Annotated in this window: 43 protein-coding genes (1 of these 43 cut by a window edge); 20 read left to right on the forward strand and 23 right to left on the reverse strand. The window is 68.0% G+C overall.

The features are described from left to right. The 3 genes from Q8S38_RS05825 to Q8S38_RS05835 all read right to left on the reverse strand — a co-directional run. Positions 1-2,392, reverse strand: partial view of a DUF4159 domain-containing protein gene (locus tag Q8S38_RS05825; protein WP_305679530.1) — the 5' portion only. Its footprint begins 443 nt before the window's first position; the window shows 2,392 of its 2,835 coding nt (coding positions 1-2,392); its start codon is at positions 2,390-2,392; the stop codon falls past the left edge of the window. 178 nt (positions 2,393-2,570) lie between these two features. After that, on the reverse strand, positions 2,571-3,485 hold the full coding sequence (locus tag Q8S38_RS05830; protein ID WP_305679481.1) for a DUF58 domain-containing protein: 915 nt from the start codon (positions 3,483-3,485) through the stop codon (positions 2,571-2,573). A 14-nt stretch (positions 3,486-3,499) separates the two neighbouring features. After that, positions 3,500-4,525: an AAA family ATPase gene (locus Q8S38_RS05835; protein WP_305679482.1), complete on the reverse strand. Its 1,026-nt coding sequence runs from the start codon at positions 4,523-4,525 to the stop codon at positions 3,500-3,502. Positions 4,526-4,730: 205 nt separating this feature from the next. Between Q8S38_RS05835 and Q8S38_RS05840 the strand changes: the two genes are divergently transcribed. Genes Q8S38_RS05840 through Q8S38_RS05855 form a run of 4 tightly spaced genes read left to right on the forward strand, consistent with a single transcriptional unit; the run spans position 4,731 to position 7,476 of the window. Further along, on the forward strand, positions 4,731-5,312 hold the full coding sequence (locus Q8S38_RS05840) for a DUF1285 domain-containing protein (protein WP_305679483.1): 582 nt from the start codon (positions 4,731-4,733) through the stop codon (positions 5,310-5,312). Further along, positions 5,312-5,956, forward strand: a complete 645-nt coding sequence (locus Q8S38_RS05845) for a CoA pyrophosphatase (RefSeq protein ID WP_305679484.1) — start codon at positions 5,312-5,314, stop codon at positions 5,954-5,956. Before Q8S38_RS05840 ends, Q8S38_RS05845 begins: the two co-directional genes overlap by 1 nt. Before the next feature lie 21 nt (positions 5,957-5,977). Next, on the forward strand, positions 5,978-6,235 hold the full coding sequence (locus tag Q8S38_RS05850; protein ID WP_054143080.1) for a DUF6111 family protein: 258 nt from the start codon (positions 5,978-5,980) through the stop codon (positions 6,233-6,235). Then, on the forward strand, positions 6,232-7,476 hold the full coding sequence (locus tag Q8S38_RS05855; protein ID WP_305679485.1) for a CCA tRNA nucleotidyltransferase: 1,245 nt from the start codon (positions 6,232-6,234) through the stop codon (positions 7,474-7,476). Before Q8S38_RS05850 ends, Q8S38_RS05855 begins: the two co-directional genes overlap by 4 nt. A 4-nt stretch (positions 7,477-7,480) precedes the next feature. On the opposite strand, the gene hemF is transcribed toward Q8S38_RS05855, so the two are convergent. Both hemF and Q8S38_RS05865 read right to left on the reverse strand, forming a co-directional pair. Next, positions 7,481-8,416, reverse strand: coding sequence for an oxygen-dependent coproporphyrinogen oxidase (gene hemF / locus Q8S38_RS05860; protein WP_371125839.1), 936 nt, complete (start codon positions 8,414-8,416; stop codon positions 7,481-7,483). Between the two features lie 29 nt (positions 8,417-8,445). Further along, positions 8,446-8,964: a tRNA (cytidine(34)-2'-O)-methyltransferase gene (locus tag Q8S38_RS05865; protein WP_305679486.1), complete on the reverse strand. Its 519-nt coding sequence runs from the start codon at positions 8,962-8,964 to the stop codon at positions 8,446-8,448. A gap of 179 nt (positions 8,965-9,143) precedes the next feature. On the opposite strand from Q8S38_RS05865, the gene Q8S38_RS05870 reads away from it, so the two are divergent. Further along, positions 9,144-11,009: an ABC transporter ATP-binding protein gene (locus Q8S38_RS05870; RefSeq protein WP_305679487.1), complete on the forward strand. Its 1,866-nt coding sequence runs from the start codon at positions 9,144-9,146 to the stop codon at positions 11,007-11,009. Between the two features lie 27 nt (positions 11,010-11,036). Here the strand turns inward: Q8S38_RS05870 and Q8S38_RS05875 are convergent, their stop codons facing one another. Both Q8S38_RS05875 and Q8S38_RS05880 read right to left on the reverse strand, forming a co-directional pair. Beyond that, entirely contained in the window at positions 11,037-12,677 is a 1,641-nt protein-coding gene (locus tag Q8S38_RS05875) for a methyl-accepting chemotaxis protein (protein WP_305679488.1), read from the reverse strand. Then, on the reverse strand, positions 12,677-13,027 hold the full coding sequence (locus Q8S38_RS05880; protein ID WP_305679489.1) for a hypothetical protein: 351 nt from the start codon (positions 13,025-13,027) through the stop codon (positions 12,677-12,679). Before Q8S38_RS05880 ends, Q8S38_RS05875 begins: the two co-directional genes overlap by 1 nt. Before the next feature lie 335 nt (positions 13,028-13,362). Here Q8S38_RS05880 and petA point away from each other — a divergent pair, with 335 nt between their 5' ends. The 8 genes from petA to Q8S38_RS05920 all read left to right on the forward strand — a co-directional run bounded on the left by petA (position 13,363) and on the right by Q8S38_RS05920 (position 20,843). Next, positions 13,363-13,914, forward strand: coding sequence for a ubiquinol-cytochrome c reductase iron-sulfur subunit (gene petA / locus Q8S38_RS05885; protein WP_305679490.1), 552 nt, complete (start codon positions 13,363-13,365; stop codon positions 13,912-13,914). A gap of 71 nt (positions 13,915-13,985) precedes the next feature. Next, entirely contained in the window at positions 13,986-15,269 is a 1,284-nt protein-coding gene (locus Q8S38_RS05890; RefSeq protein ID WP_305679491.1) for a cytochrome b, read from the forward strand. Positions 15,270-15,277: 8 nt separating this feature from the next. Beyond that, a complete protein-coding gene (locus Q8S38_RS05895) occupies positions 15,278-16,147 on the forward strand; it encodes a cytochrome c1 (protein ID WP_305679492.1) in 870 nt (289 codons plus the stop codon). A 141-nt stretch (positions 16,148-16,288) separates the two neighbouring features. Beyond that, entirely contained in the window at positions 16,289-17,167 is an 879-nt protein-coding gene (locus Q8S38_RS05900) for an S-methyl-5'-thioadenosine phosphorylase (RefSeq protein ID WP_305679493.1), read from the forward strand. Positions 17,168-17,172: 5 nt separating this feature from the next. Further along, positions 17,173-17,700: an adenine phosphoribosyltransferase gene (locus Q8S38_RS05905; RefSeq protein WP_305679494.1), complete on the forward strand. Its 528-nt coding sequence runs from the start codon at positions 17,173-17,175 to the stop codon at positions 17,698-17,700. 11 nt (positions 17,701-17,711) lie between these two features. After that, complete coding sequence (mtnA, locus tag Q8S38_RS05910; RefSeq protein ID WP_305679495.1) at positions 17,712-18,821, forward strand: S-methyl-5-thioribose-1-phosphate isomerase; 1,110 nt, start codon at positions 17,712-17,714, stop codon at positions 18,819-18,821. A 13-nt stretch (positions 18,822-18,834) separates the two neighbouring features. Continuing rightward, positions 18,835-19,479 carry a class II aldolase/adducin family protein gene (locus Q8S38_RS05915; RefSeq protein WP_305679496.1) on the forward strand — a complete coding sequence of 215 codons (645 nt, stop codon included), beginning with the start codon at positions 18,835-18,837 and terminating at the stop codon, positions 19,477-19,479. 62 nt (positions 19,480-19,541) lie between these two features. Next, positions 19,542-20,843 carry a diguanylate cyclase gene (locus Q8S38_RS05920; protein WP_305679497.1) on the forward strand — a complete coding sequence of 434 codons (1,302 nt, stop codon included), beginning with the start codon at positions 19,542-19,544 and terminating at the stop codon, positions 20,841-20,843. A gap of 49 nt (positions 20,844-20,892) precedes the next feature. Here the strand turns inward: Q8S38_RS05920 and Q8S38_RS05925 are convergent, their stop codons facing one another. The 9 genes from Q8S38_RS05925 to Q8S38_RS05965 all read right to left on the reverse strand — a co-directional run bounded on the left by Q8S38_RS05925 (position 20,893) and on the right by Q8S38_RS05965 (position 29,497). Beyond that, on the reverse strand, positions 20,893-21,828 hold the full coding sequence (locus tag Q8S38_RS05925) for a dihydrodipicolinate synthase family protein (RefSeq protein ID WP_305679498.1): 936 nt from the start codon (positions 21,826-21,828) through the stop codon (positions 20,893-20,895). Between the two features lie 80 nt (positions 21,829-21,908). Then, complete coding sequence (locus Q8S38_RS05930; protein WP_305679499.1) at positions 21,909-23,120, reverse strand: M24 family metallopeptidase; 1,212 nt, start codon at positions 23,118-23,120, stop codon at positions 21,909-21,911. A gap of 157 nt (positions 23,121-23,277) precedes the next feature. Then, positions 23,278-24,375, reverse strand: coding sequence for a TRAP transporter substrate-binding protein (locus tag Q8S38_RS05935; RefSeq protein ID WP_305679500.1), 1,098 nt, complete (start codon positions 24,373-24,375; stop codon positions 23,278-23,280). 129 nt (positions 24,376-24,504) lie between these two features. Next, positions 24,505-25,401, reverse strand: coding sequence for a ketopantoate reductase family protein (locus Q8S38_RS05940; RefSeq protein WP_305679501.1), 897 nt, complete (start codon positions 25,399-25,401; stop codon positions 24,505-24,507). After that, positions 25,398-26,561: an alpha-hydroxy acid oxidase gene (locus tag Q8S38_RS05945; protein WP_305679502.1), complete on the reverse strand. Its 1,164-nt coding sequence runs from the start codon at positions 26,559-26,561 to the stop codon at positions 25,398-25,400. The genes Q8S38_RS05940 and Q8S38_RS05945 overlap by 4 nt, the downstream gene beginning before the upstream one ends. Positions 26,562-26,694: 133 nt before the next feature. Then, the gene (locus Q8S38_RS05950; RefSeq protein WP_305679503.1) at positions 26,695-27,708 is read right to left on the reverse strand and encodes a MaoC family dehydratase; all 1,014 of its coding nucleotides are present in this window, start codon (positions 27,706-27,708) and stop codon (positions 26,695-26,697) included. Between the two features lie 16 nt (positions 27,709-27,724). Continuing rightward, positions 27,725-28,822 (reverse strand): redox-regulated ATPase YchF, encoded by a 1,098-nt coding sequence (gene ychF, locus Q8S38_RS05955; RefSeq protein ID WP_305679504.1) that lies wholly within the window; start codon positions 28,820-28,822, stop codon positions 27,725-27,727. A gap of 17 nt (positions 28,823-28,839) precedes the next feature. Then, positions 28,840-29,250, reverse strand: a complete 411-nt coding sequence (locus tag Q8S38_RS05960) for a PIN domain-containing protein (protein ID WP_305679505.1) — start codon at positions 29,248-29,250, stop codon at positions 28,840-28,842. After that, the gene (locus tag Q8S38_RS05965) at positions 29,171-29,497 is read right to left on the reverse strand and encodes a ribbon-helix-helix domain-containing protein (RefSeq protein WP_305679506.1); all 327 of its coding nucleotides are present in this window, start codon (positions 29,495-29,497) and stop codon (positions 29,171-29,173) included. The genes Q8S38_RS05960 and Q8S38_RS05965 overlap by 80 nt, the downstream gene beginning before the upstream one ends. Before the next feature lie 172 nt (positions 29,498-29,669). On the opposite strand from Q8S38_RS05965, the gene Q8S38_RS05970 reads away from it, so the two are divergent. Continuing rightward, positions 29,670-30,266: a single stranded DNA-binding domain-containing protein gene (locus tag Q8S38_RS05970; RefSeq protein WP_305679507.1), complete on the forward strand. Its 597-nt coding sequence runs from the start codon at positions 29,670-29,672 to the stop codon at positions 30,264-30,266. 6 nt (positions 30,267-30,272) lie between these two features. Here the strand turns inward: Q8S38_RS05970 and pth are convergent, their stop codons facing one another. The 7 genes from pth to Q8S38_RS06005 all read right to left on the reverse strand — a co-directional run bounded on the left by pth (position 30,273) and on the right by Q8S38_RS06005 (position 36,896). Further along, a complete protein-coding gene (pth, locus tag Q8S38_RS05975; protein ID WP_305679508.1) occupies positions 30,273-30,887 on the reverse strand; it encodes an aminoacyl-tRNA hydrolase in 615 nt (204 codons plus the stop codon). Positions 30,888-30,966: 79 nt separating this feature from the next. Next, a complete protein-coding gene (locus Q8S38_RS05980) occupies positions 30,967-31,593 on the reverse strand; it encodes a 50S ribosomal protein L25/general stress protein Ctc (RefSeq protein ID WP_305679509.1) in 627 nt (208 codons plus the stop codon). A gap of 141 nt (positions 31,594-31,734) precedes the next feature. Further along, the gene (locus Q8S38_RS05985) at positions 31,735-33,600 is read right to left on the reverse strand and encodes a putative bifunctional diguanylate cyclase/phosphodiesterase (protein WP_305679510.1); all 1,866 of its coding nucleotides are present in this window, start codon (positions 33,598-33,600) and stop codon (positions 31,735-31,737) included. A gap of 117 nt (positions 33,601-33,717) precedes the next feature. Then, positions 33,718-34,281, reverse strand: a complete 564-nt coding sequence (locus Q8S38_RS05990; protein WP_305679511.1) for a VUT family protein — start codon at positions 34,279-34,281, stop codon at positions 33,718-33,720. Then, on the reverse strand, positions 34,271-34,999 hold the full coding sequence (queC, locus tag Q8S38_RS05995) for a 7-cyano-7-deazaguanine synthase QueC (RefSeq protein ID WP_305679512.1): 729 nt from the start codon (positions 34,997-34,999) through the stop codon (positions 34,271-34,273). The genes Q8S38_RS05990 and queC overlap by 11 nt, the downstream gene beginning before the upstream one ends. Before the next feature lie 140 nt (positions 35,000-35,139). Beyond that, positions 35,140-36,084 carry a ribose-phosphate pyrophosphokinase gene (locus Q8S38_RS06000; RefSeq protein WP_305679513.1) on the reverse strand — a complete coding sequence of 315 codons (945 nt, stop codon included), beginning with the start codon at positions 36,082-36,084 and terminating at the stop codon, positions 35,140-35,142. A gap of 239 nt (positions 36,085-36,323) precedes the next feature. After that, on the reverse strand, positions 36,324-36,896 hold the full coding sequence (locus tag Q8S38_RS06005; protein WP_305679514.1) for a hypothetical protein: 573 nt from the start codon (positions 36,894-36,896) through the stop codon (positions 36,324-36,326). Positions 36,897-37,100: 204 nt separating this feature from the next. Here Q8S38_RS06005 and Q8S38_RS06010 point away from each other — a divergent pair, with 204 nt between their 5' ends. The 6 genes from Q8S38_RS06010 to Q8S38_RS06035 all read left to right on the forward strand — a co-directional run bounded on the left by Q8S38_RS06010 (position 37,101) and on the right by Q8S38_RS06035 (position 42,493). Next, on the forward strand, positions 37,101-37,355 hold the full coding sequence (locus tag Q8S38_RS06010) for an accessory factor UbiK family protein (protein WP_305679515.1): 255 nt from the start codon (positions 37,101-37,103) through the stop codon (positions 37,353-37,355). Between the two features lie 407 nt (positions 37,356-37,762). Continuing rightward, positions 37,763-38,269: a type III secretion system chaperone family protein gene (locus Q8S38_RS06015; RefSeq protein WP_305679516.1), complete on the forward strand. Its 507-nt coding sequence runs from the start codon at positions 37,763-37,765 to the stop codon at positions 38,267-38,269. A 113-nt stretch (positions 38,270-38,382) separates the two neighbouring features. After that, a complete protein-coding gene (gene proC, locus Q8S38_RS06020; RefSeq protein ID WP_305679517.1) occupies positions 38,383-39,213 on the forward strand; it encodes a pyrroline-5-carboxylate reductase in 831 nt (276 codons plus the stop codon). A 66-nt stretch (positions 39,214-39,279) separates the two neighbouring features. Then, positions 39,280-40,032, forward strand: coding sequence for a TetR/AcrR family transcriptional regulator (locus Q8S38_RS06025; protein WP_305679518.1), 753 nt, complete (start codon positions 39,280-39,282; stop codon positions 40,030-40,032). A gap of 98 nt (positions 40,033-40,130) precedes the next feature. Beyond that, the gene (locus Q8S38_RS06030; protein ID WP_305679519.1) at positions 40,131-42,128 is read left to right on the forward strand and encodes a methyl-accepting chemotaxis protein; all 1,998 of its coding nucleotides are present in this window, start codon (positions 40,131-40,133) and stop codon (positions 42,126-42,128) included. Further along, positions 42,125-42,493, forward strand: a complete 369-nt coding sequence (locus Q8S38_RS06035; RefSeq protein WP_305679520.1) for a tRNA-binding protein — start codon at positions 42,125-42,127, stop codon at positions 42,491-42,493. The genes Q8S38_RS06030 and Q8S38_RS06035 overlap by 4 nt, the downstream gene beginning before the upstream one ends. Positions 42,494-43,631 lie beyond the last annotated feature (1,138 nt).

The following is a 43,631-nucleotide window of genomic DNA, read 5'->3' on the forward strand; positions in this document are numbered from 1 at the left end:
TCGCATCGCGGGTGTCGAAGATCACCAGCCCGCCGCCCTTCATATAGGCTTCGAGCTTGCGCAGCGTCTCGGCGGCGGGAATCGGCCGGCCGGCGACGATGGGCCAGTACAGCACCGGGAAGAAGGCGAGTTCGTCGCGGTCGGCATTGACGCCAACGGCCTCGCCGGGCTCCAGCGCGGTGCGGGCGCCGAGCACGATGTTCAACCCCGCGAGCCCGGCCTTCGACATGTCGTCGACCGCCTTGTCGCCGGTGACGACATAGGCGAGCCGGGTCACGGCACCTGCGGCGAAGAGTTCGCGCGGGATCGGCGGGCGCGGGTCGACAGCGGCAATAGCGGGCGCCGACGGTGGGGTGGCCTGAGCCATGGCAGGCCCAGGCGACGCCACCACTCCCGCGACAGCCAGCGCCAGCAGGATCGCGGCAGGCGCGGCGCGGCGGGCCTTGCGGGCAAAGGACAACCGGCCGCCGAGCCAGAGCGTCGCCAGCGTGTCGGCGACCAGCAGCAGCAGCGCCAGCACCAGCAATTGCGGGCGGATGTCGCGCGCGACCGGCTTGTCGACGGGAAGGATCGGCGCGCCGAGTGCCACCAGGTCGATGGCGCGCAGCGTGTCGGTCGGGTTGAGCGCGTTCATCGCGAGAGAGCCGTCGGCGGGGCCGTAGATGCCCGGCGGGTGGGCGAGGGTGGCGCGCGCCGTGAAGCTGCGAGCGACGGGCTGCGCGGTGGCGGGCGGGCTGCGGAAGGCGCCGCTGCCGTCGAGAACGCGGGTCGGCGACAGGGTTTCCACGCGGGCATCCTCTCCCTCGGCTGCGGCGGGTCCGGTGCCGGCCAGGCCGACGATCTTTCTGAGCATCTCGACGAAGAGGCCCGACAGCGGCAGGTTCGACCAGGTGGTATCGGCGGTGACATGCATCATCGCGATCATGCCGTCGCCGCGCCGCTCGCCGGTGACGACAGGCGTGCCGTCCTCCAGCGCCGCCCAGGTCTTGCGCGACAGGTCGGCCTCGGGCTCGGCCAGGATCTGCCTGCTGACGCGGACATCATCGTTGATCTGGGTGCCGAAGAAAGGGCTCTCGCGGGTGAAGGGCGCGAGCTTGCGCGGCGTTTCCCAGGACAGGCCGCCGCCGAGCGTGCGGCCGCCGCGGCGCAGGCGCACCGGCGTCAGATCGTCCGATGCCGCGGCCAGACGCGCCCCAGCAAAGCGCAGCAGTACGCCGCCGCGCTGGATGAAGGCGTTGATCTTGCCGGCGGTGTCGGCGTCGAGCGCGCCGATATCGGCCAGCACCAGAACCGAGAGGTTCTGCGCCAGCAATTCGCCGACCGGGTCGGTCGAGCCCGGACGCGGTTCGCGGATCTCGGCGAAGGGCGAAAGGGCGCGCGAGACATAATAGGTCGGCGAGAGCAGCGGCTGGGCGGTGTCAGTGGTGGCGCCCGAGACGATGCCGACGCGGCGACGCTTGGCGCGGTCGTCGAGCAGGGCGACCGCGGCCGCGCTGCGCTCGCCCACGATCTCGAGCCGCGAGACGGCGTTGCGGACTTCGATCGGAAGCGTCAGGCGCGCGGTCGTCTGCAGGTCGGACCCGCTGAAGACGAAGGGCGCATCGCCGAGCGGCAGGCCCTTGAGGTCGAGCGCGCGGACCTGGCCGCTGGCGGCGGCCGACGGCGTCGGGCGCAGCACCTTGACCGCCAGCGCGCCGGCGAGGTTGTCGGGTGCGGCGAGGGCCAGTTGGTCGATCGCGCCGGCATGGATCGAGAGGCGGCGCGCATCGGCGACCTGCTTCAGTCGCGCCAGGAAGGACGAATCATCGGTCACGGATAGCCCGTCGGCGACCCAGACGATCTCGGCGTCCGGCGCGGTGCGCAGAAAGGCCTCGATGCGGGGCAGATGCGCCGAGCGGTCGGGCGCATGCGGCTGAAGCGCAAACGCGCGCAGCCGGTCGAGCGCGGCGCGGGGTTCCGACAGCGCGATCTCGCTCGGGTTCTCGGCGAGCCCCAGCAGCGCGACCGGGCGGCCCTCGCGGCCGGCGGCGGCGACACGGGATTCGGCCACCAGCAGGCGCTCGGGCCAATCGGTCGCGGCGCCAAAGCCGTTGTCGATCATGAGCAGCATCGGTCCGCGCAAGGGACCGGCCTCGCGCGGCGGGTTCCAGACCGGGCCGGCGACGGCCAGGATTGCCAGCGCCGCGACGAGCATGCGCAGCGCCAGAAGCCACCACGGCGTATGGGCCGGCATTTCGCGCTTGGCGACGAGGTCGGCCATGATCTTGAGCGGCGGAAAATCGATCCGGCGGGGCCGCGGCGGCGTCACCCGCAGGATCAGCCACAGCGCCGGCAGCAGGGCGAGTGCCGCGAGCGCGAGCGGGGCGGAGAAGGCGAGGGGCAACGAGCTCAGCATGGGCCCGCTTCCTCTGTCATTCCGGGACGGCCCGAAGGGCCGGGCCCGGAACCCACGACCTGGCTTGACCTCAGGGCACCATCGAAATTCTGTCGTGCCCGGTCGTGGGTTCCGGGTTCTTCGCTGCGCGAAGCTCCGGAATGACAGGACGTGTTTCGGAGAAAAGCGGCTGCCTTCATCGCCCGGTCCCCCGCGCCGCCGCCACCAGGCTGGCGATGCGCAGGACGCCCTCGCTCGCCGGGCGGTCCGTGCGGTGGAGCGTCAGCGTCCAGCCGGCCTTGCGGCAGGCCTCGCGGATCGCGTCGCGATGGGCTTCGAGCCGCTGGCGGTATTCCGCGCCCCAGGCGCCGGCATCGCCGACGCGCAGAGACAGCCCGTCCTCGAGATCGAAGAGTTCGGCCTGGCCGGTGAAGGGGAAGGTTTCCTCGATCGGGTCGGCGATCAGCAGGACATGGCCGCGCGCGCCCGACGACGACAGCGTCGCGATGCGCTGGGCGAGCGCGGCGGATGGCGACAAGCCGTCGGTGATGATGATCGCATCGGCCAGACGCGGCAGCGGCCCGTCGGGCGGCAGATCGAGCTCTGCCCCCTTCGCATCGGCCAGGATCGCCTGCGCCAGCGTCTCGACGATGCGGCGCGAGGCCAGCGCCCGCGTCAGCCCGAGATGGCCGACGCGCTCTCCGCCATCGACCAGCGTCTCGGCCAGGGCAAAGCCCGCGATCAGCGCACGATCAACCTTGGAGGCCAGCGCCAGCGAGGAGGCGAAGCCCATCGAGGCGGAGCGGTCGATCCAGAGCCAGATGGCGTGCGAGGCCTCCCATTCGCGTTCGCGCACGAAGAGATGGCCGTCCCGGGCCGAGCGGCGCCAGTCGATCCGCGACGAGGATTCGCCCGTCACCAGCGGGCGGTATTGCCAGAAGGTCTCGCCGGGGCCGGCGCGCCTGCGGCCATGGATGCCGTGCAGGCTGGCGGATACGCGGCGCGCCTCCAGGATCAGCCGCGGCAGTCGCGCGGCGAGATCGAGCGAGGCGGTGACGACCGGCCTGGCGGGCTGGCGTTCGGTGGACCCGAGAACGCGCGTGCGCAGCATCGGCTCGGCTCCTCCTATCCCAGTTTCTCGACGAGCTTGCCGATGATGCCCTCGACCGTCTCGCCATCGGCGCGGGCGGCGAAGGTCAGCGCGACGCGGTGCTTCAGGACGGGAACCGCCAGCGCCACGACATCGTCGACGGAGGGGGCGAGGCGGCCTTCGACCAGCGCGCGGGCGCGGCAGGCCAGCGTCAGCGACTGGCTGGCGCGCGGGCCGGGACCCCAGGCCAGCTTGTCGGTGATCGCGGCGTCGCTGCCGGGGCCGGGGCGGGCGGAGCGGACGAGATCGAGGATCGCATCGACGACCGTCTCGCCGACCGGCAGGCGGCGCACGAGGCGCTGCGTCGACATCAGCGTCTCCGCCGACATCGCCTGGGCCGGCTTGTGCTCGGAGGCGCCTGTGGTTTCCATCAGGATGCGGCGCTCGGCGTCGCGATCGGGATATTCGACGTCGATCTCGAGCAGGAAGCGGTCGAGCTGGGCTTCGGGCAGGGGGTAGGTGCCCTCCTGCTCGATCGGATTCTGCGTCGCCAGAACATGGAAGGGCGCGGGCAGGTCGTAGCGCTCGCCGCCGACGGTGACGTGGTGCTCCTGCATCGCCTGCAGCAGGGCCGACTGGGTGCGCGGCGAGGCGCGGTTGATCTCGTCGGCCATCAGCAGCTGGGCGAAGACCGGGCCCTTGATGAAGCGGAAATGGCGCTTGCCGTCGGCGCTCTCGTCGAGAACCTCGGAGCCGAGGATATCGGAGGGCATCAGGTCCGGCGTGAACTGGACGCGGCGTGCGCTCATGCCGAGCACGGTGCCCATCGCCTCGACGAGCTTGGTCTTGGCGAGGCCCGGCACGCCGACGAGCAGGCCGTGGCCGCCCGCCAGCAGGGTGATCAGCGAGAGATCGACGACCTTCTGCTGGCCGAAGATGACGCGGCCGATTTCGGTGCGGGCCGCACCGATCGCGCCCAGCGCGGCTTCCGCCGCCTCGACGATTCCGGTATCGAGGCTGATCGGCGGGTTGGTCTCCGCCGCCCGGACTTGCGCCACCATATCGATCTCCTTCACCCTCTGGGTCGCGCCGACGAGCGTTTCGCAACCTTGCAACGGCCTGAGCCGTTGAGTGTGGACGGGGCGCCATGCCGGCTCAAGGACGGAATGGCGCGATGCACAGAACACGGCTTCACGATTATGTGGAGTTCAAGGCAGAGGCGACGATGCAACCACTATGCCGCATGCGGCGCCGGCAGGCTTTTCGATGAGTGGCGAGGGCGGCGCGATGGAGCGGCTGCTGGCGGCGCTCAACAGCGACCCGAAGCGCGGTCTGCCGCCGGTCGAGCGCTGGAACCCCGATTTCTGCGGCGTTATCGATATGAGGATCGCCGCCGACGGCACCTGGTTTTATCTGGGCACGCCGATCGGCAGACCCGCGCTGGTCAAGCTGTTCTCCTCCGTCCTGCGTCGCGACGGCGACGATTACGTTCTCGTGACACCGGTCGAAAAGCTCGGCATCACGGTCGAGGATGCGCCGTTCCAGGCGGTCGAGATGGCGGTGGAGGGAGATGGCGATGCCCGTGCGATCGCCTTTCGCACGCTGGTCGACGACCTCGTCCAGGTCGGGCCCGACCATGCGATTCGCTTCGAGCGCGCGGCCGGGGACGGGCTGAAACCCTATGTCCATGTCCGGCGCAATCTCTGGGCCCGCCTGACGCGCGCGCTCAGCTATGATCTCCTGGCGCTGGGCGAAGTGCGCGCGGTCGATGGCGTGCCCATGTTCGGGATCGCTGCGGCCGGCACGTTCTACGCGGCGGCGCCGGCCAGCGAGATCGATGGGTTGTGATGCGGGCACTGGATCTGACCACCGACCAGTTTGCCGCCCTGGCGAAGCAGCGGCTGCGGGCGGAGCCGCCCGCGTTCGGCGACATCATCAGCCGGCCGCGCGGCGACCACGAGTTGCAGCCGCAGCCGATGGCGGCGCCCGACGAACAGGAGGCCGTTGCGGCTGCGGTGCTGATCGGCATCGTGCCGCGTCCGGCGGGGCCGACGGTGCTGCTGACGCAGCGGGCGGCGAGCCTGCGCAGCCATTCGTCGCAGGTGGCGTTTCCGGGCGGCCGGGTCGATGCGATCGACGGATCGCCCCTCGTCACGGCGCTGCGCGAGACGGAGGAGGAGATCGGGTTGCCGCGCTCGCGCGTACAGACGCTTGGGTTCCTCGACGCCTATCTGACGGGGACAGGGTATCGGATCGTGCCGGTGGTCGCGCTGGTCGAGCCGCCCTTCTCGCTGGTGCTCAATGCTCATGAGGTCGACGACGCCTTCGAGGCGCCCTTGTCCTTCCTGCTCGATCCGGCCAACCACCGGCGCGAAGGCCGGGAGTGGCAGGGCATCCACCGCACCTATTATGCGATGCCGTTCGGGGATCGCTATATCTGGGGCGCAACCGCCGGGATGATCCGCAATCTTTACGAGCGGCTCGCCGGCTGAACCGATTGGACCACCAAGGCCATGCTGCGTTCGATCATCGAAGAGGTGCTTCTCTTCGTCCTGCCGTTTTGTATTTTCGCGGGCTACCTCATCGTGAAGCGGCGCAACCCGCTCGATGTCGAGCATTGGAGCCGGCACGTCTTCTGGCTGGCAATCGTCGGACTGGGTCTTGCCATCGCGCTCGTCGCCTATGGCGGCTGGACCGCGCCGCGCGCCACCGGCGCCTATGAGCCGCCGCATATGGAGAACGGGACGCTGGTGCCCGGCCGGTTCAAATGACGCTGCCGCAGGCGCGCATCGCCGCCTTTCTGGCGCGGCCGCCGCTCGCGCGCCTGCTGGAGGCGCTGAACGGCGCGGGCGAGGAAACCCGGATCGTCGGCGGTGCGGTGCGCGACCTCCTGCTCGACATGGCCGTCGGCGATGTCGATCTGGCCACCACGGCGCTGCCGCAGGAGACGATCCGGCGCGGGCAGGCCGCCGGTTTCAAGGCGGTGCCGACGGGGATCGAGCACGGCACCGTGACGCTGGTTACTGAGGGCATCGGCTTCGAGGTCACCACCCTGCGCGAGGATGTCGAGACCGATGGCCGCCGGGCGGTGGTCCGCTTCGGCCGCGATTTCGTCGCGGACGCGCTGCGGCGGGATTTCACGGTCAATGCGCTGGCGCTCGACGGGACCGGTACCGTGCACGATCATGCCGGCGGGCTCGCCGATCTGGCGGTGCGGCGCATCCGATTCATCGGCGATGCGGGCAGCCGCATCCGCGAGGATTACCTGCGGATCCTGCGCTTCTTCCGCTTCCATGCCCGCTATGGCGCAGGCGCGCCCGATCCTGAGGGCCTTGCCGCCTGCATCGCGGGCCGCGCCGGGCTGGCGGGCCTTTCGCGCGAGCGGGTCCGGGCCGAGGTGATGAAGCTTGTGGTCGCGCCGGGCGTGGTCGGCGTCATCGAGGCGATGGCGGGCGCCGGTCTGCTGATGCCGGTGATCGGCGGCGTGCCGCAATTGTCGCGCTTCGCGGCGATGGCCGAGGGGGGCGATGGCAGTCTGGTCCATCCGGCGTTCCGGCTGGCGGCGCTCAGCGTGATGGTGCGGGAGGACGCGCTGCGGCTGCGCGAGACCCTGCGACTGTCCAACGACGAATTCGACCGGATCGAGCGGACCGCGCTGGCGCTGGAGGCGCTGTCGGGGCGGGCCTCGCCGGTGACCCTCGCGGCCTTGCGCCACCTTGCCCATCGCGTCGGTCAGGATGCGGTTGCCGCCGGGCTCGTGCTGCTGGGCGCGCGTGGCGATCCGCAGGCACAGGGAGAGACGCAGGCGACGATCGCTGTATTGGCGCGCACGCCGCGCTTCCTGCCCGGTGGGCGCGACGTGATCGCGCTGGGTGTGCCGGCCGGGCCTCTGGTCGGGCAGGTTCTGGAGGCGGCGCGGCGCGGCTGGATCGAGAGCGGCGCGCCGGCCGACGAGGCCGTGCAGATGGCTGCGGTGGCACGGGCGGTCGCCACGCTCGGGACCGCGCAATAGTCGCTCAGGGCCACCTCACCGTCGGCGGCATCGAGGACAGGATCGAATCGACATTGCCGCCGGTGCGCAGGCCGAAGATCGTGCCGCGGTCATAGAGCAGGTTGAACTCGACATAGCGGCCGCGGCGGATCTGCTGCTCCTCGCGGTCGGCCGGGGTCCAGGCCTTAGCCATATTGGCGCGCAGAATCGGCGGATAGGCCTTCAGGAAGGCTTCGCCGACGGCTTGCGTGAAGGCGAGGTCGCCTTCGGGATCGCCGGACCAGACATAGTCGTAGAAAATGCCGCCGATGCCGCGCGGCTCGTTGCGGTGCTTCAGATGGAAATACTCGTCGCACCAGGTCTTGAAGCGGTCGTAGTCGGCGATCGGCGCATGCGCCTCGCAGGGCTCGCGCATCGCGGCGTGGAAGGCGATCGCATCGGGGTCGTCCTGGTTGCGGCGGGCGACGAGGACCGGGGTGAGGTCGGCGCCGCCGCCGAACCAGGGCTTCGTCGTGACGACGAAGCGCGTGTTCATATGGACAGTGGGCGCATGCGGATTCCAGGGATGGGCGATCAGCGAGATGCCGGTGGCGTGGAAGCGCGGGTCTTCCGCCGCGCCGGGGATCTGGCCGGCGAATTCGGGCTGGAAGGTGCCGAAGACGGTCGAGACATGGACGCCGACCTTCTCGAAGACGCGGCCGCTCATCAGCGACATCACGCCGCCGCCGCCGGGCGCGCCGTCATGGTTGTTGCGCTGCCAGGGGGTTCGGACGAAACGCCCGGGGGCCTGCGTCTCGGGCGGAAAGGGCCCTGTCGCCTCGGCTTCGATCGCCTCGAAGGAGGCGCAGATCTGGTCGCGGAGGGTTTCGAACCAGGCCTTTGCGCGAGGCTTCATCGCCTCGGCCAGTGTCATCGCGGCAGGGTCGGTCTGGGCCGCTCCGGCGGCCTTCTGGTCGGTCATCCCCATCTCCTCAGGGCATCGGCAGACAATCATCGGGCGCCGGGCGCTCCTGCCGGGGGCAGGGGGGCGGACGGCGTCCCGTCGGATGGCGTCGCAAATCCGCCGACCTGCCGCAAGGCTTCGCCCAGAACCAGGGCGGCCGCAATCGCGACGTTGAGCGAACGCAGGCCGCTTTGCATCGGGATATGCACCACGGCGTCGGCCGCGGCATAGACCTCGGGCGCGGCGCCGGCGGATTCGCGGCCGACCATGACGATGTCGCCGGGCCGGAAGGCGAAGTCGAGATGGGCCACCGCGCCATCCGTCTCGGCCAGGATCAGGCGGTGGCCGGCGTTCCGGCGCCAGGCCTCGAAGGTGGCGAAGGAAGCGTGGCGCGTCACGGCCGCGCGATCGAGATAATCCATGCCGGCGCGGCGGAAATGCCGGTCCGAGACATCGAAGGCGGCGGGCTCGACGATGTCGACCGCGATCCCGAGGCAGGCCGCCATGCGGATCAGGGTCCCGGCGTTCTGGGGGATGTCGGGTTGATAGAGGGCGAGACGCAGCATGGTCTGCTGTCATGGGATGACGGTCGAAGATGCGTCAAGAAGGCAGGGCCGTCGCCGGGCATGCGTCGCGCAGGCTGGCGTTCGGCATGGCCACGCGCCATATCGATATGAAGGCCGGCCTGTCATCGCGCCAGCTTTGCCCCGATTTCGTCGCCATGCCGGTCCAGAGGAGGGCGGACATGATTGCCCCCCTGTTCCGCTGGCTCGAGAGCCGGATCGACGTCTTCGCGCCCTTCGACGAGCGCGAGACGCCGCCGCGCGGCGTCTGGCTCTTCATGTGGCACCACATCAAGGGCGTGAAGGGCTGGCTTGCCCTGATCATGCTGACGGGTCTGGGCTTCAGCGGCATCGAAGCGGCGATGTATCTGATGGTCGGCTGGTTCGTCGATCTGCTGGCGACGCAGTCGCCGGAGTCGATCTTCCGCGACCATGGCTGGACGCTGGCGGGCGCCGCCTTCCTGCTCGTCGTCGTGCGTCCGCTGATCTATTTCGCCAACCACGCCATTGTCGACCAGGTGGTGGTGCCGCAGATCACCAACCAGATCCGCTGGCGCAACCATGTCTACACACTCGGCCATGCGCTGGGCTATTTCCAGAACGACTTCGCCGGCCGGCTGTCCTCGCGCGTGCTCCAGGCGGGCCAGTCGATCCGCGGCGCCACGATCGAGGTCATTGACGATCTCTGGTACGCGCTGATCTTCGCGGCGGTGGCGCTGGGCTTCTTCGGCTCGACGTCGTTGTGGCTGGCGCTGCCCGTGCTGGTCTGGCTTGCCGCCTATGCCGCGCTTTTGACCTATTTCGTGCCCCGCGCCAAAAAGCGCTCGGAAGCCAACTCGCTCGGCCGCTCCTCGACGACGGGGCGCATCGTCGATGCCTACACCAACATCCTGACGGTGAAGCTCTTCGCCCGGGCCGATGCCGAGCGCTCGGCCGTGCGCGATGCGCTGACGCGCTGGAACGCGTCCTTCCTGAACCTGTCGCGGCTGATCACGGGCGTCAGCGTCATCCTGCAGACGATGAACAGTCTCCTGGTCGTGGTCACGGCCTGGCTGTGCCTGTGGCTGTGGAGCCAGGGCACGATGACGCCGGGCGCGGTCGCGGCTTCGATCGGGCTCGTGCTGCGGCTCGTGCAGATGTCGAGTTGGCTGATCCATCTCGTGCGCGGTGTGTTCGAGAACATCGGCGCCGTGCAGGAAAGCATGGAGACGATCGCCAAGCCGCACGACCTCACCGATGCGGCCGATGCCGCGCCGCTCGTGGTCGACCAGGGCGGCATCCGCTTCGACAAGGTCCGCTTCAACTACGGCAAGAGCGCCGGCCTGTTCGACGGGCTCGATCTGACGATCGCGCCCGGCGAGAAGATCGGCCTCGTCGGCCCATCGGGCGCCGGCAAGTCGACGCTGGTGAACCTCCTGCTGCGGCTCTACCCGCTGGAGGGCGGCCGCATCCTGATCGACGGGCAGGACATCGCCCATGTCACGCAGGACTCGCTGCGCGCCCAGATCGGCATGGTGACGCAGGACAATTCGCTGCTGCATCGCTCGATCGGCGACAACATCGCCTATGGCCGGATCGGCTCGACCGCCGAGGACATCGCCCAGGCCGCGCGGCAGGCCTCGGCTCACGACTTCGTCCAGGGCCTGACCGACCAGGACGGCCGGCAGGGGTTCGATTCGCGCGTCGGCGAGCGCGGCGTGAAGCTCTCGGGCGGCCAGCGCCAGCGCATCGCGATCGCGCGCGTGCTGCTCAAGGATGCGCCGATCCTGATCCTCGACGAAGCGACTTCGGCGCTCGATTCCGAGGTCGAGGCGGCGATCCAGGACCAGCTGACATCGCTGATGGAGGGCAAGACGGTGATCGCGATCGCGCATCGCCTGTCGACCATCGCCGCGCTGGACCGGCTGATCGTGCTCGATCAGGGCCGGATCGTCGATATTGGCAGCCATGCCGAACTTGTGGCCCGCGGCGGGCTCTATGCGCGGCTGTGGTCGCGCCAGTCCGGCGGTTTCCTGGCGGCCGCGGACCCCGAAAAGCTCCCGGCTTAGCGCCGAGAGCGCGTGTTTCTGCGGGTGTCAGGCTCCTCGGCGGAGGCTGGCACGGGGCGCCAGCCGGTCCGCAGGCTGATATCCCCGGACTGCTCCGTCCGACGTCGTCCGGAAGCTTCGTACCAGTTGCGTCAGCGTCTCGATCTGCGTGGTCTGCGACGTCGCGGAGGCAGAGCTTTCCTCCGCCAGCGATGCGTTCTGCTGGGTCATCTCGTCGAGCTTGGCGACGGTCCGGCTCATCTCCTCAATGCCCCGCGATTGCTCGATCGACGCGGCGGCGACATCCGAGATCGTCGCGGCGACACCGGTGGACGCCAGAACGATGTCCTGCAGGGCTTCGCCGGACGACCGCACCAGCCGCACGCCGTCGCCGACGTGGCTGTTCGAGGCCGCGATCAACGTCTCGATATCCTTGGCGGCCTCACCGGAGCGCTGGGCCAGCACCCGGACTTCGGCTGCGACGACCGCGAACCCCTTGCCGGCATCGCCCGCACGGGCGGCCTCGACGGCGGCATTGAGCGCCAGCAGGTTGGTCTGGAAGGCGATGTCGTCGATGACATTCGTGATGTCGGAGATCTTCTGGGCGGAGGCTTCGAGCGCCTCCATGGCGCGCACGGCTGAACCGACGATCTGGCCGCCTTTTTCAGCGATCTCGGTGGCGTTGCGAGCCTGTGCGACCGCCTTCTGAGACGATTGCGTCGTCAGCTTGACGGACGCGGCGAGTTGCTCGGCGGTCGATGCGCTTTCCTGCAGCGAGGTCGCCTGCTGCTCCGTCCGATGCGCGAGGTCCAGCGAACCGCTGCTGATCTCCTCGCCCGCACCCCGAATTCTGGCAGCGACGTTGGTGATGCTGAGCATCGTGTCGTTCAGCCGTTCGGATGCGTGATTGAAGTCGGAGCGCAGCTTCTCGTAGTCGGCCGGGAATGTCGTTTCGATCCGGTGCGTCAGGTCGCCCCGGGCCAGGCTGTCCAATCCCTGTGCGAGGCCTGCGACAACCAGCATGCGCTCCCGCTCACCAACCTGCTGCAAGGCCATGCTGTCGGCCATGGCAGTCTGCTGTGCGTTGCGGGCCTTGTGCGTGAGTTCGCTGGCCTCCTCGGCCGCCTGTTGCGCCGTCGCGGCCTCTGCGAGGGCTGCATCGGCCCTGGCCAGCGAGCTCTCCGCGGCAGCCAGCGTGGCGCGAATCGTTTGTGCCGCCCAAGCCAGGGTCAGCGCCTCGGCGACCAGGATGGCCGCGTGAATCATGACCCGATCCAGCGCCCCGTCGCCGGGAAACACGAGGCCGGGCATGACGAGCGACAGCAGCAGATGATGCACGGCGACGACGCCGGCGGCAGCGGCGATGACCTTCCAGTCACAATAGACAATCAGCATTGCCAGCGCGGCAAAATAGGCCATGTGGAGATCGATCTGCCAGGGATTGCCGGCGAGCGCGGCAACCACCAGCGAAACGGCGACCATCAGCGATACGCCGAGCGCGAGCGGCGTGCCGCTATCGCCCCGGTCGAGCCAGGCGAGCACCGTGGCGCACAGGCTCAAGGCGACTGCGGCGACCCCGATGCCGACCGGCGAGGCCGCCGTCAGCAGGACGGCCGGCACCGCGGTCCAGATCGTTGCGACGATCATGCCGTTGCCGAGTTTTCGAAAGTCAGAGATGGACAGCGTCATTAGCGTTCGATCCTTGCGCACAGGGGGGCGCCGCTTGGGTCAAGGGAGAAAAGCGCGCCCTGTTCGCTGAGACGCTGGGCGGCTTCGCCCTCCTCGACGCGGACGATGATGACGAAAGGCAGCGTTCCGCTGCCCACGATGGAGCCGGCGCGCGACGCCGCCGAGACGATCTCGGTGTTGCTCCACCATGGCGGAAAGACGCCGGCCGCGATCGACGCGCTCAGCGGGCGGGCCGCCATGATCGGGACGAGCATCGTCGAAACCGCCCCGATCGCCACCGCGGGCAGCCAAGTCAAAACACTCATGATGGGGGCTGGGCCTGTTGCTAAGATTTGAAGCAGCGTGGTCACGCAGCGTTAATTTTCCCTTACGGAAGCCGCTTGCCTTGACGCTCGGTGGAGCGTGGATTGTCAGGGTGGCTTGACGGGGTCTCAGGGTACGCAAAACCGGGAAAGGTACCGGACCGGAGTGCTTCAACCCTCGCCTGCCGCGACGCGCGGCGCGGGCGCTTTCCCCGTTCAGCTTGTCCCGGGCACAACAGTAGACTTCGTCCAAACTGCATGCCAAAGAGCGCGACAGTGACGCGCCGCCGCATTGCGGCCGTGATCACACGCCCGTACATACGGCGCAGGCCTGTAATTTCGAGTCGTTCAAAGGCTCGATCGACGTTGTAGAGGATTGGATCGTGGCGAACGCGACCGATACGAAGCCCACCGAACCTAACCGCCGCGACTTCCTGATGCTGGCGACCGGCGCCGTCGGCGTGGTCGGACTGGGCGCAGTCGTCGTGCCGCTGGTCAGCCAGCTCGCGCCCGACGCGCAGACGGTCGCCGCAGGCGCGCCGATCGATCTCGACCTCGCCCCCGTGGCGGAAGGCCAGGCGATCAAGCTGTTCTGGCGCGGCAAGCTGATCTTCGTGCGTCATCGCACGCAAAAGGAGATCGACGAGGCGCGTGCGGTCAACGTCGCCTCGCTGCCCGATCCGCAGCCGGACCAGGCCCGCGTCAAGGCCGGCCATGAGCAGTTCCTGGTGGTCTACGGCAACTGCACCCATCTGGGCTGCGTGCCACTAGGCAACTCTCCCGGCGATCCGAAGGGCGACTACGATGGCTGGTTCTGCCCCTGCCACGGCTCGCACTACGACTCGTCCGGCCGCATCCGCAAGGGCCCGGCGCCGACCAACCTGCCGGTGCCGCCCTACACGTTCAGCGCCGACACCAAGATCCGGATCGGCTGAGCGGTGCCTTTTCCCCGTTCCAGCCTGGTCTTCCGTTCCAGCCTTGCAGAGACAGCCCTGAGGCATTCCGCATGAGTGGTCACAGCACCTACGTTCCCAAGTCCGGCTTCGAGCGCTGGCTCGATGCGCGCCTGCCGATCGTGCGCCTCGCGCATGATGCCGGCGTGTCCTATCCGGTTCCGCGCAACCTGAACTACTTCTGGACCTTCGGCGGGATCCTGATGCTGATGCTGGTGTCGCAGATCGTGACCGGCATCATCCTGGCGATGCACTACACGCCGCATTCGACGATGGCGTTCAAGTCCGTCGAGCACATCATGCGCGACGTGAACTATGGCTGGCTGCTGCGCTACCTGCACTCCAACGGCGCCTCGATGTTCTTCGTCGCCGTCTACATCCACATGTTCCGCGGGCTGTATTACGGCTCCTACAAGGCCCCGCGCGAGGTGCTCTGGATCCTGGGCGTCGTGATCCTTCTGCTGATGATGGCGACCGCCTTCATGGGCTACGTCCTGCCCTGGGGTCAGATGTCCTTCTGGGGCGCGACCGTCATCACCAACCTGTTCTCGGCCCTGCCGATCGTCGGCGAGACGATCGTGACCTTCCTGTGGGGCGGCTTCTCGGTCGACAATCCGACGCTGAACCGGTTCTTCTCGCTGCACTACCTGCTGCCGTTCATGATCTTCGGCGTGGTGATCCTGCATGTCTGGGCGCTGCACCATGTCGGGCAGAACAACCCGACCGGCGTCGAGGTCAAGAACGTCGCCAAGGATACGGTCCCGTTCACGCCCTATGCGACGGTCAAGGACCTGTTCGCGATGGTGTGCTTCATCGGCCTGTTCAGCTACTTCGTGTTCTACCTGCCCAACTTCCTGGGTCATGCCGACAACTACATCCCGGCCAACCCGGCCGTGACGCCGGCTCATATCGTGCCGGAATGGTACTTCCTGCCCTTCTACGCGATCCTGCGCGCCATTCCCGACAAGCTCGGCGGCGTCATCGCGATGGGCGGTGCCATCGTGGTGCTGGCCTTCCTGCCATGGATCGACAGCTCCAAGGTCCGCTCGATGAGCTATCGCCCGATCGCGCGCCAGCTGTTCTGGGCCTTCGTGGTGGTCTGCATCGCGCTGGGCTGGCTCGGCGCCATGCCGGCGGAGGGCGGTTACGTCATCGCCTCGCAGATCTTCACGGCGCTGTATTTCGGCTACTTCGTCGCGCTGTTCGTGGTGGGGCTGTTCGAGCGGCCGAAGGCTCTGCCGACCTCGATCGCCGATTCCATTTTCGCTTCGATCCAGGGTGGGTCGGGCGCGCGAATGGCCGTCGCCACCGCTGCCGAACCCAACGCCAAGGGCTGAGACGAATCATGAGCAAGATTTCGGTCCGCTCGGCCGCCTTCGGCCTCCTGCTTGCCGCGCTTCCGCTGACCGCCCAGGCGGCCGGCGAACGCGTCGAGCCCCCGGCCCTCAGCTGGTCGTTCTCGGGGCCGTTCGGCACCTTCGACAGGGCCCAGCTCCAGCGCGGCTACAAGGTCTTCAAAGAGGTTTGTGCCAACTGCCACGCGGCGTCGCTGCTGCGCTTCCGCAACCTCTCGCAGCCCGGCGGGCCGGAGTTCTCGGCCGGTCAGATCACCGCGCTGGCGGCGACGTTCCAGGTGCAGGACGGCCCCAACGACGCGGGCGAGATGTTCGAGCGTCCCGGTCGCCCGGCCGATCCGTTCCCCTCGCCCTTCCCCAACGAGCAGGCGGCGCGCGCCGCCAATGGCGGGGCCTACCCGCTCGATCTCTCCGTGATCACCAAGGCGCGCACCTATGAGCGCGGCTTCCCGCGCTTCGTCTTCGACATGTTCACCCAGTATCAGGAGCAGGGGCCCGACTACGTCGCCGCGCTGCTGACGGGGTACAAGGACCCGCCGCCCGAGGGCGTCACCCTGCTGCCGGGCCAGTATTACAACACCTATATGCCCGGCCACCTGATCGCGATGCCCAACGTCCTGAACGACGGCCAGGTCGAATATCCCAAGGGCCCCGATGGCCAGCCCCAGGTCCCCGAAACCGCCAAGCAGTATGCCAAGGACGTGACGTCCTTTCTGATGTGGGCGGCCGAGCCGCATCTCGAGGCGCGCAAGCGTATCGGCCTGCAGGTCATGCTGTTCCTGCTGCTCTTCGGCGGGCTGCTCTACTACACGAAGAAGAAGGTCTGGTCGCGGATGCCCGACGGCACGCCGGCGCACTGACAACGACGGATAGAGAGAAGGCCCCGGTGACGGGGCCTTTTTCGTTGGCGGCTTGCGCTGTCATTGTAGGGATGGGGCGGGTGTGCGAAGGGGCCCAGAGCCAAGCCTCCCTGGCCCGGCCCTGCAACGAAGGACAACAGCATGAGCGAAGCCGTTCTCGGGATCATCGGCGGATCGGGCATCTATGACCTGCCGGGGCTGACGGATCTGCGCGAGGAAGCTGTGGCGAGCCCCTGGGGCGAGCCTTCGGACGTGCTGCGAATGGGGCGCATCGGGCAGACCCGGATCGTCTTCCTGCCGCGTCATGGTCGTGGCCACGCGATCCCGCCTTCGGAGATCAATTACCGCGCCAATATCGACGTGATGAAACGCGCCGGCGTGACCGATCTGGTGTCGCTGTCGGCCTGCGGCTCCTACAAGGCGGAGCACTATCCCGGGCTGTTCGTGCTGGTCGACCAGTTCGTCGACCGCACCAGCGGGCGCCCAAGCTCCTTCTTCGGCCGTGGCTGCGTCGCGCATGTCTCGCTCGCCCATCCGGTCGGGCCGGCGCTGCAGAGCCGAATCGCCGATGCGGCGACGGCCGAGGGGCTCGCCTTCGTGCGCGGCGGGACGCTGGTGACGATGGAAGGGCCGCAGTTCTCGACCTATGCAGAATCGATGACCTACAAGACCCTCGGCTACGACCTGATCGGCATGACGGCGATGCCCGAGGCCAAGCTCGCGCGCGAGGCCGAGATCACCTATGCGACCGTCGCGATGGTGACGGATTTCGACTGCTGGCATGAGGACCATGGGCCCGTCGACGTCGCCGCCGTGGTCAAGGTGCTGCATGAGAACGCCGACAAGGCCAAGCGGCTGGTCGCCCGGCTCGCGGCCGATTTTCCGGCGCAGCGCATCCCCTGTCCGGTGGGCTCCCACAACGCGCTGGACAGTGCCATCATCACCGCCCCCGACGTTCGCGATCCCGCTCTGCTGGCCAAGCTCGATGCGGTGGCCGGGCGTGTGCTGAAAGTGGCCTGACGACGATGAACCTTGCCGACAGCATTCGCTCGATCCCGGATTATCCCAAGCCCGGCATCGTCTTCCGCGACATCACCACGCTTCTGGGCGATGCGCGCGCCTTCCGGCGGGCGGTGGACGAGCTGGTGCAGCCCTTTGCGGGGCTGAAGATCGCCAAGATCGCCGGCATCGAGGCCCGCGGCTTCATCCTGGGCGGGGCCGTCGCGCACCAGCTTTCGGCCGGCTTCGTCCCGGTGCGCAAGAAGGGCAAGCTGCCGCACGAGACGGTCAGCGTCACCTATGAGCTGGAATACGGCACCGACGAGATCGAGGTCCATAAGGATGCGGTCTCGCCCGGCGAGCGCGTGCTGCTGGTCGACGATCTGATCGCGACGGGCGGCACGGCCGAAGGCGCCGTGAACCTGCTCTCGCGCCTGGGGGCCGAGGTGGTCGCGGCCTGCTTCATCGTCGATCTGCCCGATCTCGGCGGCGCCGACAGGGTCCGGCGGCTGGGCGTGCCGGTGCGCACATTGGTCTCCTTCGGCGGGCACTGAAGGCGGCTTCGATGAAGATCCACGGTCAGCCCTACCGCACGATCTGGCTTGCGCCCGATGGCTGGCGAGTCGGCGTCATCGACCAGACGCGGCTGCCCTTCCGCTTCGAGACGGTGACCCTGTCCTCGGCGGAGGCCGCGGCCGAGGCGATCCGCAGCATGGTCGTGCGCGGCGCGCCGCTGATCGGGGCGACCGCCGCCTATGGCGTGGCGCTGGCGATGCGCATGGAGGCCTCCGACGCGACGCTGGACGCGGCGCTTGTCCTGCTCGGCGCGACACGACCGACGGCGGTCAACCTGCACTGGGCCCTGGCGCGGATGCGGGAGCGGCTGGCACCCCTGCCATCGCAGGAGCGCATGGCGGCCGCCTATGCCGAGGCGGCGGCGCTCTGCGACGAGGACGTCGCCTTGTGCCGCGCGATCGGCGAGCACGGTCTCGGCGTGATCCGTTCGATCCAGGCCGAGAAGGCGGAGGGCGCGACCCTCAACATCCTGACCCATTGCAACGCCGGCTGGCTGGCGACCGTCGACTGGGGCACGGCGCTGGCGCCGATCTATCTGGCGCATGACGGCGGCATCCCCGTACATGTCTGGGTCGATGAGACGCGGCCGCGCAACCAGGGCGCGGCGCTCACGGCTTACGAACTCGGCGCCCATGGCGTGCCGCATACCGTGATCACCGACAATGCCGGCGGCCATCTGATGCAGCGCGGCCAGGTCGACATGGTGATCGTCGGCACCGACCGGACGACGGCGAGCGGCGATGTCGCCAACAAGATCGGGACCTATCTCAAGGCGCTGGCCGCGCATGACACTGGCGTGCCCTTCTATGTTGCGCTGCCCTCGCCGACGATCGACTGGACCCTGTCGGATGGTGTGCGGGGCATTCCGATCGAGGAGCGCTCGGCTCGCGAGGTCACGCATCTCTCCGGGCTGGGCGACGATGGCGAGGTCCGGTCCTTCCAGGTGGTCGCGCCGGGCAGTCCCGCAGCCAACCCGGCCTTCGACGTCACGCCGGCGCGTCTCGTGACCGGGCTGATCACGGAGCGCGGCGTCTGCGAGGCGAGCGCTCAGGGGCTGGCGCGGCTGTTTCCCGCGCGCGCCGGACGGCCGGCGGCTTGAGCAGGATGAGACCATGACCAGACACGAATTCGGCGCAGAGATCGTCGCCGTTGCCCAGGCCATCGACAGAGCGGGTTTCTGCCCGTCGAAATCGGGCAATGTCTCGGCGCGGACGGATGCCGGCTTCCTGATCACGCCCTCGGGCCTGCCCTATGCGCAGACGACACCCGATGATCTGATCGAGCTCTCGCTCGACGGCGCGGTGCTATCGGGCGGGCGCAAGCCGTCCTCGGAATGGCCGTTCCATGCCGCGATCTATCAGGCCAGAAGCGAGGCGCAGGCGATCGTCCACACGCATTCGCCGCGGGCCACCGCGCTCGCCTCGACGCGGCGTGGCATCCCCGCCTTCCACTACATGATCGCGCTCTGCGGCGGGGCCGATGTGCGCTGCGCGGAGTATGCGACCTTCGGCACGCCGGAACTGGCGGAGAACGCGGTGCGGGCGCTGGAGGGGCGCAAGGCGGTGCTGCTCGCCAATCACGGTGTCATCGCGCTCGGCGCCTCGCTCGCCGGGGCGCACCAGATCGTGGCGGAGGTCGAGAACCTGGCAGGCCAGTATCTCGACATCCTCGCTGCGGGTCTGGAGCCGGTCATCCTCGACGAGGCGGAAATGGTGCGGGTGAGCGCGAAGTTCGCGGGATACGGCAAGGTCGGCTGAGGCCAGGGCCTTGGTGCTGGGGTATCTTACGGCTTGTTAATGCCCATGCGGCATGAAAGCCTATGATCCTGTCGCCGTACCTGCATGCCTCCCTGGATATGCTCGGCATTGCTGCCTGCGAGTATGACGCGCGGCTGGATGCTGTCAGCTGGAACAGCACATTCCTCCAGTTCTTCCCGGAGGATGACGGCGAGATCTATGTCGGCGAGCCCTACGCGGACAATCTCGTCCGTTTCTATCACTGTCGCCTGTCTCCGGAGGAGATGCCCGAGGTCGAGCGTTACATCGCGGAGGGCGTTGCGCGCCACGCGAACCAGACGCAGCCCTTCGAATTCATTCATCATGGTCGGCGGCTGCGCGCCTCGTCGCTTCGCGCTCCCGATGGCGGGCGTGTGCGGCTGTGGCAGCGGCTGGATGCCGAACATCGGGCGGAGGCCGTTCCCGAACGCGTGCTGCCCGTGTTCGAGGCGCTGCCCTTCATTCCCGACGGAGCGACCATTCTGGACGCGGATGATCGGATCGTCGCCGCCAACGATGCGTTCAGGCAGCTCTACGGCCTGCCCGGAGACCGGCCGGTGGTCGGCTGCACGCTCGACGACATCACCGCCTGGTGCTGGCGCGATGGTTCACCGGCAGGCGCCTGGCGTGCCGCCATTCGCAATGGCCTGCGCTATGACGGTGCGCCCTTCGAAATCGAGTTGCCCGGCCAGCGCTGGCTGAGGGTCGTCGCCCGCCACAGCCTCGGCGGCATCGGCTTCTTCACCCACGCCGACATCACGGCCGCCAAGCGCCAGCACATCGAACTCGTCGAGGCGCAGGCCGCGCTGCAACGGGCCAATGAAGAACTGGCAAAGCTCGCGGGCACCGATGCGCTGACGGGCCTCGCCAACCGGCGCGCCTTCATGGCGTTCCTCGCGGCCGAGGCCCGGATCGCCAGACCGCTGTCGCTGCTGGCGATCGACGTCGATCATTTCAAGGCGATCAACGACCGCTTCGGCCATCTGGTCGGTGACGCCTGTCTGAGGATGATCGGGTCGATCGTGGCCGAGCAGGCCAGCGGCCACCGGCGGCTCGTGTCCCGCATCGGCGGCGAGGAATTCGGCGTGGTCCTCGGCGGAGCCTCGTTGGCGGACGCTCACCGGATGGGGCTCGCAATCCGCGCGGCGCTGGCCCGCGCGCCATGGCGAAGCCTCCATCCCGAGCTCGACCGCGCGACGGTCTCGATCGGGCTCTGCTCCGCCGAGGGGCCGATCGATGAGGACATGCTTTACGGCTGCGCCGATGAGGCGCTTTACGCGGCCAAGCGCAATGGTCGCGACCGGATCGAGTCGCAACCATTGCCGGGCACGCGCCGCCTGGCTTGACCGGACCGTCTGGAGCCTGAGCGGCGCCACACGGCCGGGCCGTACCGCGTCAGCCCTTCGTCCAGGCCGCATACCAGCGCTTGAACAGCGCGAGCTGGGTGCGGGCGTAGTGCTTCTGGCCGTCGCTGAGGCTGTCGGAGGCGTTGAAGTGCAGCTCGTATTCGGGGCTGCCCTCGAGCACCATCAGATATTTGTAGAACAGCACGAGGTCGGGGCCCTCGTCGAAGCTCGACAGCACGGCCAGTGCGCCGTCGAGTTCGAGCGCCTTGGCGCGGGCCGCGACATCGCCTGTGGCGGCCTGCTCGCAGAGCGCCACCAGATGCAGGACGGGCTTGGGCAGCACGTTGCCGATGCCGGTGATCGCGCCGCTGGCGCCGCAATTGACGAAGCCGTGGAAGACCTGCGTGTCGACGCCGACCATCAGGGTGATGTCGTCGGACTGGCCGGTGATGTTCTCGGCCGCATAGGTCAGGCTCTTGGCGCCGCCGAATTCCTTGAAGCCGATCAGGTTGGGAAAGTCCGCGCGGAGCTGGAAGAACAGGTCCGCGCGGGTCTCGAAGCCGTAATAGGGGCTGTTGTAGATCACCGCCGGCAGGCCGTTGGCGGCTTGCAGGATCGCGGCGAAATGCGCCTTCTGGGCGGACGGCGAGGGGCCGCGCGAGAGCACGCGGGGGATGACCATCAACCCCTTGGCGCCGACCGCGCTGGCATGGGCGGCGAGCGCCGCGGCGCGCTGCGTGTTCTGCGCGCCTGTGCCGACGATGACCGGAATGCCCGCTTTGGTCAGCCGCGCGGTGCCTTCCATGCGCTGCTCGTCGGTCAGCAGCGGCCAGTCGCCCATCGAGCCGCAATAGACCACCGCCGACATGCCGGCCGCGATCAGCTCCTGGCCCTTGCGAACAAGGGCGTCGAAATCGGGCGTCCTGTCGGCCCGGCAGGGCGTCATGAGGGCGGGGATGGTGCCGGCGAAGACATCCGAAGCCATGGAGCGTGTCCTTTGTGTGGGCGTGGGCCAGTTTGATCGGGGAAACGGGAGCGCGGCGTGGGCCTCGGGATTGGTGGCCCTCAGGCGTCCTGGCCGAAGGGGTCGTCGATGGTGTGGGCGGGCTTCGTGAACCAGCGCGCGCCGTCCTCCGTCATATAGGCGATGTCCTCGAGGCGGACGCCGAACTCGCCGTAAATGCACATCATCGGCTCGACCGAGAAGCACATGCCGACGGCCAGCGGGGTCTTGTTGCCCTTGACCATATAGGGCTCCTCATGGACGTCGAGACCCAGCCCGTGCCCGGTCCGGTGGGGCAGGCCGGGTACCTTGTAGCCGGGACCGTATCCTGCCGCCTCGATGACGCCGCGCGCGCCGATGTCGACATTTTCGCAGGGCGCGCCGAGCTGGGCGGCCGCGAAGCCGGCGAGCTGGGCCTTCTTCTCCAGGTTCCAGATCTCGCGCTGGCGCGGGCTCGGCTCGCCGAAGACATAGGTGCGGGTGATGTCGGAGCGATAGCCGCCGACCTTGGTGCCCATGTCGATAAGCACCATGTCGCCCTCGACCAGGGTCTGCTCATGGGGGACGCCATGGGGGTAGGCGGTCGCCTCGCCGAACTGGGCGGCGCCGAAGGACGTGCTCATGCCGAGCTTGCGATGGGCGCGGTCGAGGAAGTCCCGGGTCTGGGCAGTCGTCACGCCGGCCTGCAGGGCGCGGGCGGCGGCGCGGTGGACCGCCAGGGTGATGTCCATGGCGCGCTGGATCAGGGCGATCTCGGCGGCTGATTTCAGCTGCCGGCAGGCGGCAGTGATCGTGCCGCCCTGTGCGAAGGTGAAGCGGTTGCCGGCCTTGCGCAGCCCGTCGACGATGAAGAACGGGGTCTGCGGGTCGAGCGCGACCTGCCCGCTGTCATAGCCCATGCTGCGGATGGTCTCGATGACCAGCTGCGTCGGGTCCTCATGCTCTTCCCAGCAGCGGACATCGTCGCCGAAGCGCATGTATTCGCGCGTCTTGGGCTCCTCGAAGGCGGGACTCAGATAGGCGATCTCGCCCTCGGCGGGGATGATCGCGCCGTGCAGGCGCTCGCTGGGATGAAGCTCGATGCCGGTGAAATAGGCCAGGCTTGTCGAGGTATCCAGATAGAGGGCCTGCAGGCCCTGTGCGCGCAGCAGGCCCTGCGCCCGGGCGACGCGCTGCTTGAATTCCGTCACCGCGATCGGCTCGATCCCGTCGGTCATCGGCTTCAGCCCGGCGAGTTCCGCCTCGAAGCTCGATCCGCCTACTCCGGTCGTCATGGTCGCTTGTCCTTAAGCATCAGGCTGGGCAAAGGGAGGAAGGGGGGCGCCACGTCGGCGCCGCCCTTGCCATTAGGGGACATGGATCGTTCCCGAAAGGCGGAGGCGCGGGCGAAGCGGCGCCTCCGGATCGTCTGGCTTCGGATCGGCTTTGGGCTCAGCCGTCCTGCCAGCGCTGCTGCAGCGCCGTCGCCGACATCAGGTCGAAGGAGAGGTCGGAGATCTGCCAGAAGCGCGTGCTGTCCTGCTGGAAGGCCCAGAGGTGGTCGTAGATCTTTTTGAATGCGGGGTTGGCGGCCGACATCTCGGCGTAGAGATCCTTGGTGTGCTTGTAGCTCGCCTTGAGGATGTCGTTGGGCAGCGGGCGTAGCTGCGCGCCGCCGGCAATCAGCCGCTTCAGGGCCGGCGGGTTGAGCGCGTCATATTTCGCCTGCATGTCGTGGCCGGAGGCCATCGCGCAGGTCTTGAGCACCCGCTGATAGGTCGGTGGCAGGCTGTTCCACTTCTCCAGATTGATGAAGAAGCTCAGTTCCGCGCAGCCGTCCCAGAAGCCGGGATAGTAGTAATAGGGCGCGACGCGGGCGAAGCCGAGCTTCTCGTCGTCATAGGGACCGACGAACTCGACCGCATCGAGCACGCCGCGTTCCAGCGCCGGGTAGATGTCGCCGGCGCCGAGCTGCTGCGGCACCACGCCCATCTTCTGCAGGACATTGCCGCCCAGCCCGCCGATGCGCATCTTCAGGCCTTGGAGATCGGCCGCCGACTTGATCTCCTTGCGGAACCAGCCACCCATCTGCGCCCCGGTGTTGCCGGCGGGCAGATTGTAGATGTTGAACTTGGCATAGAACTCGTTGAGCAGTTCGAGCCCGCCGGCATGGAACAGCCAGGCCTGCATCTGGCGGCTGTTGGGCCCCCAGGGAATGACCGTGCCGAAGGCGAAGGCGGTGTCCTTGCCGATATAGAAATAGGAGCCGGAATGGCCCATCTCGACGGTGCCGTTGGTCACGGCGTCGGCGACCTGCAGCGCCGGTACGATCTCGCCGGCCGCGAAGACCTGGATCTTGAACTTGCCGTCGGTGACGGCCGAGACGGCTTCCGAAAGATGCGTGCAGGCGCCATAGAGCGTCTCCAGCGACTTGGGATAGCTCGACGCCAGTCGCCAGGTCACGGTGGGCGTGCTCTGAGCGATCGCCGGGGCGGCGATGCCGGCGGCCGCGCCTGCCGCGGCGCCCTTCAACAATAATCTGCGCTTCATGACCGTCGTTTCCTGCCCATTGTTCTTATGTCGCCGTGATCGGCGTATCGGCAGCTTGGCATGGCGCGCGAGGGCGGGGCAACGAGCGCCATTGCATGACCGTCCGGCAGTGGGCGAGGCCGGTGCGCCTCAGGCGCGGGCACGTTCTTCCATCAGCTTGACCATGACGGTCAGCAACCGGTTGGCGGGCGTCGGGACCCCGAGCCGCTCGCCGGTCCGCACGACATAGCCGTTGAGATGGTCGATCTCGCTGGCCTTGCCGCGGGCGAGGTCCTGCGCCGTCGAGGAGGATTGCGCCGGCATGGCCGGGGCGAGCGCCAGGACGGTGTCGAGGATCTCGGGGCCGATGGCGATGCCGGCGGCCTGCGCCACCGCGCGGCACTCCGCGACGATGTCGGCCATGCTGTGGCGCACGCCCTCGACCGCGATCATCCGGCCATAGGGCAGTTGCGGAATGGCGGAGAGGCCGTTGTAGGCGCAGTTGACGACGAGCTTGGTCCAGAGCGCGCCGATGACGTTCTCCGAGACCTCGGTGGGGATGCCGGCCTGGCCGAAGCTCGTGGCGATGGCGGCGCTGGTCGCGCCGGGGCCGATGACGAGTTCGCCGCGCCCGTGATGGCGGACATGGCCGGGGCCGGGCATCTCGACGGCGACATAGACCGCGGCCGGGATCACCGGGCGGCCGAGGACGTCCTGCAGGCGCGGCGCATTGTCGACGCCGTTCTGCAGGCTCAGAATCGTGGCGTTGGCTGCGAGGTGGGGCGCGATGGCGCGGCCGGCCTCTTGCGTGTCGCCCGACTTCACGCAGAACAGCACGATGTCGGCGCCGGCGACGCCCGAGGGCACGGTCGTGGCCTTGACGGGCAGCGTCTCCGTCGTCCCCCGTGCCTCGAAGACGAGGCCGTGCCGCGCGATCGCCTGGACATGCGGGGGCCGCGCGATCAGCGTCACGCCATGGCCGGCGCGCGCCAGCATCGCCCCGTAATAGCAGCCGACGCCGCCGGCTCCCATGATAGCGATATTCATCGGTTGGCTCCCTGCCTGGGCCAGAGATGGTCGCTACCCAGCTCCGTGGGCTCGGCGCAACCAAGATGGATCAGCGTGTTGAGGAAGTCCGCCCGCAGGATGTCGATGATCGCCCTCGGGCCGTCGGACAGACCGAGCGCCGCGACGGCAAACAGGAACGGCCGGCCGAGCAGGACGAAATCGGCGCCGCAGGCGAGGCTGCGCGCGATGTCGTCGCCGGTGCGCACGCCGCTGTCGAGGATCAGGGCCAGCCGGTCGCCGCAGGCCTCGCGGATGCGCGGCAGCACCTCGATCGAGGACGGCGCGGAATCGAGCTGGCGCCCGCCATGGTTGGAGACGACGACGCCGTCGGCGCCAATGCGCTCGGCCATCAGCGCATCCTGCGGGTTGAGGATGCCCTTGATGACGAGATGATGCGGCCAGGCCTTGCGGATCGCCTCGATGCGAGCCCAGTCGAGGCCGGGGCAGGAGAGCTGGCGGGCGACGAACTCGGCATGGGCGAGGCCGCTCAGCGACCCCTTGTTCTCGATGAAGTTCGCCATGCCCGGCCGTTCGCCGCGCGCGGCCCGCCAGAGCCAGCCGGGATGGCGCGCGACGTCGAGGATGGTGGCGAGCGAGGGTTTCAGGGGGATGGCGAGGCCGTTGGTCAGGTCGCGCACGCGCCGCGCCGGCACGGGGATGTCGATGGTGACGACGAGTGTCGTCACGCCGGCCGCGAGCGCCCGCTGCATCAGCCCGGCGGCGATGGTCTCGTCGGCGCCCGGGTAGAGCTGGAACCAGAGATTGTCCTGGGCGATGCCGGCGATGGTCTCGATCGAGGTCGTGGCGGCGGTCGAGAGCACGTAAGGGATGTTCTGCGCCTTGGCCGCCGCGGCGAGCGCGCGGTCGGTCCCGGGGCAGACGAGATCGGCGAAACCCATCGGCGCGACGCCGAAGGGGGCGGCATAGCGGCGGCCGAACAGCGTGACCTGTGTGTGCGCGGCCGCGCAGTCGCGCAGGGCCTGCGGCATCAGGGCGATCTCGCTGAAGCGTGCCCGGTTGCGTGTGACCGCCTGTTCGGCGCCGGCGCCGCCCTCGATGAAGTCGTAGACCGCGCGGGGCAGGCGCTTGCGGGCGCGCGCCGCCATCTGGGCCGTGCTGAAGATGCGGGCTGCCGCCACGATGCGCTCCTCCCGGAGATGTCTGGCGGGCGGCTCTGCGGCCACCTCGCGCACCCTCCCTACAGGCTGTGCCGGGCCCGCAGAAGCGTCACGGCTGCGATGGGGCTCGTCGGGGAAAGCAGGGCGGGTGGCGTCAACCCGGCTTGCGCTCGACGAAAACGCAGCCGTCGAAGCTGAAGACCTCTTCGCCGTTCTGGTTCACACCGGTGTTGCGGTGGAAGAACAGGCCCCATTGCGGGCGCGAGGTGCTGGCGCGCTTGTCGGTGACCTCGGAATGGTAGGTGATGCGGTCTCCGGCGAAGACCGGCCGCGTCCAGCGCAGGTTCTTGAATCCCGGTGAGGGCCCCAGCCGCGGCGCGTGGCCCGCCCCAAAAGCGGCGAGCTGGCGGCGGCGATGGGTGACCATGGTCGCCATCCAGACCGAGGCCGTATGCCAGCCCGAGGCGGCGAGCCGGCCGAAGGAGGAGGCGGCCGCCGCCGCTTCGTCCATGTGGAAGGGCTGGGGGTCGAAGGCGCGCGCGAAGGCGACGATCTCGTCAGCCGTGAAGACCGTGCTGCCGAGCTCGAAGCGGTCGCCGATCGCGATGTCCTCGAAGAAGCGCGCGGCCGGCGTCGGTTCGGTCGGCGGCTCGATCGGGGAGGGCGAGGATGGCGGGACGTAGAGCGGCGGATGGGCCAGCCAGTCGCCTGCGGGCTGCAGGGCGGCGACGCCGCGCCGGCCGAACATGATCCAGTTGGCCTGCTCCAGCACCGGCTCGTCGCGCTGGTTCAGCAGTTCGAGCTTGAAGCGGACGAGGCCCATTTCCGGGCGCGAGCGCGAGGGCTTGATCTCGGTGACGGTGCGGCGGCCGTGCAGCATGTCGCCCGGCTGGACCGGGCGCAGCCATTTCACCTCCTCGACGCCGGGCGCGCCCATACCCGAGGAGTTGAGCAGGAAGCTCTGCGCCATCAGCCGCATCAGGATCGAGCAGCTGTGCCAGCCCGAGGCGATCAGCGTGCCGACGAAGCTCGCCTTCGCCTTCTCGGGATCGACGTGGAAATCCTGCGCGTCGAAGCGGGAGGCGAAGGCGACGATGTCTCCTTCTGCGACCGCGAGGCTGCCCATGGGCACCGTCTCGCCGACGATGAAGTCCTCGAAAAACAGCATCGCCGTTGGCGCCCGTTCAGTTGGCGAAGCGGAAATGCAGCACGTCGCCGTCCGCGACGACGTATTCCTTGCCTTCCAGCCGGAACTTGCCGGCCTCGCGCGCGCCGCTCTCGCCCTTGTTGGCGATGTAGTCGTCATAGGCGATCGTTTCGGCGCGGATATAGCCCTTCTCGAAGTCGCTATGGATCACGCCGGCGGCGGCGGGGCCCTTGGTGCCCTTCTCGATCGTCCAGGCGCGCGCCTCCTTCGGCCCGACCGTGAAATAGGTGACGAGGTGGAGCAGGGCGTAGCCGGCACGGATGACGCGGTTGAGACCAGGCTCCTCCAGGCCGACGGCCTCGAGATAGTCCTTCTGGTCGGCGGCGGGCAGGACGGCGATCTCGCTCTCGATCTTGGCGGAGACGACGACAGCGACGGCGTTCTCTTCAGCCGCCCGGGCCTTCACCTGCTCGGAGAAGGCATTGCCCTTGTCGGCGGCGGCCTCCTCGACATTGCAGACATAGAGGACGGGCTTGGAGGAGAGCAGGCCGAGCGTCTCGAACATCTTGCGCTCGTCGGCCGCGACCTGGACGAGGCGGGCCGGCTTGCCCTCGCGCAGCAGCACGAGGCAGCGGTTCATCAGATCGGCCAGTTCCTTGGCCTCCTTGTCGCCGGTCTTGGCCTTCTTCTCCAGCGGCAGGACGCGCTTCTCGAGGCTTTCGAGATCGGCCAGCATCAACTCGGTCTCGATGATCTCGATGTCGTTGATCGGCGCGACCTTGCCCTCGACATGGGTGATGTCGCCATCCTCGAAGCAGCGCACGACATGGGCGATGGCGTCGCATTCGCGAATATTGGCGAGGAACTGGTTGCCGAGGCCTTCGCCCTTCGAGGCGCCGCGCACGAGGCCGGCGATGTCGACGAAGGTCAGCCGCGTCGGGATGATCTCCTTCGAGCCCGCGATGGCGGCGAGCTTCTCCAGCCGGGGATCAGGCACCGCGACGTCGCCGACATTGGGCTCGATCGTGCAGAACGGGTAGTTCGCCGCCTGGGCGGCCGCCGTCTGCGTCAGCGCGTTGAAGAGTGTCGACTTGCCGACATTCGGCAGGCCGACGATACCGCATTTGAAACCCATGGTGGTCTTTCGAACTGTCAGATGGTGAGTACGGCGTCGACTGCCGTCGAGAATGGATTGAGGATCGTCAGATCGCCAATCTGCTGGCCGGACGCAAGGTCCTCGGACAGAAAGATGTCGCAGCCATGCGCTAGCGCGGCGGCGATCAATGTCGAATCGAAGAACGAGAACCGGTAGCGAGCATGGACCGACAAGGCGTCGAGCGATGTCTGCGCGGTCATCGCGACCTTGCACCATGGTGTCATCGCCAGCAGAAAACGCGCCAGTTCGTCCCGCGTCACCGAGGGGAACTTGCGCAGGACGTTGTGGGCAAACTCGTTCATGACCTGCGGGCTGATGACGATCAGGTCACGCTCGGCGAGCGCGCTGATCCAATGCCGCGCAATCGCCTGCTTCTGCGGTTCGCGGGAATCGTTCAGATACAGCATCACGTTCGTGTCGATGAAACAGGCGTTCGGCATAGATGTCCTCGCGACTGGTCCGCTCGCTCGCGATGCCGGGAAGATCAGGCCCGGCGAGGAAAGCATCCAGCGCCGCCCTTTGCGTCATTGCGCGACCGAGCCTGCTTTCCGCCAACTCCGCCATGAATTTCGACATGCTCTTGCCTTCGCGCGCCGCCTCGACGCGCATCCGGCTGTAAAGATCATCGGGCAAAGTGATGGTGATGTTCTTCATCGCGGCTCCACGCGCATTCTTGTCGTGTTTCCGTGTTTTCGTGTCAAGCCTCGCGGGGCGCTCTTGGCAACCCGTTGCGCTGGGAGTGCCCTCACGCGAACGTGCGTGGCAAGGACGAGGAGGGGAGCCCACGACTGTCCCGCGACATTCTTCAGCACTGGAACCCCCGCCCATGCGCTCGCTCGCCACTGCCTGCCTCATCCTCGGCCTCACCGTCTCAGCCTCCGCCCAGTCGCCGACGACGCGCATTCGTGGCGAGGTCGAGACCGCCGAGGGCAACACGCTCATGATCAAGACCGTCGATGGCGCCTCGGCGAAGGTCGCGCTGGCGCCGGGCTATTCGGTCGGTGGCGTGGTCAAGGCGACGACGGCCGACATCAAGAAGGGCGGCTTCGTCGGCGTCGGTGCGCGGCCGCAGCCGGACGGCTCGCTGCTGGCGGTGCAGGTCTTCATCTTCCCCGAGGCGATGCGCGGCACGGGCGAGGGGCACCGCCCCTGGGGCGTGCTGCCGGATTCGACCATGACCAACGCCACCGTCGCTGAGACCGTCTCGCGCGTCGAGGGCGCCGGCATCGTGCTGAGCTATCCGGGCGGCGAGCAGAGAGTGACCATTCCGGCCGATGCCAACATCATCATGGCCGCGCCGGCCGACGTCTCGGAGCTGAAGGCGGGCGCGCAGGTGGCGATGACGGCGACCAGACAGGCCGATGGCAGCTTCAGCGCCAGCCGCGTGACGCTCGCCAAGCCCGGCGCGCAACTGCCCTACTGAACGGCCTCAGTCGCCGGACTTCTCGCCGAGGCGCTTCACCGCGCCGTGGCCGCGCGCCTCCATGAAGAGGTGCACCTTGTTCTGAAAGCCGGCGTCGTCGTGCTTCGCCAGCAACTCGGCGTTGTCGGCGCAGGCGGTGCAGAGATCCTCGACCCAGGGACCCTCCGCCTTGCCGAAATCGTTCAGCACATAGGCGTGCACGAGCTCCTTCAGCCCGGGATGCCCGATGCCCATGCGGACCCGGCGGTACTCGTTGCCGATCGCCGCCGTGGTCGAGCGCAGGCCGTTATGGCCGGCATTGCCGCCACCGAGCTTCACCCGCAGCTTGGCGGGGGCGAGGTCGAGTTCGTCATGGAAGACGATGACGTCGGCGGGCGCGACCTTGAAGAAGCGTGCGGCCTCGCCGATCGCGCGGCCGGATTCGTTCATGTAGGTCTGGGGCTTGAGCAGGACGACCTTCTCGGTCCCGATCGTCGCCTCGCAGGCCTCGGCCTGGAAGCGGCCGCGCCAGGGCGAGGCGCGATGCGTACGCGCGATGGCGTCCAGCGCCATGAAGCCGATATTGTGGCGGTTGCGGGCATAGCGCGCGCCCGGATTGCCCAGTCCTGCGAAGATCAGCATGGTGATGGTTGTGCCTCACAGCAAAACGGCCGGGAAGCCCCGGCCGTCCGCAGTCTCTGAAGTCGGCGATCGTGCCTGATCAAGCCTTCGGCTTGGTCTCGGCAGGAGCGGCGGCGGCCTCAGCCGCGTCTTCGGTTTCCTCAGCCATCGGCGGAACGATCGTCACGATGGTGGCGTCGGAGCCGACCGAGAGCTTGGCGCCCTTGGGCAGCTTGATCACGCTGGCTTCGAGGGAGTCGCCGATCTCCAGACCGGCCACCGAAACCTCGAAGGCCTCGGGAATGTTCTCGGGCTCGACCGTGATCTCGAGCGCGTGCTCGACGATCTGAACGGCACCGCCGTTCTTGACGCCCGGGCTGGCATCCTGGCCGACGACATGGATCGGAATCTCGACCGTCACGGTCTGGCCGGCGGCGACACGCAGGAAATCGACGTGGATCGGGAAATCCTTGACCGGATCGAGCTGGTAGTCGCGCGGGATGACCCGCTGCGTCTTGCCGTCGACGCTGATTTCGAACAGCGTGGTCAGGAAATGGCCGCCATAGATCATCAGGCGGGTCTTGTTGGCGTCGAGCGCGATCGCCTCGGGAGCGGCGCCGCCCCCATAGATCACGGCGGGTGTCAGGCCTTGACGACGAACTGCACGGGCGGCCCCCTTGCCGACCTGTGCGCGCGCCGAAGCCTCGATTTGCTTCACGGCGGTCATGGTTTAGTCCTTGCTTGAAATGAGAAGGCCGCCTGCTGGCGGCCTCATGGCAGTTTTGCGCCCGTGCCTCCAAGGGTGTCAGTCGGGTGCTGGCAGGCTCATAAGCGAAAAGCGTGTCGATCTCAAGCCCGCAGGCACCGCTCAAGCCGCCGAGGCGGTGACGCCTTGCAGCGCGGCGAGGGGCCGGTCGGGCTTGCGGCCGAGACGCTGCAGCAACTCGCCGACGAGACCGGCGGGCATCGCCGGCGCATAAAGGAAGCCCTGACCGAGCCGACCGCCCTTGGCGCGCAGCCAGTCCGCCTGGGCCTGCGTCTCGATGCCCTCGGCAATGATCTTCATGTCGAGCCGGTTGGCGATCCGAACCATCGCCTCGACGATGACACTGCTCTTGGCGCTGCTCTGGGCTGCCGCGATGAAGGAGCGGTCGATCTTGATGATGTCGACGGGAAAGTCGAGGAGGTGCGTGAGCGAGGCGAAGCCGGTGCCGAAATCATCGAGCGCCACGCAGATGCCGTGTTCGCGCAGCGCCGCGATCGTGCGGGCGACGCCGTCCTTGCGGCCGCCCATGAAGACCTGCTCGGTGATCTCGATGACGAGATTCCGAGGCGGGACCCCGACCCGCTCCAGCGCCTTGACGATGCGCTGGACGAGGTCGCCCTTCTCGAAATCGGCGGCCGTCACGTTCAGGCCGACATGTTGGATGTCGAGGCCGGCCCGCTTCCAGGCTGCGATGTCGCCGGCGACGGCGCCGAGCATCTGCCCGGTGAGCCGGTAGGCGACTTTCGGGTCGCCGAGAGCCTCCTGAAACTCGCCGGCCGAGGCGATGCGCCCGTCCGGCATCCGCATGCGGGCGAGAGCCTCCAGGCCGACGATCTCGCCGGTGTCGATGCGAACAACGGGCTGGTAATGGGCGATCACGCGTCCTTCGGTCAGGGCCTCGGCGACATCGCGCTTGGTCTGCAGACGGCGGATCATCGAGGAGCGCAGGCCCTCCCTGAAGCGGACATAGCCTCCGCGGCGCGTCTCCTTGGCGTGGTACAAGGCGAAGTCGGCGTCCTGCCGCAGCTTGACGGTGTCGCCACGCTGTTCGTCGGCCAACGCCGCGCCGATGGTCACGCTCGGCATGATGCCATTGCCGTCATGGTCGAGCGGGCGTGCCATGCCGGCGATGATCGCGCTGGCGACGAGGCGCATATCCGCGGCGCGGCTCCCCTTGGGCAGGAGCACCGCGAATTCGTCACCGCCGATGCGGAAGGCGGTGGCCTGGCCGACAACGGCCTGGATGCGGGCCGCCACCGTCGCGATCAGCGCATCGCCTGCGGCATGGCCCATCGTGTCGTTGATCACCTTGAGATGGTCGATGTCGATCAGCATCAAGCCGAAATCCGTCGTCACCCCGGCGTTCATCTGGGTGATCGATTCGTTGAAGCTCGCCCGGTTGGGCAGGCCGGTCAGCGTGTCGAAATAGGCGAGCCGATGATTGCGGGCGCGGACTTCCTCATGCTCGATCGCGATCGCGCAGAGATGGAGGCAGGTCGCGACGATCTGGCGCTCGATGGCGTCGGGGCCGCGGGGGTGGTCGTAGTAGAAGGCGAAGCTCCCGACCACGCGTCCGTCGCGTGCGTTGATCGGGCTCGACCAGCAGGCGCGCAGGCCAAGCGGCAAAACGAGATGGGTGAAACCCTGCCAGAGCGGATCGGTCGCGATATCCGTGACGCAGACCGGCTCGCCGCGAAAGATCGCCGTGCCGCAGGAGCCGACGCGCGGTCCCGCCGGCACCCCGGTGACGGCGGCGGCGTAGGCATCGGGCAGGCTCGGGGCCGCCAGCGCGATCAGGCGATTGTCACTGTCGACGGTCACGACCGAGCAGATCACGCCAGGGGCGATGGCCTCGGCGCGCAGGCACAAGCGCTGCATGATGGCGCGCAAGGCCTCCCCGCGGGCAATGGCCTCCAGAATTTCGTTCTGGAGCGCTTGCAGGCGCTCGGACGAACAGTTTTCACACATCGACGCCCACCTTGACCATGCGGCAGCTATGCCGGCGCGGCGTGAAAGTGAGGTTTCGGCGATGTTTCAAATTGCGCGGATCCGAAAATCGCGCTCCGGCCACGCGCCTTCGGGCGTTCAGGCGGCCGCCAGCCCGAGCCGCTCGTCGCGGCGGCGCAGCAGATGCATCAGGGGCAGAGCCAGCAGCACCATCCAGGCCTTGCCGATGATCTGGCCGCTCAGGAAATCGAGGCTGCCGAAGGCGAGCTGCAGGAAGACGATGCTGTCGACCACGAGGCCGATCAGGCTCGACGCGACCACCGCAGTGACGAAGCGGCGCTTCTGCAGGGGCGTGTAGACGGCGAAATCGGCGAGCTCCGACAACAGGAAGGCGGCGACCGAAGCGACCACGATCGCGGGGGGCGCCAGGAAGCCCGAGATCGCGGCGCCGACCGCAATCGCGCCCAGCGCCGCGGGCGCGCCGAGGCGACGCTGGACGATGTCGCGCAGCACGAGCGCCAGCCCGATCATCAGCACGCCGCTCGGCGCCTTGATGCCGGGCCAGACCGGGACGAGGCAGGGGCCATTGGGCACGCAGACCGTGCCGGCATTGCCGATCAGCCAGTTGGCGGCCGGAATGGTCAGGGTGAAGAGGGCGAGGGCAACGAGCCCTTCGACCCTGCGCTGGCGGTCAAGAGTCATAGGATGGTCCGCTGTCGTCGGGAGAAATCAGATAGGCGCCGTAGCCCCTGGCGCGCAGGTCGCAGGCCGGGCAGTGGCCGCAGCCATAGCCCCAGGGATGGCGGGTCGAACGGTCGCCGAGATAGCAGCTGTGGCTGTCCTCGACGACGAGATCGAGCAGGGGCTCTCCGCCCAGCGCCCTGGCGAGCGCAAAGGTCTGGGCCTTGTCGCGCCACATCAGCGGGGTGTGCAGCACCAGCCTGCGATCGAGCCCTAGGCCCAGCGCGACCTGCATCGCCTTGATGGTGTCGTCGCGACAATCGGGATAGCCGGAATAGTCGGTCTCGCAGACGCCCAGCACGATATGCCGTGCGCCCCGCCGATAGGCGAGCGCCGCGGCGAAGGTCAGGAAAATCAGGTTGCGGCCGGGCACGAAGGTGGTCGGCAGGCCGGTTTCGGCGAAGGCGATCTCGCTGTCGCGGGTGAGCGCGGTCTCGGAAATCGCGCCCAGCGCGGCGAGGTCGATCAGATGATCGGCGCCCAGCCGCGCGGCATAGGTCGGCGACAGTGCCGGCAGCCGGTCGCGGATCACCGCCCGGCAGTCCAGCTCGACGCGGTGGCGCTGGCCATAGTCGAAGCCGACGGTCTCGACCGCATCGAAGCGGTCGAGCGCCCAGGCGAGCGCGACGGTCGAATCCTGGCCGCCCGAGAACAGGACGAGGGCGCGGCTGTCGCTCATCTCGTTCTCCTCAGCCCTCATCCTGAGGAGCGGCCGCAAGGCCGTGTCTCGAAGGATGTTCCAGAGCGCGCTGGAGCATCCTTCGAGACGCCGCTGCGCGGCTCCTCAGGATGAGGGCTGTGAATAATGCCGACACTTTGTCAGTCGAACAGGCTGGAGACGCTGGTTTCCTGCGCCGTGCGCTCGATCGCCTCGCCCATCAGTTGCGCGATCGAGAGGACGCGGATGTTGCGCGCGACCTTCACGGCTTCGGTCGGCATGATCGAATCGGTGATCACGAGCTCCTTGAGCTTGGAATTGGCGATGCGCGCCACGGCGCCGCCCGAGAGCACGCCATGGGTGATGTAGGCGTAGACCTCTGCCGCGCCCTGGGCGAGCAGCGCCTCGGCGGCGTTCACCAGCGTGCCGCCGGAATCGACGATGTCGTCGAGCAGGATGCAGGAGCGGCCTTCGACCGAGCCGATGATGTTCATGACCTCGGACTCGCCGGGCCGGTCGCGGCGCTTGTCGACGATGGCGAGCGGGGCGTCGATGCGCTTGGCGAGCGCACGGGCACGTACCACGCCGCCGACGTCGGGCGAGACGACCATGGCGTTCTTGTAGTCGAGCCGCTCCTTGATATCGCGCGACATCAGCGGGGCGCCGAACAGGTTGTCGGTCGGGATGTCGAAGAAGCCCTGGATCTGCCCGGCATGCAGGTCGAGCGTCAGCACGCGGTCGACGCCGGCATGGGTGATCAGGTTGGCGACGAGCTTGGCCGAGATCGGCGTGCGGCCCGACGCGCGCCGGTCCTGCCGCGCATAGCCGAAATAGGGGATCACCGCCGTGATGCGGCGCGCCGATGAGCGGCGCAACGCATCGGTGATGATCAGCAGTTCCATCAGATGGTCGTTGGTCGGGAAGGAGGTCGACTGGATGATGAAGACATCCTGGCCGCGCACGTTCTCCTGGATCTCGACGAAGACCTCCATGTCGGCGAAACGCCGCACGACCGCCTTGGCGAGCGGAATCCCGAGATGGGTGCAGATCGCTTCCGCGAGCGGCCGGTTGGAATTGCCGGCGACGACTTTGAACGAAGAAGGCATGCCGTGGCGCACCGTTTACAGCTGGCTGGGCGGGCCTGCATGAAGCCGGCTCGGGTCGCAGGGCTCTTAACAGCGGTGTGACAGCGAGTCGACCGCTGCACTGCGAAAGGCGTGTGAAATGGTTGCTGGGCGGCTTTCGGCGCCCTTCTGTCGGATCGACGGCTGACGCTCCGGGGCTCGGCCGGGGTCCGGGGCCGCCCGGGCCGATCGCGGCTCCCGCCTCCAGAGCGTCCTGTTCGTCAGAGTTTCTTGCCGGCCGCCGCCGATGCGGTGGCGGCGGTGCGGCCGGTCGCCGGCGCGGTCGTCGCCTTGGCCTTGTCGGCTGGCAGGACGGTTTCGACGGCCGGCGTCGTCACCAGGAAACTCGCGATCGCGTCCATCGATTCGGCCGCCGCCTTGGCGACGATGGTCTGGTCGATGCCGGACCACGGATCCGAGGTGCCGCCGCGCCGGCCGAGGCTTTCGCCCTGGACGCGCTGGGCGCGCTTCTTGGTCTCGTCATAGACATCCCAGACGAAGGCGAGCGAGGTCTGGCCGTCCTCGGTCGGCTGGGCTGTGAGATAGCCGCGAACGCGGAAGCGGGCCGGCTTGTCGCCGGGGACGATTTCCATGCGCCGCTCGGCGGCGGCCTCGCCGAGAAGCCCGGCAAAGCGGGTCGTCACGGCATCAGGTGCACCCGAAATGCTCTGCACGGAGACCGGCACGCCCGGCGCATCGACGCGCGGTCGCGCGGCCGTGGTGGTTTCCTGGCAGCCGGCAAGCGCCAGCGCCAAGGCGGGCCCCAGAACGAGGCCGCTCAAACGATCGATCATGACGCCTCCCGCTTGTCTTTGCGCGTACGGGTTGGAGTGCCTGGGTAGTCCCTGTGACGCCTTTCTAGGCGCAACGCCGCGCGAGGTCCAGATCGTCCGTCCGGGCCCGGGTTGCCCGCGTCCCGGCGCCGCGATTGCGGCGCGCGGCATCCTCGCCCATATAACCGGCGACAGGGCGCATGAGGCCCGGACCGGAGAGCCCCCATGGTCACGACCAGCAGCCGTATCCTCGACGACATCGCCCGTCTCGCCACCGATGCCGCTGGTGCGGCCCAGGGCGTGCGTCGCGAGGTCGAGACCGTCGTGAAGACGCAGATCGAGCGCCTCCTGCGCGATCTCGACGTGGTCACGCGCGAGGAGTTCGAGGCCGTGCGCGAGATGGCGGTGCTGGCCCGCGAGGAGAACGACAAGCTCAGCCAGCGCCTCGCAGCGCTCGAGGCCGCGCAGCCCAAGCCCTGACCGAACCCGCCCCGAGGCGGGCTCCGCGTCAAACGCCTGGGACACACCACCGTCTGCTGCTCACGGAAGCTTGCGCCGGACGCTCGCGGGTGCGGCCATGGGCCGACGCCTGACGGCTGCGTCCACAGCCATGTGCTGTGGACAGGCTCCGACGGGGATTGAGCCCACCTCCGAATCCGCCGAGCGTTACATCGTGTTGGGAGTGTCACACGCCCTGCGCTAACGTCGGTGGAGAAATTGATTCGTCAGTCCAGCCGCTTAGGCCGGGTTCGTCGAAGCGTTGCACCCGGTTTTCGTCCGGCTCTGCGCCTGTGGGTTGTGTTCCTTCAGCTTTCCCGTCGCCGTGTTCCCGTTCTCGAACGCGCCGGACCGCGCCCCCGCGGCGTCCGGCAGTTGGACCCAAGGGCATGATGGATCTCGAACTGGACAGCGAACTCGAACGGCCGTCCAACCCACTGGACCTGATCGAACGGCTGGCCGCGCTCAACAACTGGGCCTTCGACCGCGACAGCGACGACGAATTGTCGGTCGCCGTCTCCGGCGGCTGGTCGGACTACCACGTCGCCATCACCTGGCTGGAGGAGGTCGAGGCGATCCACATCGCCTGCGCCTTCGATCTCAAGGTGCCCGAGCGGCGGCGCGGCGAGGTGCTGCAGCTGGTCAGCCTCGTCAACGAGCAGCTCTGGCTCGGCCATTTCGATCTCTGGAGCTCGGAAAGCGTGGTGATGTACCGCCATGCGCTCTTGCTATCGGGCGGGGCGGAGCCGACCGACGAGCAGGCGGCCGCCCTGATCAAGGCGGCGATCGATGCCTGCGAACGCTATTTCCAGGCCTTCCAGTTCGTCGTCTGGGCCGGAAAAACGGCGAAAGAGGGCCTCGAGGGTGCGATGCTGGAGACGGTCGGCGAGGCTTGAGGCCTCGGGCGCACGTTATGGTCGGGCTTGACCCGACCATCTCGGGCAAGTGACCTTTGCGGCATGAGATTCTCGGGGCAAGCCCGAGAATGACGCCTTTCTGAGAGTACCCCATGTCCAGCCAGAGCCCGTCCAGCCCCCTGCCGCAATCGCTCGTCCTCCTCGGTGCCGGCAAGATGGGCGGGGCGATGCTGGAGGGCTGGCTGCGGATCGGAATGAACCCCGCCGGCATCAGCCTGATCGATCCCCACCCGTCCGACGAGATGGTCGGGCTCGCTGCCGCGAAGGGCATGGCGCTCAACCCCGATCCCGCCTCGCTGCGGGCGGTCGACGTCCTCGTCCTGGCGACCAAGCCGCAGATGCTCGATACGGCGGCCCCGGCGGTTCAGGCGCTGATCCGCCCCGAGACGCTGCTGATCTCGATCCTCGCCGGCAAGACGCTGTCCGACCTCGCGGCGCGGCTTCCCAACGCCAACGCGATGATCCGGGCGATGCCCAATTTGCCGGCCTCGGTCCAGCGCGGTGCCACCGGCGCGGCGGCGGGAAGCGGCGTCACCAGCGCCCAGCGTGCCATGGCGGACGCCCTGCTGCGCAGCATCGGCACGGTGGAGTGGCTCGAGGATGAGGGGCTCATCGACGCCGTCACCGCGGTGTCGGGCTCTGGGCCGGCCTATGTCTTCCATCTGGTCGAGTGCCTCGCGGCAGCCGGCAAGGCGGCGGGTCTGCCTGCCGACATCGCCGAACGCCTGGCGCGTGCGACGATCGAGGGGGCGGGCGAACTGCTTCATCAGTCGCCGCTGTCGCCAGCGACCCTGCGCCAGAACGTAACCTCGCCGGCGGGGACGACGGCTGCGGGGCTCTCCGTGCTGATGGGCCCGCTGGAGCCGCTGGTGGTCGAGACGGTGGCTGCCGCCAAACGTCGCGCCGGGGAGCTTTCGGGCTGAACGGCCTTTCATAGGCCGCGATCACAGCCTAGCTTCTCCCCAGCTGCGTCGCGAAGGAGAACTCGCATGGCTCGCAAACCCGCTTCCCCCGAGACCCCGGCCGCCCCGACCGCGGCATCCGCGCTCACCGATCCGCGCCAGCAGGCGATCGCGGCGCTGATGCGTCTGGCGGCCAACCGCCGCTGGGAGGAGATCGAACTCGGCGATATCGCCAGCGAGGCCGGGCTTCCGCTGGCCAAGCTGCGGGGCCTGTTCCCGTCGAAGCTGGCGATGCTGGGCGGGCTCACGCGCCTGGTCGACGACGTCGTGCTGGCGGATACGTCAAACGATCTGGCCGGTGAGCCGGTTCGCGAGCGGCTGTTCGACCTGGTGATGCGCCGGCTCGATGCGCTGGCGCCTTACAAGCCGGGCCTGCGGCGGATCGCGCCCGTCATCCGGCGCGACCCGCTGACGATGGCGGCGCTCAATCGCGGTGCCATCAACTCCTGGCGCTACATGCTCGCCTCGGCCGGAATCCCGACGGAGGACGCGATGGGCATGGTGCGCGTGCAGGGCGCGGTGCTGCTGATGGCGCGTGTCTCCGAGGTTTGGCTCGAGGATGACGAGCCCGAATTGTCGCGCACCATGGCGCGGCTGGACCGCGAGCTCAAGACGGCGGGACGCATCATGGCCCGCGTCGAGGACGTTCACCGGCTGACAGCGCCGCTGCGCGGACTGGCGCGGGCGCTTTGCTCGGGTCGTCGCCCCACGGTGCGCCGGCGCGAGCGCTCGGATGAGAGTCTGCGCCGCGAAGGCGAGGATTATGCGCCTGCGATCTGACACAAGGTTAAGAATCGGCCGCAGGCTCGCTTAACGTTAAGCGTGTATTAGCCATTCCTTGCGACTCTTGCGAATCTCATTTCGTAGGGGTCTTGCGCATGTCGCTGACGAAGAAGCTCGCCACCCTGTCGATCAGCCGCTCCTTTGCGCTGATCGCAGGGCTCGCTGTCGTGATCGCAGTCGGGAGTGTCGGCTACACGCTGACCGAAGCCCGCAACGAGATGGTCGAGCTGAAGCGGCAGGAGGTGCAGAACGCCACCGACATCGCGCGCACGACGGTGGAGTTCTATCGCGACAAGGCCAAGAAGGGCGAGATTCCTGTTCCCGAGGCGCAGAAGCTGGCTATCGACGCCGTGGCCGGCGCGCGCTTCGACGACGGCAATTACTTTTTCGTCTACACCTTCGACGGCGTCAGCGTCACGCATCCCCGCGCCGACATGATCGGCAAGAACCTGATGGGTCTCAAGGACCCCGCCGGCAAGCCGATCGTGCAGGAGCTGCTGTCGATCGCCAAGGGCGGTGGCAAGGGCGGCTATCTCGATTTTCTCTGGGTGAAGCCTGGCGACAAGGAGCCCACCCGCAAGATCGCCTATGTCAGCGGTATCGCCGACTGGAACTGGGCCGTCGGTACCGGCCTCCACGTCCACGATGTCGATGCCAAGTTCCTCGGCCTGATGGGTGGCGTCGCCAAGGTGCTGGTGCCGCTCGGCCTGCTCATGCTCGGGCTCGTGATCGTCCTGAGCCGCCGCGCCAATGGAATGCTGACCTCGCTGTCGGGCACGATGAATGCGCTTGCCGCGGGCAATCTCCAGACCGCCATCGCGCATCAGGACAGGCCCGACGAGATCGGCTCGATGGCGCGGGCGCTCGTGGTCTTCCGCGACGCCGCCGTCGCGAAGGATGCGATGGAGGCCGACAAGGCGCGCGCCGAGCAGGAGGCGGCCGGGCATCGTGATGCGGCGGACGGCCAGCGCCGGCGCAGCGAGGCCGAGCGGGCCGAGATCTCCCGGACGCAGGAGAGCGTCGTCGCGGCGCTCGGCACCGGCCTCGAGCATCTGGCCGAGGGCGACCTGACCTATCGCATTACAGAGGATTTCGGCTCCGACTACGCCAAGCTGCGCGACGACTTCAACGCGTCGATCGGCAAGCTGCAGGAGACGATGCGGCAGATCGCGACCAACACCGAGAGCATGAAGGCGGGTTCGATCGAGATCAGCCAGGCGGCCGACGACCTCGCAGGCCGCACCGAGCAGCAGGCGGCCTCCGTGGAGGAGACGGCGACCGCGCTGGACGAGCTCACCGCCACGGTGCGGCAGACCGCCGAGAGCGCGCGCCAGGCCAACCAGGCGACGACGCAGGTCAAGGCCGAGGCCGAGCAGTCGACCGCGATCGTGCGCGACGCGGTGGTGGCGATGGGCGGCATCGAGAAATCCGCCGAGGAAATCTCCCAGATCGTCGGGGTGATCGACGAGATCGCCTTCCAGACCAACCTGCTGGCGCTGAACGCCAGCGTCGAGGCGGCCCGCGCGGGTGACGCCGGCAAGGGCTTCGCGGTCGTCGCCTCCGAGGTGCGGGCGCTGGCGCAGCGCTCGGCCTCGGCCGCCAAGGAGATCAAGGAGCTGATCGCGACCTCCAACACCGAGGTCGAGAAGGGCGTCGCCCTGGTCGGCCAGACCGGCAGCGCGCTGCAGCGCATGGCCGACGAGATCACCCGCGCCACGGGCCTCGTCTCCGAGATTGCCAGCGCGGCTCAGGAGCAGGCCTCGGGCCTGCAGGAGGTCAACACGGCGGTCGGCGAGATGGATCAGTCGACCCAGCAGAACGCCGCCATGGCCGAGCAGTCGACCGCTGCCGCGCACTCGCTCTCGCAGGAGGCGGACCGCCTCTCGGCGCTGGTCATGCGCTTCCAGCTCGGCGGCGATGTCGCGGGGCTCAAGGCGATGGCGCGCACGATGCAGGCGGCGGTCGCGCCACGGCCCGCCGCAGCCCGGCCCGTCTCAAAGCCTGTCGCCCGGCCGGCTGCGGCTGCCGGCGGCGGCGCTGCCGCCCGCAAGGCCGACCCCAGCGCCCATGACAAGGGGTGGTCGGAGTTTTGAGCGGCCCTTCAGACACCGCCGCTCCGGCGGCGACGATCGGCTTCGACGATTTCCTGAAGGTCGACATCCGCGTCGGCACGATCGTCGAGGCCTTGCCCTATCCGGAAGCGCGCAAGCCGGCGATCAAGCTTGTCATCGATTTCGGCGGCACGATCGGGCTGAAGAAGTCCTCAGCGCAGATCACCAAGCACTACGCCTGCGAGGATCTGCCGGGCCGGCAGGTTCTGGCGGTGGTGAACTTCCCGCCACGCCAGATCGGCAAGTTCATGTCCGAGGTGCTGACGCTCGGCGTGCCGGATGCCGAAGGCGAGGTCGTGCTGATCTCGCCGGGGATTGAGGTTCCGAAGGGTGGGCGGCTGTTTTAGGCGCACTCTGCCGGGTCAGGGTGGCCGTTGCGTCTGTCGGCTCGCGACCTGTTGCGGAACTTGGCTTAACGCGACCTGTGGCTCTCGTAATTCGGCATAGACATGATCAATCGTCTGTCGGCCAGTCGAGCTTCTGTAACGACATGTCGCCCGTAGACACTCACACGAACAAAGCCCGTGCGACCATCGCCGCATTGGATAGCAGCTTCTTGAAGGATGCCTGCTACGTGCTGCACCGGCCCGGTGCACGCAACGCCGCTATTCGAGCGAAATCGAAAAATCGACGGCTGGCCTGTTTCTTGGCCGAACTCAAGGTAGCCTGATAGGAACTCGTCAGTCCCCTCCACATGCGCATCGAAATAGATGGCCCCACTTGCGGTTGCCGGCAGAGTCGAACAGCACGCGAGACCTACGGCCGTAGCGAAGCGTATCAAGAGCATCATCTTTGCGCGCCTTAGAACCCGATGCGCCTTAGCATTAGGGAGCCAATTTCAAGTCCGCAACCGACCCCCAAGCGGACGGGATCTACGTGCCCTCAGCAGTCACGTTGCTGCATTGATGGCGGGATGTAGAAGCTCGATTCGATGATGGGTGTGATCGCGGACGATGGTGCATCTAACGGTCCGGCGCATGCCATTATCAGGCCCTTCCTTCCGATCGGGGGGATCTGAGGGCATGAGCCCTGGCGTTTGATCTTCAAAACAGAAGAATCAGAATTGCCACGAATCGTGGATACAATTCGTGCTTCAAACGCGAACTCAGCATTATTCTCAAAAATGCTGACTACCATGACTTCAGCTATAAAATTACCTCTCAAGTCTGACGTGCTGCTGTGGAGATAGCTTGACGCTACCCTGCATGCGCTTGCAGGGGTCGAGACGGCGGCCGATGCTACAGCTAAGATGATCGCATAAATGATTTTTGCGAACGCCATACGCACTCCACCTCTGTTTTGTCCGCGTCCTACCCTGGGCAGCCCTAGACTGGGCAGCCCTAACAGGCTGTTGAAGAAGTCAGACGCGTTCGCAGACGAAGCCTGACTCGTCGCCGTTGTGGATGTAGAAGTGCCCGACGAGGCGGCCGGCGGTGCCGATTGCGGCCCATCCGCAACCGCAGGCGGGATCATTCTCGTCGTGTC

This window comes from Allobosea sp. (genome assembly GCF_030695125.1).
Classification (GTDB): Bacteria; Pseudomonadota; Alphaproteobacteria; order Rhizobiales; family Beijerinckiaceae; genus Allobosea.

Excerpts from the sequence above, each read along its gene's own strand:
- Q8S38_RS05830 (WP_305679481.1), bottom strand. The coding sequence starts at position 3,485 with ATGCTGCGCACGCGCGTTCTCGGGTCCACCGAACGCCAGCCCGCCAGG.
- Q8S38_RS05835 (WP_305679482.1), bottom strand. The coding sequence starts at position 4,525 with ATGGTGGCGCAAGTCCGGGCGGCGGAGACCAACCCGCCGATCAGCCTC.
- Q8S38_RS05840 (WP_305679483.1), top strand. The coding sequence starts at position 4,731 with ATGAGTGGCGAGGGCGGCGCGATGGAGCGGCTGCTGGCGGCGCTCAAC.
- Q8S38_RS05845 (WP_305679484.1), top strand. The coding sequence starts at position 5,312 with ATGCGGGCACTGGATCTGACCACCGACCAGTTTGCCGCCCTGGCGAAG.
- Q8S38_RS05850 (WP_054143080.1), top strand. The coding sequence starts at position 5,978 with ATGCTGCGTTCGATCATCGAAGAGGTGCTTCTCTTCGTCCTGCCGTTT.
- Q8S38_RS05855 (WP_305679485.1), top strand. The coding sequence starts at position 6,232 with ATGACGCTGCCGCAGGCGCGCATCGCCGCCTTTCTGGCGCGGCCGCCG.
- hemF (WP_371125839.1), bottom strand. The coding sequence starts at position 8,416 with ATGACCGACCAGAAGGCCGCCGGAGCGGCCCAGACCGACCCTGCCGCG.
- Q8S38_RS05865 (WP_305679486.1), bottom strand. The coding sequence starts at position 8,964 with ATGCTGCGTCTCGCCCTCTATCAACCCGACATCCCCCAGAACGCCGGG.
- Q8S38_RS05870 (WP_305679487.1), top strand. The coding sequence starts at position 9,144 with ATGATTGCCCCCCTGTTCCGCTGGCTCGAGAGCCGGATCGACGTCTTC.
- Q8S38_RS05875 (WP_305679488.1), bottom strand. The coding sequence starts at position 12,677 with ATGACGCTGTCCATCTCTGACTTTCGAAAACTCGGCAACGGCATGATC.
- Q8S38_RS05890 (WP_305679491.1), top strand. The coding sequence starts at position 13,986 with ATGAGTGGTCACAGCACCTACGTTCCCAAGTCCGGCTTCGAGCGCTGG.
- Q8S38_RS05895 (WP_305679492.1), top strand. The coding sequence starts at position 15,278 with ATGAGCAAGATTTCGGTCCGCTCGGCCGCCTTCGGCCTCCTGCTTGCC.
- Q8S38_RS05900 (WP_305679493.1), top strand. The coding sequence starts at position 16,289 with ATGAGCGAAGCCGTTCTCGGGATCATCGGCGGATCGGGCATCTATGAC.
- Q8S38_RS05905 (WP_305679494.1), top strand. The coding sequence starts at position 17,173 with ATGAACCTTGCCGACAGCATTCGCTCGATCCCGGATTATCCCAAGCCC.
- mtnA (WP_305679495.1), top strand. The coding sequence starts at position 17,712 with ATGAAGATCCACGGTCAGCCCTACCGCACGATCTGGCTTGCGCCCGAT.
- Q8S38_RS05915 (WP_305679496.1), top strand. The coding sequence starts at position 18,835 with ATGACCAGACACGAATTCGGCGCAGAGATCGTCGCCGTTGCCCAGGCC.
- Q8S38_RS05920 (WP_305679497.1), top strand. The coding sequence starts at position 19,542 with ATGATCCTGTCGCCGTACCTGCATGCCTCCCTGGATATGCTCGGCATT.
- Q8S38_RS05925 (WP_305679498.1), bottom strand. The coding sequence starts at position 21,828 with ATGGCTTCGGATGTCTTCGCCGGCACCATCCCCGCCCTCATGACGCCC.
- Q8S38_RS05930 (WP_305679499.1), bottom strand. The coding sequence starts at position 23,120 with ATGACGACCGGAGTAGGCGGATCGAGCTTCGAGGCGGAACTCGCCGGG.
- Q8S38_RS05935 (WP_305679500.1), bottom strand. The coding sequence starts at position 24,375 with ATGAAGCGCAGATTATTGTTGAAGGGCGCCGCGGCAGGCGCGGCCGCC.
- Q8S38_RS05940 (WP_305679501.1), bottom strand. The coding sequence starts at position 25,401 with ATGAATATCGCTATCATGGGAGCCGGCGGCGTCGGCTGCTATTACGGG.
- Q8S38_RS05950 (WP_305679503.1), bottom strand. The coding sequence starts at position 27,708 with ATGCTGTTTTTCGAGGACTTCATCGTCGGCGAGACGGTGCCCATGGGC.
- ychF (WP_305679504.1), bottom strand. The coding sequence starts at position 28,822 with ATGGGTTTCAAATGCGGTATCGTCGGCCTGCCGAATGTCGGCAAGTCG.
- Q8S38_RS05960 (WP_305679505.1), bottom strand. The coding sequence starts at position 29,250 with ATGCTGTATCTGAACGATTCCCGCGAACCGCAGAAGCAGGCGATTGCG.
- Q8S38_RS05965 (WP_305679506.1), bottom strand. The coding sequence starts at position 29,497 with ATGAAGAACATCACCATCACTTTGCCCGATGATCTTTACAGCCGGATG.
- Q8S38_RS05970 (WP_305679507.1), top strand. The coding sequence starts at position 29,670 with ATGCGCTCGCTCGCCACTGCCTGCCTCATCCTCGGCCTCACCGTCTCA.
- pth (WP_305679508.1), bottom strand. The coding sequence starts at position 30,887 with ATGCTGATCTTCGCAGGACTGGGCAATCCGGGCGCGCGCTATGCCCGC.
- Q8S38_RS05980 (WP_305679509.1), bottom strand. The coding sequence starts at position 31,593 with ATGACCGCCGTGAAGCAAATCGAGGCTTCGGCGCGCGCACAGGTCGGC.
- Q8S38_RS05985 (WP_305679510.1), bottom strand. The coding sequence starts at position 33,600 with ATGTGTGAAAACTGTTCGTCCGAGCGCCTGCAAGCGCTCCAGAACGAA.
- Q8S38_RS05990 (WP_305679511.1), bottom strand. The coding sequence starts at position 34,281 with ATGACTCTTGACCGCCAGCGCAGGGTCGAAGGGCTCGTTGCCCTCGCC.
- queC (WP_305679512.1), bottom strand. The coding sequence starts at position 34,999 with ATGAGCGACAGCCGCGCCCTCGTCCTGTTCTCGGGCGGCCAGGATTCG.
- Q8S38_RS06000 (WP_305679513.1), bottom strand. The coding sequence starts at position 36,084 with ATGCCTTCTTCGTTCAAAGTCGTCGCCGGCAATTCCAACCGGCCGCTC.
- Q8S38_RS06005 (WP_305679514.1), bottom strand. The coding sequence starts at position 36,896 with ATGATCGATCGTTTGAGCGGCCTCGTTCTGGGGCCCGCCTTGGCGCTG.
- Q8S38_RS06010 (WP_305679515.1), top strand. The coding sequence starts at position 37,101 with ATGGTCACGACCAGCAGCCGTATCCTCGACGACATCGCCCGTCTCGCC.
- Q8S38_RS06015 (WP_305679516.1), top strand. The coding sequence starts at position 37,763 with ATGATGGATCTCGAACTGGACAGCGAACTCGAACGGCCGTCCAACCCA.
- proC (WP_305679517.1), top strand. The coding sequence starts at position 38,383 with ATGTCCAGCCAGAGCCCGTCCAGCCCCCTGCCGCAATCGCTCGTCCTC.
- Q8S38_RS06025 (WP_305679518.1), top strand. The coding sequence starts at position 39,280 with ATGGCTCGCAAACCCGCTTCCCCCGAGACCCCGGCCGCCCCGACCGCG.
- Q8S38_RS06030 (WP_305679519.1), top strand. The coding sequence starts at position 40,131 with ATGTCGCTGACGAAGAAGCTCGCCACCCTGTCGATCAGCCGCTCCTTT.